Origin of the sequence: Pseudomonas sp. F8002, assembly GCF_013385495.1 — a bacterium.
Taxonomy (GTDB): Bacteria; Pseudomonadota; Gammaproteobacteria; order Pseudomonadales; family Pseudomonadaceae; genus Aquipseudomonas.
Genome location: NZ_JACAPW010000034.1, coordinates 1 through 43,595, shown reverse-complemented (window position 1 = coordinate 43,595; position 43,595 = coordinate 1). Strand labels below are relative to the sequence as shown.

The 43,595-nt window shown below is 63.4% G+C and carries 30 protein-coding genes; 17 read left to right on the top strand and 13 right to left on the bottom strand.

All coding sequences use genetic code 11. The features are described 5' to 3' along the window. Positions 1–100: 100 nt before the first annotated feature. Both leuD and leuC read right to left on the bottom strand, forming a co-directional pair. Positions 101–715, bottom strand: coding sequence for a 3-isopropylmalate dehydratase small subunit (gene leuD / locus HX811_RS24700; protein ID WP_177047774.1), 615 nt, complete (start codon positions 713–715; stop codon positions 101–103). Then, the gene (gene leuC, locus HX811_RS24695) at positions 712–2,133 is read right to left on the bottom strand and encodes a 3-isopropylmalate dehydratase large subunit (RefSeq protein ID WP_003208986.1); all 1,422 of its coding nucleotides are present in this window, start codon (positions 2,131–2,133) and stop codon (positions 712–714) included. The genes leuD and leuC overlap by 4 nt, the downstream gene beginning before the upstream one ends. Positions 2,134–2,384: 251 nt before the next feature. Here leuC and HX811_RS24690 point away from each other — a divergent pair, with 251 nt between their 5' ends. From HX811_RS24690 to HX811_RS24655, 8 genes are read left to right on the top strand one after another with little or no spacing between them, the layout of a single operon-like run. Continuing rightward, positions 2,385–3,587: a PepSY domain-containing protein gene (locus tag HX811_RS24690; protein ID WP_177047772.1), complete on the top strand. Its 1,203-nt coding sequence runs from the start codon at positions 2,385–2,387 to the stop codon at positions 3,585–3,587. Then, on the top strand, positions 3,584–4,123 hold the full coding sequence (locus tag HX811_RS24685; RefSeq protein ID WP_008431660.1) for a hypothetical protein: 540 nt from the start codon (positions 3,584–3,586) through the stop codon (positions 4,121–4,123). Before HX811_RS24690 ends, HX811_RS24685 begins: the two co-directional genes overlap by 4 nt. After that, the gene (locus HX811_RS24680) at positions 4,120–4,449 is read left to right on the top strand and encodes a hypothetical protein (protein WP_177047770.1); all 330 of its coding nucleotides are present in this window, start codon (positions 4,120–4,122) and stop codon (positions 4,447–4,449) included. The genes HX811_RS24685 and HX811_RS24680 overlap by 4 nt, the downstream gene beginning before the upstream one ends. Continuing rightward, positions 4,446–5,006: a DUF6162 family protein gene (locus tag HX811_RS24675; RefSeq protein WP_177047768.1), complete on the top strand. Its 561-nt coding sequence runs from the start codon at positions 4,446–4,448 to the stop codon at positions 5,004–5,006. Before HX811_RS24680 ends, HX811_RS24675 begins: the two co-directional genes overlap by 4 nt. A gap of 26 nt (positions 5,007–5,032) precedes the next feature. Next, positions 5,033–5,953 (top strand): metal ABC transporter substrate-binding protein, encoded by a 921-nt coding sequence (locus HX811_RS24670; protein WP_023659272.1) that lies wholly within the window; start codon positions 5,033–5,035, stop codon positions 5,951–5,953. Further along, positions 5,950–6,696 (top strand): metal ABC transporter ATP-binding protein, encoded by a 747-nt coding sequence (locus HX811_RS24665; RefSeq protein WP_177008988.1) that lies wholly within the window; start codon positions 5,950–5,952, stop codon positions 6,694–6,696. Before HX811_RS24670 ends, HX811_RS24665 begins: the two co-directional genes overlap by 4 nt. After that, positions 6,693–7,592 carry a metal ABC transporter permease gene (locus tag HX811_RS24660; protein ID WP_177047766.1) on the top strand — a complete coding sequence of 300 codons (900 nt, stop codon included), beginning with the start codon at positions 6,693–6,695 and terminating at the stop codon, positions 7,590–7,592. Before HX811_RS24665 ends, HX811_RS24660 begins: the two co-directional genes overlap by 4 nt. Next, complete coding sequence (locus HX811_RS24655) at positions 7,592–8,545, top strand: metal ABC transporter solute-binding protein, Zn/Mn family (RefSeq protein ID WP_177047764.1); 954 nt, start codon at positions 7,592–7,594, stop codon at positions 8,543–8,545. The genes HX811_RS24660 and HX811_RS24655 overlap by 1 nt, the downstream gene beginning before the upstream one ends. A gap of 135 nt (positions 8,546–8,680) precedes the next feature. On the opposite strand, the gene HX811_RS24650 is transcribed toward HX811_RS24655, so the two are convergent. From HX811_RS24650 to HX811_RS24630, 5 genes are all read right to left on the bottom strand, one after another. After that, a complete protein-coding gene (locus tag HX811_RS24650) occupies positions 8,681–8,905 on the bottom strand; it encodes an MbtH family protein (RefSeq protein WP_003209001.1) in 225 nt (74 codons plus the stop codon). Between the two features lie 80 nt (positions 8,906–8,985). After that, positions 8,986–10,386, bottom strand: coding sequence for an aspartate aminotransferase family protein (locus HX811_RS24645; protein ID WP_003209003.1), 1,401 nt, complete (start codon positions 10,384–10,386; stop codon positions 8,986–8,988). A gap of 150 nt (positions 10,387–10,536) precedes the next feature. Beyond that, entirely contained in the window at positions 10,537–11,310 is a 774-nt protein-coding gene (locus tag HX811_RS24640) for an N-acetylmuramoyl-L-alanine amidase (protein ID WP_177047762.1), read from the bottom strand. Positions 11,311–11,433: 123 nt separating this feature from the next. Continuing rightward, positions 11,434–12,753 (bottom strand): ATP-binding protein, encoded by a 1,320-nt coding sequence (locus tag HX811_RS24635; protein ID WP_008431673.1) that lies wholly within the window; start codon positions 12,751–12,753, stop codon positions 11,434–11,436. Further along, positions 12,753–13,433, bottom strand: coding sequence for a response regulator (locus HX811_RS24630; RefSeq protein WP_003209011.1), 681 nt, complete (start codon positions 13,431–13,433; stop codon positions 12,753–12,755). The genes HX811_RS24635 and HX811_RS24630 overlap by 1 nt, the downstream gene beginning before the upstream one ends. Positions 13,434–13,608: 175 nt before the next feature. Here HX811_RS24630 and dsbD point away from each other — a divergent pair, with 175 nt between their 5' ends. Genes dsbD through dsbG form a run of 3 tightly spaced genes read left to right on the top strand, consistent with a single transcriptional unit; the run spans position 13,609 to position 16,945 of the window. Next, on the top strand, positions 13,609–15,339 hold the full coding sequence (gene dsbD, locus HX811_RS24625) for a protein-disulfide reductase DsbD (protein WP_177047760.1): 1,731 nt from the start codon (positions 13,609–13,611) through the stop codon (positions 15,337–15,339). Continuing rightward, positions 15,339–16,208 carry a TlpA disulfide reductase family protein gene (locus HX811_RS24620; protein WP_087695093.1) on the top strand — a complete coding sequence of 290 codons (870 nt, stop codon included), beginning with the start codon at positions 15,339–15,341 and terminating at the stop codon, positions 16,206–16,208. The genes dsbD and HX811_RS24620 overlap by 1 nt, the downstream gene beginning before the upstream one ends. Beyond that, a complete protein-coding gene (dsbG, locus tag HX811_RS24615) occupies positions 16,184–16,945 on the top strand; it encodes a thiol:disulfide interchange protein DsbG (RefSeq protein WP_177047758.1) in 762 nt (253 codons plus the stop codon). The genes HX811_RS24620 and dsbG overlap by 25 nt, the downstream gene beginning before the upstream one ends. 61 nt (positions 16,946–17,006) lie before the next feature. Here the strand turns inward: dsbG and HX811_RS24610 are convergent, their stop codons facing one another. From HX811_RS24610 to HX811_RS24600, 3 genes are all read right to left on the bottom strand, one after another. Continuing rightward, the gene (locus HX811_RS24610; RefSeq protein ID WP_177047756.1) at positions 17,007–19,595 is read right to left on the bottom strand and encodes a hypothetical protein; all 2,589 of its coding nucleotides are present in this window, start codon (positions 19,593–19,595) and stop codon (positions 17,007–17,009) included. A 133-nt stretch (positions 19,596–19,728) separates the two neighbouring features. Beyond that, on the bottom strand, positions 19,729–32,667 hold the full coding sequence (locus tag HX811_RS24605; RefSeq protein WP_177047754.1) for a non-ribosomal peptide synthetase: 12,939 nt from the start codon (positions 32,665–32,667) through the stop codon (positions 19,729–19,731). A gap of 60 nt (positions 32,668–32,727) precedes the next feature. After that, positions 32,728–33,486 (bottom strand): thioesterase II family protein, encoded by a 759-nt coding sequence (locus HX811_RS24600; RefSeq protein ID WP_177023348.1) that lies wholly within the window; start codon positions 33,484–33,486, stop codon positions 32,728–32,730. A 278-nt stretch (positions 33,487–33,764) separates the two neighbouring features. On the opposite strand from HX811_RS24600, the gene HX811_RS24595 reads away from it, so the two are divergent. Continuing rightward, positions 33,765–34,316 carry an RNA polymerase factor sigma-70 gene (locus tag HX811_RS24595; RefSeq protein ID WP_003209024.1) on the top strand — a complete coding sequence of 184 codons (552 nt, stop codon included), beginning with the start codon at positions 33,765–33,767 and terminating at the stop codon, positions 34,314–34,316. 138 nt (positions 34,317–34,454) lie between these two features. Here HX811_RS24595 and HX811_RS24590 read toward each other — a convergent pair whose 3' ends face one another. The 3 genes from HX811_RS24590 to HX811_RS24580 form a co-directional block, all read right to left on the bottom strand. After that, on the bottom strand, positions 34,455–35,468 hold the full coding sequence (locus HX811_RS24590) for a GNAT family N-acetyltransferase (protein ID WP_003209026.1): 1,014 nt from the start codon (positions 35,466–35,468) through the stop codon (positions 34,455–34,457). 66 nt (positions 35,469–35,534) lie between these two features. After that, positions 35,535–36,323, bottom strand: a complete 789-nt coding sequence (locus HX811_RS24585) for an ABC transporter substrate-binding protein (protein ID WP_083853176.1) — start codon at positions 36,321–36,323, stop codon at positions 35,535–35,537. A gap of 99 nt (positions 36,324–36,422) precedes the next feature. Next, on the bottom strand, positions 36,423–37,046 hold the full coding sequence (locus HX811_RS24580) for a TetR/AcrR family transcriptional regulator (RefSeq protein WP_008431685.1): 624 nt from the start codon (positions 37,044–37,046) through the stop codon (positions 36,423–36,425). Positions 37,047–37,200: 154 nt separating this feature from the next. Between HX811_RS24580 and HX811_RS24575 the strand changes: the two genes are divergently transcribed. The 5 genes from HX811_RS24575 to HX811_RS24555 all read left to right on the top strand — a co-directional run bounded on the left by HX811_RS24575 (position 37,201) and on the right by HX811_RS24555 (position 43,483). Next, positions 37,201–38,979 (top strand): acyclic terpene utilization AtuA family protein, encoded by a 1,779-nt coding sequence (locus tag HX811_RS24575; RefSeq protein ID WP_177047752.1) that lies wholly within the window; start codon positions 37,201–37,203, stop codon positions 38,977–38,979. 12 nt (positions 38,980–38,991) lie between these two features. Beyond that, entirely contained in the window at positions 38,992–39,864 is an 873-nt protein-coding gene (locus tag HX811_RS24570; RefSeq protein ID WP_177047750.1) for an SDR family oxidoreductase, read from the top strand. Between the two features lie 3 nt (positions 39,865–39,867). Then, positions 39,868–41,484: a geranyl-CoA carboxylase subunit beta gene (gene atuC, locus HX811_RS24565; RefSeq protein ID WP_177028813.1), complete on the top strand. Its 1,617-nt coding sequence runs from the start codon at positions 39,868–39,870 to the stop codon at positions 41,482–41,484. Positions 41,485–41,555: 71 nt separating this feature from the next. Then, positions 41,556–42,713, top strand: coding sequence for a citronellyl-CoA dehydrogenase (gene atuD / locus HX811_RS24560; RefSeq protein WP_177047748.1), 1,158 nt, complete (start codon positions 41,556–41,558; stop codon positions 42,711–42,713). Continuing rightward, positions 42,710–43,483 carry an enoyl-CoA hydratase/isomerase family protein gene (locus tag HX811_RS24555; protein WP_008431696.1) on the top strand — a complete coding sequence of 258 codons (774 nt, stop codon included), beginning with the start codon at positions 42,710–42,712 and terminating at the stop codon, positions 43,481–43,483. Before atuD ends, HX811_RS24555 begins: the two co-directional genes overlap by 4 nt. The last annotated feature ends 112 nt before the right edge of the window (positions 43,484–43,595 follow it).

The following is a 43,595-nucleotide window of genomic DNA, read 5'->3' as shown; positions in this document are numbered from 1 at the left end:
CCGGGAGGCCGCTGTGCTCTTGATTTTGATCTGACTGCCCCATCCAGCCCGAGGCCGAACGCAGGCAGTGCGCAGCAGCCAACCTGCAATTACAGCCCCATCACCCGAGCCAAGGATTGGCCGCCAGATGCTCACGCTCAAACGCCTTGATCTGCTCACTGCGCTGCAACGTCGTACCAATAGCATCCAACCCCAACAACAACGCAGTCTTGCGCAACGTATCGATCTGGAACGCAATCACCTGCCCGTCCGCCAAAAGAATCTCCTGCGCCTCAAGGTCCACACTGATCTGCGCCTGCTCAGGCTGACTCACCATCTGCCCCAACCGCTGCAACACCGCCTCCTCCAGCGTGATCAACAACACCCCGTTACGTTGGCAGTTGTCATAGAAAATCCCCGCAAAGCTGCTGCCGATCAACGCGCGAATGCCCATCTGCTTCAAGCCCCACACCGCATGCTCCCGGCTGGAACCACAGCCGAAGTTCGGCCCCACTACCATAAAGCTCGCGCCCTGCCAGGCCGGCTGGTTCAGCACAAATCGCGGGTCAGGCTCACCCGAGGGCAAAAAGCGCAAATCAAAGAACAACCCGCGATCCAGCCCATTGCGGTCGATGCCCTTGAGAAACTGCTTGGGCATGATCACGTCGGTGTCGATATTGGCCGCCAGCATCGGCGCCGCCTTGCCGGTGATCCGAGTGAAGGGTTGCAAGCTCATGTGCGGTCTCCAAAGTGGCGAATATCTGTCAGCCGGCCAGTGATGGCCGCAGCGGCGACCATGGCCGGGCTCATCAGGTGCGTGCGGGCACCCGCGCCCTGGCGGCCTTCGAAATTGCGGTTGGTGCTGGAAGCGCAGCGGTCGCCCGGCTCCAGCACGTCGTCGTTCATCGCCAGGCACATCGAGCAGCCCGACTGGCGCCATTCAAACCCGGCGTCGATAAAGATCGCGGCAAGGCCTTCGGCTTCGGCCTGGTCACGCACTTCGGTGGAGCCCGGCACGATCATCGCCCGCACATGGTCGGCCACGTGCTTGCCGCGCACCACGCTGGCGGCGTCGCGCAGGTCTTCGATGCGGGCGTTGGTGCAGGAGCCGATAAACGCGTGGCTGATCACAATGTCGCTCAACGGCATGCCCGCTTCCAGGCCCATGTAGTTCAAGGCACGGCGCATGTCCTGGCGCAGGATCAGGTCGCTGATGTCTTGCGGGTCCGGCACGCGGGCACCAATGGGCGCGGCCTGGTCGGGGCTGGTGCCCCAGGTGACCATCGGTTCAAGGGCGCTGGCATCCAGTTGCACTTCGAGGTCGAACACCGCGTCGGCATCCGAGTGCAGTTGGCGCCAGCCCACCAGGGCGCGTTCCCACAACTCGCCCTTCGGCGCGCGTGGCTTGCCCTTGAGGTAGGCGAAGACCTTTTCGTCCGGCGCCATGAAGGCTCCACGTGCACCGGCTTCCACCGCCATGTTGCAGATGGTCATGCGCGCCTCGACGCTCAGGGCATCGATGGTCGACCCACAAAACTCAATGGCGTAGCCGGTGGCACCCGAGGCACCAATCTTGCCGATCAGCGCCATGATCACGTCCTTGGAGGTCAGCCCACGGGCCAGTTCGCCGTCCACGGTCACACGCAGGCTTTTCAGACGCTTGTAGACCAGGGTTTGGGAGGCCAGCAAATGCTCGATTTCCGAGGTGCCAATGCCAAAGCCGAACGCGCCCAAGGCCCCGTAGGTGGTGGTGTGGCTGTCGCCGGCGGCGATCACCATGCCCGGCAGGATAAAACCCTGCTCCGGGGCGATCACGTGTTCGATGCCCTGGCGCTTGTCGAGGATATCCAACAGCTCGATCCCGAAATCCCGGCAGTTTTCCGCCAGGTACGACACCTGGCGCGCGCCGCCCGCATCCGGCATGGTCGCGATGCGCTTGGGCGTGGTGGGGTTCACATGGTCGACCACCGCCAGCGCCGTACCGGGCCGCCACACACCACGGCCCGCCTCGCGCAAGCCGCTGAAAGCTTGCGGGCTGGTGTATTCATTGATCACCTGGCGGTCGATGTACAGCAGCACATGGCCCTGGTCATCCAGGCGGCACACCGTGTGGGAATCGATGTGTTTGTCGTAGAGGGTTCTGGCAGAAGTCATTATGGGGCTCGCTCAACGGTATGACCCCATCATAGGCAGCGCCCCCGCCCCATCAATCCCGCCTTGGTGATGACTCGGAACATGTTTCGTGTTGCATGAATGCGTATCTGAAACATTTACTTTCATATCCGCCTTAGGGTTTTGTGTTTCTCATCCGTCTTAACTTAGATACAGCCGCTCGCGTCAGCAAAAGCTACGGGTGGCGTTTTCCGGGCCTTTACCGCCTCCCTCCGATCAAGACCCTCATTCACATGTCGAAGAAGTCACGCTCAAAACTCTGGTTTCTCGTGCACAGCTGGCTGGCATTGCCCATCTGGTTCTTTGTGCTGATCGTCTGCGTCACCGGCACCCTGGCGGTGGTCAGCCAGGAGATCGTCTGGCTGGCCAACCCGGACATCCGCGCCAGCAAGCCGTCGGACGATGCCGAACCGCTCACCTACGACCAGGTGATCGGCGCCATCAAGCGCGCCGAACCCCAGGTGATCGTCGAATCCCTGAGCCGCCCGGACGAATCGCACTTCGCCCTCAGCGCCGACCTCAGCTACCCCGACGGGCGCTCGCTGGAGGTCTACGTCAACCCATACACCGGGGTGATCCAGGGCATCAGCCCATCGTTCAACTTCAAGCAATTTACTCGCGCACTCCACGGCTGGTGGCTGGTGCCTTTCACCAATGGCTACAGCTGGGGCTGGTACCTGGTCTCGCTGCTGGGCTTGCCGCTGCTGGCCTCGCTGGTCACCGGCCTCGTGGTCTACAAGCGTTTCTGGAAAGGTTTTTTCAGGCCGACCCTGCGCATTCGTCACGGTGCGCGGATTTTCTGGGGCGACTTCCACCGGTTGAGCGGCATCTGGTCGATCTGGTTTATCGCGGTGATCTCGATCACCGGCACCTGGTTCCTGATCCAGGCGATCCTGGGCGATAACCAGATCACCATTTCCAGCGAGCCGATCGTCCCGGCGATTGCCCGCGACAAAGTGCCTATGTCCGCCCCGGGCGTACCGGCGCCCATGATTCCCCTGGACGAGGCGATCAACATCGCCACCCAGCGCATTCCCGGGCTTGAGGCCAGCTTCGTGAGCCTGCCCAGCAACGCCTACAGCCACCTGCGCATCGGCGGGCGTGGCTGGTACCCGCTGATGTTCCAGACCGCGGAAATCAACCCGTACAACGGCGAAATCGCCGCCTCGCACCTGCTGTCCGACCGTTCGGCCCTGGAGTTCGTCACCGAATCCATGCGCCCGTTGCACACCGGGGACTTTGGCGGGATCTGGGTCAAGCTGATCTGGGCGTTCTTCGGCCTGGTGCTGAGCATGATGGTCTTGAGCGGCTTGCTGATCTGGACCAAACGCACGGCCCTGGCCACCCTCAATGCGCTGAAACGCGAAGCCAAGGCAGCCCGTCAACCGGCGAAAACCCAGGCCTTGCAGGCTGAGACCACGGAGGCCAACCCATGAACAAGGCCATGACGGTTCAACCCCCCTCGCCCCTGCGGGCCTTCTGGCTCAAATGGCGCTTCCACATCAATATCCTGCTGTTGCTGGTGCCCCTGGGCTTCATGCCCAAGTACTTTGCCGACGCGGCACTGTTTCGCGGCGACAGCGGCCTGGGCGAACGGGAGATCGGCGAAGTACAGGTCGGCCCCTGGAGCCTGAAGCTCGCCGAGCTACGCAACGAGCCGCCGCGCCCGGACCCGGCAGGCCCGATGAAATCCTTCAACGCTGCCCTGTGTGCCACGTGCATCGACCAGGTCAAGGCGACCTACCTGCGTATCGGCAAGCCCCGCAGCCTGCGGGCGGCCGGGGTGATTTTCTTCGGCACCCCATACCGCATGGGCGCTGCGTTGCCGATCCCTGAGCGCACCCCGCTGGACGCCGAAGTGTGGATCACCATGGAAGGCTGGGACGGCGCCATGCACCAGGCCTCCATTCCCTTGAGCCAGGCTTCGCCGGCCACCATCGACTGGCTGAAAAAACGAGGAGTTAAACCATGACCTTGCAGCAATTGGCCCGCGCCTGTGGCGTGCTGATCCTCGGCGCCGGTTTCAGTACCGCCGCCCTCGCCCACAACCCGATGTGCGAATGCAAGGAAATCGCCGGCGAGCAGATCCAGTGCACCGGTGGTTTCTCCGATGGCAGCGGTGCCCCCGGCGTGACCCTGGACGTGATCGGCTACGACGAGACCATCCTGGTGCCCGGCAAGCTGGGAGAAGACTCGAAGCTGACCTTCAAGAAACCCTCCGCCGAGTTCTACGTGTTGTTTGATGCCGGCCCCGGCCACGTGGTGGAAATCGACCAAGCGGATATCCAGCCCCAATGAGCCGTACAACCCAAGTCGTGCGCCCGGCCGGTGCCGGGCACGAAACCCTGTATGTCCTGCTGTTGTGCCTGATCATCCTCGCCGTTGCCGGCACGGTGGTGGCCTTGCGCGGTGAAAGCCTGGAGATCGCCGCCGTGCCCAGCCACCAACTGGACGCCCGCCGCGACCTCAGCGCCGCCGAGCAAGGCATCTACGCCGACCTGCGGGTGACCCTGGATGAAATCCACTTGCTGCAGGAGGAACACAGCGCCCTGCCGACGCCTGAACAGCTGGCCGAAGAGGGCTTCGCGCCCTTCGCCCAGGACGCCAGTTCGGTGAGCCGTGGCGACCACCGCTGGCAGTTGCTGGACGCGGCCTATCTGGGCCTGAGCCAGACGCCGGACCTCAGCGGTTCGCTGTTGATGCGCATCCGCGGCGCCGAGCCGGATATCTGGCTCAACCGCAGCGCCCACCTCACCGCCCCCACCGACCTCACTGACCAGGCGCTGATCAGCGCGGGCTGGCAGCAGGTAGTCGCGCAATTCGATGCCGGTGTCACCCGCCAGCATCGTCACTGAATTCACGTTGCAGCCGAGAGAAGACCATGTCTATTTCATCTCCATTATTACGTCTGGTGCTGGTCGGCCTGATCACCGTGCTGCTGGCCCCGTTCGCCAGTGCCGACCCGGCAAAACGCCTGCGCATCGGCATCACCCTGCACCCGTATTACAGCTACGTCGCCAATATCGTCGGCGACAAGGCTGAAGTTGTCCCGCTGATCCCGGCCGGTTTCAATCCCCATGCCTACGAACCCCGCGCCGAAGACATCAAACGCATCGGCACCCTCGATGTGATCGTGCTCAACGGCGTCGGCCATGACGATTTCGCCGACCGCATGATCGCCACCAGCGAGCGCCCGGACATCCCGGTGATCGAGGCCAACGCCAACGTGCCGCTGCTGGCCGCCACCGGCAACGCTGCGCGCGGTGCGGGCAAGGTGGTCAACCCGCACACCTTCCTGTCCATCAGCGCCTCGATTGCCCAGGTGAACAACATTGCCCGGGAACTGGGCAAGCTCGACCCGGACAACGCCAAGACCTACACCCAGAACGCCCGCGCCTACGGCAAGCGCCTGCGCCAGATGCGCGCCGACGCCCTGGCCAAGCTCACCAGCGCGCCCAACCCCGACCTGCGGGTGGCCACCGTGCACGCGGCATATGACTACCTGCTGCGGGAATTCGGCCTGGAAGTCACCGCCGTGGTGGAACCGGCCCACGGCATCGAGCCGAGCCCCAGCCAGTTGAAGAAGACCATCGACCAACTGCGGGAACTGGACGTGAAAGTGATCTTCTCGGAGATGGATTTCCCGTCCAGCTACGTCGACACCATCCAGCGTGAATCCGGGGTGAAGCTGTACCCGCTGTCGCATATTTCCTATGGCGACTACAGCGCGGAAAAATACGAAGTGGAAATGACCGGCAACCTCAACACCGTGGTGCGGGCGATTCAGGAGTCCGGGGCATGACGGCGGCTGAACACCTCAGTGTGGCCAGCGTTGGCCCGACCCTCGACTTCGATAACGTCGCGCTGACCCTGGGCCGTACGGTGATCCTCGATGCAGTGAGTTTCCAGGTGCAGCCCGGCAGCATCCATGCGCTGGTGGGCCCCAACGGCGGCGGCAAAAGCTCGCTGATCAAGACCCTGCTGGGGCAAACGCCGCACCAGGGCCAGTTGAGCCTGCATTGGCCGGATGCACCCGGCACCATCGGCTACGTACCCCAGGCGCTGGAGTTCGACCGGGGCTTGCCGATGACCGTCGACGACTTCATGGCCGCGATGTGCCAGCGGCGTCCGGCGTTTCTCGGGCTGTCCAAACATTACGCCGCCGCGATTGGCGACGCACTGGAACGGGTCGGCATGCAGGACAAGCGCAAGCGGCGCATGGGTGCCCTGTCTGGCGGTGAACGCCAGCGGGTGCTGCTGGCCCAGGGCTTGATCCCGGCACCGCACTTGCTGGTGCTGGACGAACCGATGTCGGCGCTGGACGAAGCCGGGATCCAGGTGTTCGAGCGGCTGCTGAACGATTGGCGCCAGGCCGGGATCACCGTGCTGTGGATCGAACACGACCTGGAAGCCGTCGGCCGCCTGGCCGATCGCGTCACCGGCCTGAACCGCCGCGTGCTGTTCGACGCCACGCCGAAAGAAGCACTGACCCCGGACCGCCTGCTGACCCTGTTCTCCACCCACCCACGGAGCCCGGCCTTATGAGCTATGAAGCCTTTCGCCTGATGGTCCAGGGCTGGGCGTCTTCCGGGTATCTGCCGGAAGCGCTGGCCTATGGATTTGTAGTCAACGCCCTGCTCGCCGGCCTGCTGATCGGCCCGGTGCTGGGCGGTTTGGGCACCCTGGTGGTGGTCAAGCGCTTTGCGTTCTTTTCCGAAGCCGTGGGCCATGCCGCACTGACCGGCGTGGCCGTGGGCATTCTGCTGGGGGAACCCTACACCGGGCCTTACGGCAGCCTGTTCGGCTACTGCCTGTTGTTCGGGATCCTGCTCAACTACCTGCGCAACCGCACCGGCCTGGCGCCGGACACGCTGATCGGCGTATTCCTCTCGGTGTCCCTGGCCCTGGGCGCGAGCCTGCTGCTGATTCTGGCGGGCAAGATCAACGTGCACATTCTCGAAAACGTGCTGTTCGGCTCGGTGCTGACCGTCAACGGCAATGACCTGTTGGTGCTGGCGATTGTCGGCGCATTGGTGATGACCCTGGCCCTGCCGCTGTACAACCGCATCATGCTCGCCAGCTTCAACCCGCAGTTGGCGGCGGTGCGCGGGGTGGCGGTGAAGACCCTGGACTACCTGTTCGTGATCCTCGTGACCCTGATCACCGTGGCGGCGGTCAAGGTCATCGGCGCGATCCTGGTGGGTGCGTTGCTGGTGATTCCGGCGGCCGCCGCACGCCTGTTGAGCCAGTCGCTCAAGGGCTTCTTCTGGATCTCGGTGGTGATCGCCACCGTCAGCACCCTGTGCGGGATCCTGCTGCCGATCATCTTCGACCTGCCGATTCCGTCCGGTGCCGCGATCATCCTGGTAGCCGGTATCGCCTTCGCCCTCGCCGCCATCGCCCGCGGCACGGTCCCCAGCCTGAAAGGGAATCTTGGATAATGCGCCCGATGTTTCGACCACTGCTTCTGGCCCTGGCCATTGCCACACCGGCATTCGCCGCCGACGGCGTCAAGCCGCTGCAGATCACCGCCAACCAAGGCGCTGGCCATGCTGCCTTGAACCAGGCCAAGGCGAAAAAACCGGTAAAAGTCCTCGCCGCCTTGCCGATCACCTATGGCTTGGCGCAGGTGTTGCTCAAAGGCACCGACGTGCAGCTTGAGCGCGCGGCACCGGCCAACCTGCCCGGCTCGCGGCAAGTCGCCTATTTCACCGGGCGCGGCGCGCAGGCGCTGAACACCCTGGCGCTGGACGCCGATGCAGCCATCGGCCTGCGCTCGCTGTGGCCCGACGACCCGCTGTACCCGGTGGCCCGGCGCAGCAATATCCGCATCGTCGAAGTCGACGCCGCGCGCCCGGTGGACGGCGGCTTGCCGGGGATTGCCGTGCAGCCGGGCGCCACCGACGGCCTGAACAGCCAGCCGTGGCAAGCCATCAACAACATGGGGCGTATGGCCGATGTGATGGCCGCCGACCTGAGCCGCCTGGCGCCCGAGGCCAAGCCGCAGATCGAAGCCAACCTGGCCGCGCTCAAGCAACGCCTGCTCAAGCTCACCGCCGACAGCGAAGCGCGACTGGCCAAGGCCGATAACCTGACGGTGGCCAGCTTGAGCGATCACTTTGGTTATCTCGTCAGTGGCTTGAACCTGGAGCTGGTCAGCACCGATGCAAGGGCGGATACCGAGTGGACACCCGAGGCGTTGCAGCAACTGAGCGAAGGCTTGAAGGAGAATGAGGTGGCCGTGGTGCTGCATCACCGCAAGCCAAGCGATGCGGTACAGGCGGCGGTCACGGCGGGCGGGGCGAAGTTGCTGGTGCTGGGCACCGATGGCGCCGACCCGGTGGCGGAACTGGAAGGCAATGTGGATCAGGTGATCAAGGCGCTGACACCTTAAGGACAAACGCGGTCAGTGTGGGAGCTGGCTTGCCTGCGATAGCGGAGTATCAGTCAACAGAGATGCAAGCTGACTCACCGCTATCGCAGGCAAGCCAGCTCCCACATTCGATCTTCACAACCTTCAAGGTGGTGATCAGCCAGCCAGCGCCTGGCTATCCATCTTCTGGCGCAGGCTCAGCGGGCGCATGTCGGTCCACACTTCTTCGATGTAGGCCAGGCACTCTTTCTTCATCCCGCTCTTGCCCACGGTGCGCCAGCCTTCCGGCACGGCCTTGTAGTCGGGCCAGATGGAATATTGTTCTTCATGGTTGACCACTACCTGAAACAGGATGTCTTCGCGGTCGAATACTGAGGTCATTGCTGTTCTCCGTCGGTGTAAGGCTGGCTGCGCACCACGCACAGCTGATGTAAGAAGGAACGTGCCAGCCCGATAAAAAATTAGAGGCTGGTGACTGACGCCGCCAGGGCGCGACCAAAAATCTCGGCCACACGGTCGATTTCTGCGGCAGTAATCACCAGCGGCGGCAGGAAACGCACGACGCTGCCGTGTCGCCCGCCCAGTTCGAGAATCAACCCGCGCTTGAGGCATTCACGCTGCACCAGCGGCGCCAGTTGGCGATGCACCGGCGGGTGGCCCTGGGCATCAGGCGCACCGGCGGGGTCCACCAGTTCCACACCGAGCATCAGCCCACGGCCACGAATGTCTCCCAACTGCGGGAAGTCGCGCTGCAGGATGCGCAGGTGTTCGCCGAGGCGCTCGCCCATGGCGGCCGCGTGGGCGGGAATGTCGTGGTCCTTGAGGTAACGCATCACCGCCGAGCCGGCCGCCATGGCCATCTGATTACCGCGGAAGGTCCCGGCATGGGCGCCCGGCAACCAGGTGTCGAGCCAGTCGCGATACACCACCACCGCCAGTGGCAGGCTGCCGCCGATGGCCTTGGACAGCACGACCACGTCCGGGACAATGCCGGCATGTTCGAAGGCAAACATCTTGCCGGTGCGACCAAAGCCGCTCTGGATTTCGTCGACAATCAACGCCACACCAGCCTGCTCGGTAATGCGCCGCAGGCCGCGCAGCCAGTCGAGATCAGCCGGGATCACACCGCCCTCGCCTTGCACCACCTCGACGATCACCGCCGCCGGCAGCAATACACCGGCCTCGGGATCGTTGAGCAGGTTTTCCAGATAATGCAGGTTGACCTTGACCCCTTCCGCGCCGCCCAGCCCGAACGGGCAACGGTAGTCGTACGGGAATGGCAGGAATTGCACGCCATTGCCGAGCAAGGCGCCCAGTGGCTTCTTCGGCCCCAGGCTGCCCATCAGGCTCAGGGCGCCCTGGCTCATGCCGTGATAACCGCCCTGGAATGACAACACCGTGCTCCGCCCGGTGGCGGTGCGCACCAGTTTCAGCGCGGCCTCCACCGCATCGGTGCCGGTGGGGCCGCAGAACTGGATCTTGGCTTCCCGCGCCAGCGCCGGCGGCAGCAGGCCGAACAGGTCCTGCACGAATTGGTCCTTGACCGGCGTGGTCAGGTCCAGGGTGTGCAACGGCAATTCATCGCTCAGCACCTGGCGAATGGCATCGATCACCACCGGGTGGTTGTGCCCCAGCGCCAGGGTGCCGGCACCGGCCAGGCAATCGATAAAGCTGCGGCCTTCGACGTCCTCGACATAGATCCCGCGGGCGCGCTTGAGCGCCAGGGGAATGCGCCGTGGGTAGCTGCGGGCATTGGATTCCTGCTGGCGCTGGCGGGCCAGCAGCGGGGTTTCATCGAACTGGTAAAGCGTTTCCGCAGGGACCGCCTGGGTCTCTTCGATACGGCTGGTAGCGACTGACATCTCTCGATCCCTCAATACGCTGATGATGGTGACCAAACTGCCCACCCGTTGGCGCCAGGCCCAAGGGCCGCGCACGGATTTCCTGTTCTGGAAACGCATCAGCGAAGGGAGGATTTACACCTGTGGTCGTTAAAAACAGCTTTAGCGGATTTACCCGGCCACCCCGGTGTATTTTTCATTCAACGCATACAGGATCGCGCAGGTCTGCGCATCCAGCCGCCCACTGTAGTCAGAGGGCCGAAAATGCATCTGGAACGCACGGACACGTTGCTGGAAACCCAGGCGATTTTTCGCCGGGGCATAACCGTAGCGCTGGAACGCCCGCTCCACCTCAACCTCTGGCGGCAGGCCGATGTCGAACCGACGTTGATAGGCCATCCTGGCCACCTCTTCATACCAGGCCCCCACGCCCGCCTCGAACAGGCAGCGCCATGGCAAGCGGGGGCCGGGGTCGCTCTTGCGCCAATAGGCAATGTCGGAATGCCCGAGGATGTCGGTAGGACCGATCGCCGGGTAACGCACCTGAATGTCACGAATCAAGGCGATCAACACGTCAATCTGCTCTGCGCCATAGGCCGGGAAGGTCAACACACCGGCGTCATCCCGGGCCTGGTTGACGATTTCAATGCCGATGGAGCGGCTGTTGAGGTTATCGCGCCCGGCCCAGTGGCTGGTGCCGGCGTGCCAGGCGCGTTGCGCTTCGTCCACCAGGCGAAATACCCGCAACTCGTCATAGCCGGCGGCGCGGTAGCTGGCGTCATGGGGGTCGGCCAACAGGTAGTGGGCACTGAAACCGTCGCGGGTCAGTGCACGCAATGACGAGGCAAAGGGCGCGGCGGTGTAATGCACAATCACCTGGCGCACGGCCTGGCCATTGCGCTCATTGAAGTCGTTTGCGGGATACGTGGAATCGATAACCAACATAGGGGCTGTCCTTTTCAACACAGGCCGAGTCATTCAGCCGGTTCAAACACAAAAAAATTACCGCCATCCTGAAGCGTTGCGCTTGAGGATGGCGGTAGCTATGTGTGCTGTGAAAAGAAGGTTTCAGCGCCGCAACGGCATGCCCAGGTCGACGCGCATGCCATCGGCCTGGCTGTCGAATTTCAGGGAGCACGAGCAGCGCTGCACGATGGCCTGGACGATCGCCAACCCCAGGCCGCAACCCGGGCTGTTGCCGTTGCGCCAGAAGCGCTGGGTCAAGTGTTGCAAGTCTTCGCTGGAAATCGGCGCGCCATGGTCACGCACCCGGAACACCACATTGTCGCCAGCGCTGGACACACTCAGCTCCACCCGGGTATCGGCCGGGGTGTGGCGCAACGCGTTGTCCAGCAGGTTGCGCAGGGCCGCGACGGCCAGGCCCACCGGCATTTCCAAAGGTTTTTCGGACAAACCGTCTGCCAGGATCAGGTCAATACGCTGATTGTCACCACCGTTGGCATCCTGGATCGCCAGTTGCGCAACTTGCTCGGCACTCGATTGCAGGCCGTCATCAAACGACAGGCTGCCTTCGACCCGCGCCAGCAGCAGCAACTGCTCAAGGGTGCGGTGCAAGCGGTCGGCGCCCTCTTCAGCGTGGGCCAGGGACTGGTCACGGGCGGCGCCTTCGGTCATGCGCGCCACTTGCAGGTGGGTCTTGATCGCGGTCAACGGGCTGCGCAATTCGTGGGCCGCGTCACCGGTCAAGCGGCGTTCGCGTTCGATGGTCTTGGCGATGCGTTGCAGCAACTGGTTCTGGGTGTCGAGCAGTGGCTTGAGTTCGCTGGGCAGCGGGCTGATCTGCAACGGTTCGAGGGAGTCGGCACTGCGGCGCATCAAGGCGTCACGCATGCGGTTGAGCGGCAACAGGCTCTGGCCGATCCCCAGCCACAACAGGCACAGGCAGCCCAACAATGCCACGCCCACCGGCACCGAGGCGGCCAGCAGGATCGACAGGTTCAATGCTTCACGTTCCACCTGCCGGTCGGCGGTGGTGATAAACAAATCGCCACGGGACAGGGTAAAGCTGCGCCAGCCCACGCCATCAATCATCTGGTCGCGAAAGCCGCTCTTGCGCGACTCCAGGCCCTGGTCCGGCGTGGTGTGGCTGCGGGCCAAAACCACGCCGCGCAAGGAACTGACCTGGCACGCCATACCGCCTGGCACATTCAATTGTTCGGCGCTGAAGTGCGCGCCCTCCCCCGTGCTGGAGAGGCCGGGCATCTGCTCCATCAGCCCCGCCACCATGCGCGCCGACGCCACCAGGCGCTGGTCGAGGGAGAACATCATCTGGTTGCGCAGGTCGTTGAGCATCCACGCGGCGGCCAGGACCCAGATCAGCACGAAGGCTGCGCCGAGCTTGAAGGTCAGCCGCAGGCGCAGGCTCATCACGAAGCGTCCTCTCCACCGTCAGCCGGGCCCAGGCGATAGCCCAGGCCGCGCACGGTTTCGACGATGCCGTTGCCGAGTTTGCGCCGCAAGTGGTGGATGTGCACGTTGAGGGCGTTGCTTTCCAGTTCGTCGTTCAGGCCGTAGACGCTGTCCTTGAGCTGCTCGCTGGAGAGCACCCGACCACGGTTTTGCAACAGGGCCTGCAACAGCGCCTGCTCGCGGCGGGACAGGTCCACCGACTCACCGCCCAGCAACGTTTCGCGGCTGCTGGGGTTGTAGGTCAGGCGCCCGTGCTCGATCAGGTTGACGCTGCGGCCGGCTACCCGGCGCAACAGGGTGTGCAGGCGTGCGGCGAGTTCGCGCAGGTCGAAGGGTTTGAGCAGGTAGTCGTCGGCACCGGCCTGCAGGCCGTCGACGCGGTTGGTCACCGAATCCCGTGCGGTCAGGATCAGCACTGGAATCTCCAGGCCCTGGCTGCGCAGTTGCTGCAACAGCTTCAAGCCGTCTTCATCCGGCAGGCCGAGGTCGAGTACCATCACGTCGAATTCCGCCACCTTGAGCATCGCCCGGGCAGCCGCAGCCGTGCCGACGCGCTCGACCGTCAGGCCCTGGGCGCTGAGCCCGGCAACAATGCCGCTGGCGATCAGCTCGTCGTCTTCACAGACCAGTACGTGCATGGTGAACCCTTTGCAAAATGTGAGGGTGATTAAAAAGGCAGTGGATTAAGCGTGCATTATGCCGCCAACGCCAAGAATCCCGGATAATCGCTTCTTTCTAGGATAGCCCGGTTAATCATCGGTTAATCAACGCCACACATTGTGTGTCCCACTTGCTTCGAACTAAGGCTTGATCATGCGGCATCTGTTTATCTTCCTGCTGGTGTTGTTTGCTGGATTCGCCCAGGCCGCGCCTGGCAACAATCCATTCGAGACCAAACCCGACTTCCTCCCGGTGGGCAAAGCCTTCACCTTTACCTCCGAGCGTCTGGCCTCCGGCGAAACCCAGTTGTATTGGCAGATTGCCGACGGTTACTACCTGTACCAGCAGCGCATGAAATTCGATGGCCTGGCCGAAAAGCCGACGTTGCCCCAGGGCGAAGCCCACAGCGACGAGTTCTTTGGCGAGCAGCAAGTCTATCGCCAGGGCCTGGAAGTGAAGATTCCCGCTGGCGCCACCGGCCAGGTCAAGCTCGGCTGGCAAGGCTGCGCCGATGCCGGCCTGTGCTACCCGCCGCAATCGATCACCGTGGACCTGGGCGGCAACCCTGCCGTCGCCGCCACCGGCCAGGCCCAGGACCAAAGCCTGGCCAGCGGCCTGCAACAACGCAGCCTGGGCTGGAGCCTGCTGGTGTTCTTCGGCCTGGGCCTGCTGCTGGCCTTCGCCCCGTGTTCCCTGCCGATGTTGCCGATCCTCGCCGGCCTTGTGGTCGGCAGCGGCGCCAGCCCACGGCGCGGCTTTGCCCTGGCCGCCAGCTACGTGGTGTGCATGGCGCTGGTGTATGCCGCGCTCGGTGTATTGGCTGCGCTGCTCGGCAGCAACCTCGCCGCCCTGCTGCAAACCCCGTGGATCCTCGGCAGCTTCGCTGCGTTGTTTGTGATTCTCGCCCTGCCGATGTTCGGCTTCTTTGAACTGCAACTGCCGGCCTTCCTGCGCGATCGCCTGGACAATGTCAGCCGCAACCAAAGCGGCGGCAGCCTGGTAGGCGCCGGCGTGCTCGGCGCCCTGTCCGGCTTGCTGGTGGGCCCGTGCATGACCGCGCCCCTGGCCGGCGCGCTGCTGTACATCGCCCAAAGCGGCAACGCCTTGCACGGCGGCCTGATCCTGTTTGCCATGGGCATCGGCATCGGTGTGCCACTGTTGCTGCTGGTGACCGTGGGCAACCGCTTCCTGCCCAAGCCTGGCACCTGGATGAATATCCTCAAGGGCATCTTCGGCTTCCTGTTCCTCGCCACCGCCGTGCTGATGATTCGCCCGGTGGTCGGTGAAACCCTGTGGCTCGGCTTGTGGGGTGTGCTGGCGCTGGTCATGGCCTACTGCGGCTGGCGCCTGGCCCGCGATTTCGGGCGTACCGCCATGCTGTTCGGTGCCGGTTCGCTGGTGCTCGGCCTCTGGGGCAGCGTATTGGTTATCGGCGCGGCCGGCGGCAGCGACGACCTGTGGCAACCGCTGAAGGTCTACAGCGGCTCGCGGGCAGCCGGTGCTCCCACCGCCCACGAAGCCTTCATGACCATCAACGACCCGGCCGTGCTGCAAAGCCAGCTCGACAGTGCCAAGGCCCAGGGCCAATGGGTGCTGGTGGACTACTACGCCGACTGGTGCGTGTCGTGCAAGATCATGGAAAAACAGGTGTTCGGCAAACCCGAGGTACTGGACGCCCTCAAGGATGTGCGCCTGCTGCGCCTCGACGTCACCGCCGACAACGCCGCCAGCCGCGAGCTGCTGGGCCGCTACAAGGTTCCCGGCCCGCCGAGCTTCGTCTGGATCGGCCCCGACGGTGAAGAGCGCCGCGCCCAGCGCATCACCGGCGAAGTCGACGCTGCCGCCTTCCTGCAACGCTGGACCCAAGCCCGGGAAGCCCTCTGATGCTGACACTGACCATCGGCACCTTCGCCATCGCCCTGAATCACTTGCTGCTGATCACGGCGTTGATCCTCGCCACCCTGGTGGGCTGGCGGGTGGCCAAGCGCGGCGGCGAGAACCCCGAGTCGGTGCTGTTCACCCTGTTTCTGCTGGGTATGCTCGCCGCACGCGTCAGCTTCGTATTGATGTACTGGTCGTACTACCAGAATGACCCGCTGCAAATCGTCGACCTGCGGGACGGCGGTTTTCTCGCCTGGCCCGGCGTGATCGTGCTGATCATCGGCGCGCTGATCTACGGCTGGCGCCGCCCGCTGCTGCGCAAGCCGCTGAGCGCCGGCGTGATCACCGGCCTGGCGTTCTGGGCCTTGACCAGCCTGTCCCTGACCCTCTACGAAAAAGGCACGCACCTGCCGGACATTGCCCTGCGCAACGCCAATGGCGAAACCGTGCAACTGGCCGACTACAAGGGCGGCCCGCTGGTGATCAACCTGTGGGCCACCTGGTGCCCGCCGTGCCGGCGCGAAATGCCGGTACTGGAAAGTGCCCAGCGCCAGCGCCCGGACGTGACCTTCCTGTTCGTCAACCAGGCCGAAAGCATGCAAAGCGTCGCCACCTATCTGGCGACCCAGGGCCTGAACCTGGACAACGTGCTGTTCGACGCCAGCGGCCGCCTGGGCCAGGCCGTCGGCTCCATGGCCTTGCCGACGACCCTGTTCTACCAACCGGACGGCCGCCTGATCAACAGCCACCTGGGCGAGTTGTCCCAGGCCAGCCTGGCCCGCGCCATGGAGCGCTTCGAGCCGACCCCCGCCAAACCGGCCCTGCCGGCCACCACAAGGAATTCGCCATGCTCCGCCTCCGCCACCTGCTGACACTCCTGCCCCTGACCCTGGCCGCCAGCCTGGTCCACGCCGAAGACTGGCCGGCGCCGATCAAGAACATCGAAGCCAAGGGTGCCAGGATCATCGGCAAGTTCGATGCGCCCAGCGGCCTCACAGGTTACGCGGCGCAATACCAGAACCGTGGCATGGCGCTGTACCTGACTGCCGATGGCAAAAGCGTGATTGCCGGCAACCTGTACGACGCCGATGGCAATGACCTGAGCACCGCGCCGCTGGAGAAACTGGTGTATGCGCCGATGGCCAAGGAAGTCTGGGCCAAGATGGAACACAGCAACTGGATCCAGGACGGCAACAAGGACGCGCCGCGCATCGTGTACCTGTTCAGCGACCCGAACTGCCCGTACTGCAATATGTTCTGGGAGCAGGCGCGGCCTTGGGTGAAGTCGGGCAAGGTGCAGTTGCGGCACATCATGGTGGGGATTATCCGTGAAGACAGCCCGGGCAAGTCGGCCGCGCTGTTTGCCGCCAAGGACCCGCAACAGGCCTTGGAAGCCCATGAGGCTGCCGGTAAGGGCAGCAAGCTGCAGGCGCTGGAGAAGATCCCGGCGGATATCCAGGCCAAGCTTGATTCGAACATGAAGTTGATGGACGAGCTGGAGTTGTCGGCGACGCCGGCGATTTTCTACCTGGATGACAAGGGTGGGTTGCAGCAACAGCAAGGGGCGCCTTCGCCGGATAAGCTGGTGAAGATTCTCGGGCCGAAATAATCAGCCCTGGCCTGTAAAGACAATGCCCGCATCGAAGCGGGCATTGTCTTTTCAGCGCGGATTAAATCCCCTCGACCAGGAAATCATCCATGTACCAATCGTTGCCGTTCGTGGCGCCTTCATGGCTATAGATTTCCAGCAGCACGGGAACGATTGTTGGCGTGAACGTGAAGCTCAGTGTGTGCCAGTTCAGATCAACCAACTCTTCCACAGGTGTTTGTTGAATGGAGTCTTTGCGCAACGATAACTTGGGCGTCGCGAACGCAACGCTGTACCGTCGAACCCGTACGGAAAACCGGTAAGTAAAACCGCTCTCCAAATCCAAGAAGTGCCGCTGCAGGATCGGGCCGAAACTGTTATTGGTGTATGTGAAATTCCTGACTGCGTAATCGGGCTTGCCGTCAGGTCCCGTCCCCATATATTCAATGCTGATATCCCTGGCATCGGGTGCGCCTGACCCCACGGTCCATAAACCCAAGGTCTGATCGTTGAAATCCGTCAGGTCTCTGTACTGCTTGCGCAACAGCAACATCAGCACAGGGAACACAATTGCTTCGCTCACATGGGAGCTGCCGTCCGCCGTAACCTTGAACACGATGTTCAATACGGACCTGTGGCGAAACTTTTCCAGTTCCTCACGAGGCAGAACGTGCGACAACCCATGGTTTGCCTGCTCTTGCGTGATCGGCTCATTGACCAGCAGCTTGAGGGTATGGGACGACCCGTCGAGCAAGGTTCCCGTACATTCCAGCCAGCCCCTTTGCCCCGCCAGGATGAACCACCAGGCTTGCAGCGTAATCTCGGCATCCCCGGTAAAGGTGCGCAAGTCCAGTGTCCCCTGGCCACCGGGCAATTGAGTGGCCTGCGGCACCTCTGGCGCAGGCAAACGCTGCGGGACACTGATCTGTAGCTCCAGGTCAGCTGACGTGACGTGCTTGCATGCGCTCGCGACGCTGTAACTGACGGGCACTGTTTTGCCGCTTCCAGCGATTACAGCCTCGCGGGGAACGGTGAAGTCAACGTACTTCGGATCAGTGTTACCCGGCTTGGGTGGCAACGGCAGGCAACTACCGTCCGATTGTGTCCAACACACGCTGATCTCGTCATGAGCACTGATGTGGTCATATTCCACCCGTGCCGTCACGCCATCACGGCCATTCCATACCGTCAACTGCGAGCCCACGGCCTCCCGAATGGTCAAGGGTTTCAGGACCAGGTCTTCCTGATGAATATCCAGGTGCAGCACAGGAAACGGCTCGGCGCTGGCCCTGTCGGACCGGCCATCGAAGTTCACCGCAAAATGCACGTCAAAGCGGCTGCAATCGGCCAGTTTTTGCAGGTCGCGCCGGGACAGCAGCGTACTGACGCCCTCCTGCAGCCATTGCTCGGAGAGCGGCTCGCCGTCCAGCACATCGAAGCGATAAGGCGCGCCATCTTCCCGCTCACCGGTTACCCACATCCAGCAGGGCTGCCCCAAGGCGCCGTAGGCATAGGCCGCCACCGTCAGTTGCGCGTCCCCCTGGAACGTATTGAGGTCCAGCGTACTGCCCGTGGCCTGTTCCACCTGCGGCTTGGGCAGGCCGGAGATATTCAGGATTTTTACCGGTCGCGGCAGCGCCGACCAGGTTTGCCCTTCCCGTCGGACGGTGTAGCGGACCGACACCTGCTTATTGAAATTGGCGCTGATGGCTGACGCCGGCACATTAAAATCAACAACGTCCCGATTGTCGGCCTGCTTGCACTCGAGTACCGGAGTACCTGCCCCGGCAGTCCCTTCCCAGAAGGCGCAAACCCAGTCGCAAGGGCACATATGCTCATAGCTGACCCGGATGGTCGCACCGTCCTGGGTATTGACCGGATTCAATACGAGATTTTCAGGTGTGATTTGCGTGGCTTCCACCACCGTGGGCGCTACGAGATCCAAATGAGGCTCGATGAGCAACGTCAACACCAAACCAGAAATCAGCCGATACACCGGACTGGAATCCGCACGCGGCAAAAACTCAACGTAGAACGCAATATAAAGCTCACTGTCATGCTTGAGCGTGGCCAGCTCGGCACGAGACAACTTTCGGGTCCAGCCATGGCGCACGTCCTCATCTGTTACCGGTGCATCTTCATAAGGGTAGAGACTGGCCTTGGACCCATCAGGGTAAATCCCCCCGATATAGACCTGAGCCACTTGAACCGGGTCGATGAACGGCCAGGCGTCGACATGCAGAACCGGGTCTTCACCGCACAACAAGGACAGGTCCAGAACACCGCCTGAGGCTTGAAAGATCTGCAGTTGCGGCAAATTGGACGGCAGCTTGATGAACACGTCGGCAACGGGGGAAGGATGTTCCTCGCCATCGCGGGTAACGACATAGGAAAACAGCGCAAAGTTATCAATGCGCAGCCCTACGTAATACGGGGGTACGTGGAACTCGACCGAGCCCGCTTCGACGCCATCCAGGGAGGCAATCGGCGCGTATCCCCCCGGTGTCGACTCCCAGCGCAACGCAATACTGTCGGTGCTGAGCATCCCTTCGTAGAACACCCGGACAGTAGCCCCCTCCAGCAACTGGAGCGGGTCAACCCGGGGCTCTCCCTCGGCTTCGACCAACTGTGGCTTGGGCAGGTCAAGGGTCAACGGTGATGACTTGGGCATGATAGAACTCCATTTCAACGAGTGATGGTGTTGCCCATCACACGCCGAAATGCCCCCCCTTGCCTACTGTCAGAATTCACAGTTCGAACCTTAAAAACCGCGCCACCCGACGAGTGGCGCGTTGCGATCCGAGTTAAAAACCCTCCAGTTCCGCCATCAAATCACTCAACCGATCCACCTTCTCGGCGCTGATCTCATTCGCCGCCAGCCCGTCGATATACCCCGCCAACGCCTCCACCGTGCTGCACTCGAACATCGCCCGCAACGGCACATCCCGCTGCAGCGTCTTCTGCACCCGTGAAGCTATCTGCGTGGCCAGCAACGAATGCCCGCCCAGTTCGAAGAAGTTGTCCTGCACGCCGACGCGCTCGACCTTGAGCACCTCGGCCCAGATCCCGGCCAGCGTCTGCTCCAGCTCATTGCGCGGCGCCAGATAATCCTGGCTGTGCAACTGGCCGATCTCCAGTGCCGGCAAGGCCTTGCGGTCCAGCTTGCCGTTGGCGTTCAGCGGCAACCGGTCGAGCCACAACCAATGCAACGGCACCATGTATTCCGGCAGCTCGGCCCGCAGGCGTTGCTTGATGCGATCGAGGCGCTCACCCGGGTTGAGCTGCGCATCCGCCGCCACCAGGTAGCCCACCAGATGCTTGCCGTTGACGCCCTCCTGCACGCCCACCGCCGCATCCCGCACTTCAGGCTGCTCATGCAGGCGCGCTTCGATTTCACCCAGCTCGATCCGGTAACCGCGAATCTTCACCTGATGGTCGATGCGCCCGACGTACTCCAACACACCGTCGCTGCGACGGCGGGCCAAATCCCCTGTTCGATACAACCGGTCCGCACCAAATGGATTCGGCACAAACGCTTGCGCCGTGCGCAGCGGATCGCTGACATAACCACGCCCCACGCCCGTCCCGGCCACGCACAACTCGCCAACCGCGCCTTGGGGCACCAATTCCAGCGCACCGTCCAGCAGGTACAACCGGTTATTGTCGGTCGGCGTACCAATCGGCAGATAAGTGCCACGGGTCGACGCCAGGTCGACGCGGAAGAACGCCACGTCGTCAGAACATTCCGCCGGGCCATACGCGTTGACCAGGCCAATTTGCGGATAACGCAGCAACCACTGGTGCGCCAGTTCCGGCGGCATCGCTTCACCCGTCGGCAGCATCCAGCGCAAGCCATCCAGGCTCATGCGGTCCTGGGCGAGCATGCCCTGGATCAGTGACGGCACGCTTTCCAGCACGGTAATGCCCTGGGCCTGGACGTGAGCGAGCAAGCCTTGCGGATCATGGGCAATGGTATTCGGCACAATGTCCACCCGCGCTCCGAACAGCGGCGCCGCGAGGAACTGCCACACCGAGATATCGAAACTTTGCGAGGCGGTCTGGGCGATCACATCGTGCTCAGTCAGTTGCAGATACGGCACCTTGCTCAACTGGTTATTGAGCATGCCGCGCTGTTCGACCATCACGCCCTTGGGCAGGCCAGTGGAGCCCGAGGTGTAGATCACGTAGGCAAGGTTGTCCGGCGCACTGTAGATACCGGGGTTTTCCTGCGAGCCAGCCATCTCCTCCCACACCAGCAATTTCGGCCGGCCGGAACAGGCAAACTCTTCCAGCAACACCTGCGCCTGCTCAAGGCACGCCTCGGTGCACACCAGCAATGGCGTGCGGCTCAGGTCGATGATCCGGCTCAGGCGCTGCGTCGGCAGCCCCGGATCCAGCGGCAAGTAACCCGCACCAGCCTTGAAGCTGCCGATGATCATGCCCAGCAAATCCAGATTACGTTCAGCCAGCAACGCCACCGGTTGGTCCAGCCCGACACCCGCGGCAATCAGCGCATGACCCAGGCGGTTACTGCGCCGGTTCAGCTCAGAGTAGGTCCATTGCTGATCCAGGCAACTGGCGGCAATCCGCTGTGGATGCTGTGCCACCTGGGCTTCGAACAGCTCGATGTAACTGCGCTCCAGCGGATATTCATGCTCGCTCTGGTTGCAGCCGTCCACCAGGAACTCACGCTCCTGCTCGCCAATCAGCGGCAAGTCGGCCATGTCGCCATGGAAGCCCTGCACCAGCGCCAGCAGCAGCCGCTTGAATTCAGCGAGCATGCCTTGCACGGTGGTTTCATCGAAATAACGCTGGTCGTAGGACAGGTGCAAGCCCAGGTCATCGCCCGGGTAGCACACGGCCGTCAGCGGGAAGTTGGTGTGGGTGCGACCGGAATCCGAGGTGGCATTCAGGCTTTGCGCACGGTCCAGTACCGAGACTTCCACCGGGGCGTTCTCGAACACGAACAGGCTGTCGAACAGCGGCTGGCCTTTCGGCAGTTCGCTGTGCTCCTGGATGGTCACCAGCGGCAGGTACTCGTACTCGCGCAGTTGCATATTGCTGTCGAGCAGGCCGCTCAACCATTGGCGCACGCTGCACTGCTGATCGTCCTCCGGCAGCTTGACCCGCAAGGCGATACTGTTGATAAACAGCCCGACAGTGCGCTGCATCTCGGGCATTTCTACCGGGCGCCCTGCCACGGTGACGCCGAACAGCACGTCGCGATCGCCACTCAAGCGCCGCAGCACCAGGGCCCATGCCGCCTGGGCGAAGGTGTTCACCGTCAATTGATGAGCCTGGGCCAGCTCGCGCAATTGCGCGCCGTCGCGCACATCCAGGCGGGTGTAGCAGTCGCCTACCACCATGCCGCCGCTGTGGCCGGCATGCTCGCGCAGGAACGGCCGGTCGCTCGGAATCGGTGTGGTGCGTTCGAACCCTTGCAGGTTCTGCTGCCACCACTGGCGCGCCTCGGCGAGGTTCTGGCGTTGCAGCCAGGCGATGTAATCGCGGTAACGCGGTGGCGTCGCCAGTTGCGCTTCGCGACCTTCGCCGAGGGCCATGTAGATGTCGAAGAAATCGTTCATCAGCAGCGAGCGGCACCACGCATCGATCAGGATGTGGTGGTTGCTCATCATGAACCAGTAGCGGGCTTCGCCTACGCGGATCAGCCGCAGGTGGAAGGGCGCCTGGTTAAGCAGATCGAAACCGGCTTCACGCTCGCTTTTCAGCAACGCTTGCAGGCGCGGTTCCTGCTCGCTTTCCGGCTCCTGGCTCCAGTCGAGGTACTCGATCGGCGTGCTGCCGGGCTTGTGGATAACCTGCAACATGTCTTCGCCGACGTTCCAGCAGAACGAGGCGCGCAAGGCTTCATGACGGGCGATCACCGCCTGCCAGGCCTGGGCGAAACGCTCGGGGTCCAGGGCGCTGTTGATGCGGTAGCGGTCCTGCATGTAGTAGAGGCCGGTGCCCGGTTCCAGCAGGGTGTGCAGCAGCAAGCCTTCCTGCATCGGGGTCAGCGGGTACACGTCTTCGATCGCATTGGCCGGCACCGGCAGCGCATCGAGTTGCCCCTGGGTCAGGTGCGCCAGCGGGAAGTCCGACGGCGTAAGGCCGTCCGCGTCTGCCTTGAGGCAATGTTCGATCAGGCTTTGCAGTTCCGCCAGGTAAGCGTCCGCCAGTTCAGCGATGGTCTGGCTGTGGTGACGCTCGCGGCTGAAGGTCCAGCGCAGCACCAGCTCACCGCCGTACACCTGGCTGTCGACACTCAGCGCGTTGGGCAACGGCGCGTCCGGGTCGTGGGCGATCCCGGCGGACTCGTCCAGCGGGTGGAACAGTGCGTCGGCGCCAAAGCTCTGGTCGAACTGGCCGAGGTAGTTGAAGGTGATACTGGCGCTCGGCAACGCGGCCATGGTCTGGCGGCACAGGTCGTCGGCCAGGTAGCGCAGCACGCCATAACCCAACCCTTTGTGGGGCACGCCGCGCAGTTGCTCCTTGATCGCCTTGATCGAGGCGCCCTGCCCGGCGGCCTCTTCGATATGCAGCGGGGTCAGGCGCAGCGGGTAGGCGCTGGTGAACCAGCCGACGCTGCGGGTCAGGTCGATCTCGTCGAATAGCGGTTCGCGGCCGTGGCCTTCCAGCTGGATCAATGCGGATTCATGGCCACTCCAACGGCACAGCACACGGGCCAGGGCCGTCAGCAGCAAATCGTTGACCTGGGTGCGGTAGGCACTTGGCGCCTGCTGCAACAACTGGCGGGTGCGCTCGGCATCCAGGCGCACGCTGACGGTATCGGCGTCGCGATTGCGCAGCGAACCCTGTGGGCGATCCACCGGCAACTCAACGGCAGGGCCGGCCAACTGTTGCTGCCACACGTGCAGCTCCTCACGCAGGGATTCGCTGCCGGCATACGCCTGCAACCGCGCCGCCCAGTCGCGCAAGGCGCTGGTCTTGGCCGGCAGGTTGACCGGCTGGCCGTCGCTCAACTGGCGATACACGGTCTGCAAATCTTCCAGCAATACCCGCCAGGAAACGCCGTCCACCACCAGGTGATGGATCGCGATCAGCAGCCGGCGCTGGCCTTGCGGGCCGTCCACCAGCAGCGCGCGCAACAACGGGCCATGGGCGAGGTTGAGGCTGCGCTGGGTGTCGGTGAACAGCGCGCCGCACTGCTCCATGTCCGCCACCTGAGCCTGCAACAGCAGGCCGCCTTCCGGCACCGCCAAGTGTTCGGCGTGCCATTGGGCGTCGCGCTGGGTGAAGCTCAGGCGCAGGGCGTCGTGATGTTCCAGCACCGCCAGCAACGCTTGCTCCAGGCGATGAGGTTCCAGGGCCTGAACCGGCTCCAGCAGCAATGCCTGGTTCCAGTGTTGGCGCTCCGGGATGTCGGTGTCGAAGAACCAGTGCTGGATCGGCGTCAGCCCGGACGCGCCGGTCAACACGCCTTGTTCGGCGCTGACCTGCTCGCTGCGGGTCGCCACGGCGGCCAGGGTTTGCACGGTCTGGTGCTGGAACAAATCACGCGGGCTGAAATGAATCCCCGCCTGCCGGGCCCGGCTGACCACCTGGATCGACAGGATCGAGTCACCGCCCAACTCGAAGAAGTTGTCATCAAGGCCTACCTGTTGCACGTTCAGTACCGCGCACCAGATGGCCGCCAGGGTTTGCTCCAGCTCGTTGCGCGGCGCCACGTACTGTTGACGATTCGCCTCGGGGTCCGGCTGCGGCAAGGCGCGGCGGTCGAGTTTGCCGTTGGCGGTCAGCGGCATGCTGTCGAGGACGATCAGGTGCGCGGGCACCATGTAGTCCGGCAACTGCGCTTTCAAATGCGCCTTGAGGGATTCACGCAGTGCACCGTGTTCTTCGTCGCTGACCAGGTAGGCCACCAACTGTTTGCCGCTCGGTGAGTCCAGCGCCAACACCACCGCTTCACGCACCGCCTGGTGTTCCAGCAGGCGGGTTTCAATTTCCCCCAGCTCGATGCGGAACCCGCGAATCTTCACTTGATGGTCGATACGACCGAGGTATTCCACCAGGCCATCGGCACGCTGGCGCACCAGGTCGCCGGTGCGATACAGGCGACCGCCGTTCGTGGCAAACGGATCCGCGACAAAGCGCTCCGCCGTCATCCCCGGACGCTGGTGATACCCCTGGGCCAGGCCGGCACCGCCGACGTACAACTCACCCGTCGCGCCTTGCGGCACCAGCGCCAGATCCGCATCCAGAATGTAGGCCACACGCGCGCCGATGATGCTGCCGATCGGCACGCTGCCGGCGCCCTCTTCCAGGGCTTCCGGGGCCAGGCTGGCCAACGGCATCACCACGGTTTCAGTCGGGCCATAGGCGTTGAAAAACAGCGCCGGCTTGAATGCCGCGCGAATGCGCTGCAAGTGTTCGCCGGTCAGGGCCTCACCGCCGGTGATGCACATGCGCACCGCCAGGGTCTGGTCTTGCGTGGCCAGCCATTGGGCCAACTGGCTGCCATAGCTTGGGGTGAAGCCCAGGATATTGATGCGGTGCCGACGAATCAGCCCGCAGATTTCTTCCGCGTCCCACTGGCCCTGGGCCCGCAACACCACCTGGGCACCACTGAGCAACGGCACCAGCAGACGCTCGGTGGCAGCGTCAAAGTTGATGGAATAGAAGTGCAGCTCGCAGTCATCCGGGCGCATGCCGAAGCGTTCGATCACCGCCTGGCAATGCATGGCGATTTCACCGTGGGACACCACCACGCCCTTGGGCTTGCCGGTGGAACCGGAGGTGTAGATCAAGTAGGCCTGATGTTGCGGCAGGCTGATGAAAGGCAACTCGCTTGCCGGGTAGTCCGCCAGGGTCAGCAGGTCCTCTTCCAGGCACCAGCGGCCGACACTCTCAGGCAGTTCGCCCAATGCGTCGAACATCGCGGCATCGCTGAGCAACAGGCCGATGCCACTGTCTTCGATCATGTAGTGCAGGCGGTCCAGCGGGTATTCCGGGTCCAGCGGCACATAGGCGCCGCCGGCCTTGAGGATTGCCAGCAGGCCGACGACCATTTCCAGCGAACGCGGCAACGCCAGGCCGACCCGCACCTGCGGGCCCACGCCGCGCTCGCGGAGCATCCAGGCCAGGCGATTGGCGCGGCTGTCGAGTTCGCTGTAGCTCAGGGTCTGCCCGGCAAAGGTCAACGCCGGTGCATCGGCACGGGCCAGGGCCTGCTCGCTGAACAGGTGATGGATGCACTGGTCGAGGCGATGCTCGCCAGCCTCAATGCCAAGGCTGTCTTGCAGGGCGCGCTGTTCGCCAGCCTCCAGCAACGGCAACTCACTCAGGCGCTGTTGCGGATCGGCAAGCAAGGCTTCCAGCAGGTTTTGCCAATGCGCCGCCATGCGCGCAATACGCGGCTCGTCGAACAGGTCGGTGCTGTAGGTCAGGCAGCAACCCAGGCGATGATCGAGGTCAGTGACTTCCAGGTTGAGGTCGAACTTGGTGGCGCGGGCGTCGTTGGCCAGGTATTCGACGGTCATCCCGGCCAGGGTCCGGCTCTGCTGGAATTCCCAGCGCTGCACGTTGCACATCACCTGGAACAGCGGGTTGTACGCCGCGCTGCGGGTTGGTTGCAGGGCTTCCACCAGGTGGTCGAACGGCAGGTCCTGATGGGACTGGCCTTCGATCACGGTGTGGCGAACCTGGTCAAACAGTTCGCCGACACTCATCTGCCCGTTGAGCTGGCAACGCAGCACCTGGGTGTTGAGAAATGCGCCAATCAGCCCTTCGCTTTCCGGGCGAATCCGGTTGGCCACCGGCGCACCGATGCGCAGGTCGGTCTGGCCGCTGTAGCGGTAGAGCAATACCGCGAGGGTGGCGGTCATGGTCATGAACAGGGTCAGGCCGCGTTCGGCGTTGAAGGCACGCACGCGGGCGGCGAGGTCATCGCTCAAGTCAAAACGGTACAGCTCGCCCTGGTGACTTTGCACCGGCGGACGCGGCCGGTCGCCCGGCAGTTCCAGCAGCGGGTGTTCGGTGCCCAGTTGCGCGGTCCAGTAATCCAGTTGGCGCTGGCGTTCGCCGGACTCCAGCCACTGGCGCTGCCACACGCTGTAGTCGAGGTACTGCACCGGCAGTGGCGCCAGTGGCGATTCGCGGTCGTCGATGAACGCTTCGTACAGCGCGCTGAGTTCACGGGCAAAGATGTCCATGGCCCAGCCTTCGGTGACGATATGGTGCAGGGTCAGCACCAGGTAATGTTCCTGCTCGCCGGCCTTGACCAGGCAGGCGCGCAGCAGTGGACCGGTCTCCAGATTGAACGGCGTGTGGGCTTCATGATCGGCCAGTTGCTGCACACGCCGTTGCCGCTCGGCCTCACTGAACGCCGAGAAATCCTGCCAATCCATGCGCACGCCGGTTTGCGCCGCAACCTTCTGCTGCGCCACGCCATTGATGCTCGGGAAAGTCGTGCGCAGGGTTTCATGACGCATGATCAAGGCCTGCAACGCCGCCTCGAAACGGCCCACGTCCAGCACCCCGCGAAAGCGCGCCATGCCGCCGACGTTATACGCCGGGCTGTCGGGCTCCATCTGCCAGAGGAACCACATGCGCTGCTGGGAATAGGACAGTGGCACCGGCTGGCTGCGGTCGACCTTGCCGATGGCCAGCTGTTGGTTACGTTGCCCGGCGGCCTGGATCAGCCGGACCTGCTCGGCGAAAGCCCCCAGCTCGCTGGCGTCGAACAGCGTGCGCAACGGCAGTTCGACGTCACAGGCCTGGCGGGTGCGGGAGATGATTTGCGTCGCCAGCAACGAATGGCCACCAAGGGCGAAGAAGTCGTCCCGCAGGCCGATGCGTGGCAGCGCCAGGACTTCACGCCAGATCGCGGCGATTTGCTGCTCCAGCGCTGTTTCAGGTTCGACGTGTTCACGTACCTGCCACACCGGTTCCGGCAAGGCGCGGCGATCCAGTTTGCCGCTTGGGCTCAGGGGCATCGCGTCCAGGCGCATCAATTGCGCCGGGACCATGTACTCCGGCAGCTCGGCGGCCAGGGCGGTTTTTACGTCCTGTTCATCCAACGGTTCGCTGGCGGTGTAGTAACCGATCAACTGCGCACCGGCTGCGGTTTCCCGCACCAGCACCACCGCTTGGGCGATGCCGTCGAGAGCCAGCAGGCGGGCTTCGATTTCTTCAGGCTCGACACGGAAGCCACGCAGTTTGACCTGCTGATCCAGGCGCCCGAGGTATTCCAGTACCCCATCGGTGCTCCAGCGCACGCGGTCACCGGTGCGATACAGGCGTGCGCCCGCCTCACCCAACGGGTCGGCGACAAAGCGTTCGGCGGTCAGCCCCGCACGCCCGAGGTAACCCCGGGCCAGGCCGATGCCGCCGATGCACAACTCACCCGGCACACCCGCCGGCAGCGGCTCGAACTGATCATCCAGCACCCGGCAAATCACATTGCCCAGCGGCCGGCCAATCGGCGAACGCTCGCCGTCCTCGGCCTGGCAATGCCAGTGCGTCACGTTGATCGCGGTTTCGGTGGGGCCATACCGATTGTGCAACTGCACCGCCGGCAACTGCGCCAGCACCCGGTTGCGCAACTCGGCGGGCAGCGCTTCACCGCCGGAGAACAGGCGACGCAGGCTGGTGCATTCGGCAGCCAACGGTTCGTCGACAAACAGCTGCAACAGCGGCGGCACAAAGTGCAGCGTGGTCACGCCGTGCTCCTGCACCAACTGCGCGATGCGATGGGGATCGCGATGCTCGCCGGGGCCGGCCAGCACCAGGCGGCAACCGGTGATCAGCGGCCAGAAACACTCCCACACCGACACGTCGAAACTGATGGGCGCCTTTTGCATCAGCACATCAGTTTCATCCAATTGGTAGGTGGCTTGCATCCACTGCAAGCGCTCGGCCAGCGCGGCATGGGTGTTGCCCACGCCCTTGGGCTGGCCGGTGGAGCCGGAGGTGTAGATCACATAGGCGAGGTTGTCGCCATTGAGGTGCAAACCCGGCGCATGGGTCGGCCAACTGTCGAGCTTGAGGCTGTCCATGGCGATGACGCACACGCCTTGCGCCGTGGGCAGTTGTTCCAGCAGTGAAGTTTGGGTCAGCAGCAGTTGCACGCCGCTGTCCTTGAGCATGTAGCCCAGGCGTTCGGCCGGATAATCCGGGTCCAGCGGCACATAGGCGCCGCCGGCCTTGATGATTGCCAGCAGGCCGATCAGCAGTTGCGGCGAACGCTCGGCGGCGATGGCCACGCACACGTCCGGGCCCACGCCCTTGTCCCGCAGGTAATGGGCCAGGCGGTTGGCCTGGGTGTGCAATTGCGCGAAGGTCAGGCTGCCGTCCTGCCACACCAGTGCGGTGCGTTCCGAGACGTGTTGGTTGAGTTGTTCCGGCAGCCAGCGCTGCGCCGGTGTGCACGGCGCAGCGCTCCACTGCTGTTGTTGGCGCTGCTCGTCGACGTGCAACAGCTTCAGGTCGCCGATGGCCTGTTGTGGTTGCTCGCAAATGGCTTGCAGCAGGTTGATGAAGTGCCCGGCCAGGCGCTCGATGGTGGCGGCGTCGAACAGCTCATCGGCGTAGTCGAAGGACAGGCTCAGGCGCCCGTTGCGGTCTTCTTCAGTGTGCAGTTGCAGGTCGAACTTGGCTTCGCGGCTGTGCCATGCCAGCTCGTCGGCAAGCAGGCCCGGCAGGCGGCGCAAGGCGCCGAGGTCGCGTTGCTGATGGTTGAACATCACCTGGAACAGGCCTTGTTCCCGAGCTTGGGGGAAGGCTTCCAGCAGTTGTTCGAAAGGCAGGTCCTGATGGGCCTGGGCACCCAGCGCTGCGGTGCGGGTTGCCGTCAGCAACTCGGCGAAGGGCAGGCGCGCATCCAGTTCGGCGCGCAGTACGAGGGTGTTGATAAAGAACCCGATCAGGCCTTGGGTTTCCTGGCGCGGACGGTTGGCGTTGGGCACGCCGATGCGGATATCGCGCTGGCCGCTGTAGCGATAGAGCAGGCTCTGGAACGCCGCGAGCAACAGCATGAACGGCGTGGATTCGTGGCTTTGGGCAGTCTTGCGAATGGCTTCGCCGAGGCTCGCGCTCACACGCACACTGTGACGCGAGGCACTGCGCAGGTGCTGCGCCGAACGCGGGTGATCGGTGGCCAGGCTCAGGGTTGGGTGCTCGTCGCCCAGTTGTTGTTTCCAGTAAGCCAGTTGCCGCTGGCCCTCGCCTTCGGCCAGCCACTGGCGCTGCCAACTTCCGTAGTCGGCGTATTGCAGGGCCAGCGCTGGCAGTTCCAGGGGTTGGCCCTGGGACGCAGCGGCGTACAGTCGCGAGAATTCGTCGATCAACACGTTCAGCGACCAGCCGTCCGCGATGATGTGGTGCATCGTCACCAGCAGTTGGTGGTCTTCGTCATCCAGGCGTACCAGCGTTACCCATAGCAGCGGGCCTTTCTCCAGGTCGAACTGGGTGCGGGCTTCGTCTTCACGAATCTGCTTGGCGCGGGCTTCCCGCTCAGCGGCAGGCAAATCGCTGAGGTCGATGACTTGCAGGTCGAAATCAGCCTTGGCGTCGACCCGCTGGAAGGCTTGGCCATCGCGCTCGAAGAAGCGCGTGCGCAGGGCTTCGTGGCGCTGGATCAATTGCTGGAAGCTTGAGCGCACCGCGTCTTCATCCAGCTCGCCGCGCAACCGCAAGGCGCCGGGAATGGTGTAGGCGCTGCTGTGCGGGTCGAGTTGCCAGGTGATCCACAAGCGGTTTTGCGCGAGGGATTGCGGCAGGTCTTCCTGGCGCGACAACCCATGGATTGCGCCTTGGGCCACGCCGCCGTCCTGCTGCAATTGCCCGACGCTGGTGGCGAAGGCAGCCAGGGTGGGCGCTTCGAACAACAGGCGCAGGTTCAGTTCCAGGCCAAGGGTTTCCCGCAGCCGGGCGACGACCTGGGTGGCGCTGATGGAGTTGCCCCCCAGCAGGAAGAAGTGATCGTCGGCGGCGACCTGCGTCACCTGCAATTGCTCGCACCAGATCGCGGCAATCCGGCTTTGCAGCTCGGACGCCAGCACCGCATCACCCGCCGGCGCTTGCACGCCGGGGAACTGCGCATAACTGTCGAGGCTGCCATCCGCCAACCGCGTGCGACAGGCCGAACGCTGCACCTTGCCGCTGGATGTTTTCGGCAAGCCACCGGGGTTGAGCAACACCACCACGCTCGGCGCTTCCTGGCAGGCTTCGGCCACCGCCTGGCGAATCGCCTTGATCAGTGCTTCCGGCGGCAGGATTTTCTGCACGCTGCGGCTGATTTCGGCGGCGATGCCAATGCCTTCCAGGCCCTGGTCATTCACCGCGAACGCGGCGACCCGGCCCTTGCGCACCACTTCCACTTCGCGCTCGATGGCTTGCTCGATGTCCTGGGGATACAGGTTGTGGCCCCGCACGATCAGCAGGTCTTTCAGCCGGCCGGTGATGAACACTTCACCTTCGCGGATAAACCCGAGGTCGCCGGTCCGCAGCCAGGTACGGCCTTCGTGCTGGACGAAAGTCTTGGCGGTGGCTTCAGGGTTGCGCCAGTAGCCGTGGGCGATGCTCGGGCCGGTGGCCCAGATTTCACCGACGGCATTGTCGGGGAGCGTCGCCAGGGTGGCGGGGTCGGCAATCAGCACCGCGTGCTCGGGCTGGCTGGTGCCGCAACTCATGATCGCCGCGCCCTGCCCGGGCTCGGCGCGGTTGGCGGCCAGAGCCTGTTCGTCCAGGCGCAGGGCCGGGATGCCCTGGCCACGGGTGCCGCCGGCAACGAACAAGGTGGCCTCCGCCAAGCCGTAGGAGGCGAAGAAATTGTTCGGGGTAAAACCGCAGGCGGCGAACTTCTCGGCGAAGCGCTCGAGGGTGTCGAGGCGGATCGGCTCGGAGCCGGAATACGCCACGCGCCATTTGCTCAGGTCCAGGCGATCCAATGCCGATTCGCTGACTCGCTCGCTGCACAAGCGATAGGCGAAGTCCGGCCCGCCGCTGATGGTGCCGCCGTATTCGCTGATCGCTTCGAGCCAGCGCAACGGCCGACCGAGGAAATACGCCGGCGACATCAATACGCACGGCACACCGCTGAAGATCGGTTGCAGCAGGCCGCCGATCAGGCCCATGTCGTGGTACAGCGGCAGCCAGCTGACGATCACGTCGTCGGGGTTCAGGTCGATGCCGAAGCCGCGACGGATCAGCAATTCGTTGGCCACCAGGTTGCCGTGGGTCACTTGCACGCCCTTGGGCAACGCAGTGGAGCCGGAGGTGTACTGCAGGAAGGCGATGTCATCGTCTTGCAAGTTGGGCGCAACCCAATGGCTCGCGATTTCGGCATTGAGGCTGTCGACGCACAGCAACTGCGGCGCGCCTTCGAGTTGCGCCAGCGAATCACCGAGGCTGGACGTGGTCAGCAGCAACCGCGGCTCGGCGTCTGCAATGATCGACAGCAGCCGCTCCTGATGATGGCGGCGGGCGGACTCCGGCGGATAGGCCGGCACCGCGATGACCCCGGCGTACAGGCAACCAAAGAACGCCGCGACGTAATCCGGCCCGCTGGGGAACAGCAGCACCGCACGATCGCCCAGCCCGGCGTCGGCCTGCAAGGCGGCGGCAATGGTGCGGGCGCGCAGGTCGAGGTCGCGGTAACTGAGGACAACGCTCTGTTCGGCCGTCTCGGCAAGGAAGCGCAACGCCAGTCGATCCGGGGTTTGCGCGGCGCGGCGTTGAAGGGACTGAACCAGGGTGCGGGGAAGTTCGAAGGCGTCCATCATGGGGTTCCTGCCTGAAATCGGCTTACTGGGAAATCGGGGAATGTGTGGCCGGGGGCTTGTTCAGCCGGTCGCCCGGGCCATCTGCCGCGCGGCGTCGTTGCGCCAGCGGGCCAGGTGTTCGTCGGCGTAACGCCGCACACAGCGCAGTACGGAACTCTCGTGCTGCACCAGGAAGAAGTGGTGACCGTCGAACATGTCGAGGGAGAAACCGCTGGCGGTGTCTTGCTGCCAGTCCAGCAGTTGATCGGCGCGCACCGTGTCCTGCTTGCCGCCGAATACATGGATGGGCAGGCTCAGCGGCTCACGCTCGCCGTATTCGAAACTGCCGCACAGCAGGAAGTCGGCCCGCAGGATCGGCAGCATCAACTGCATCAGTTCGGCGTTGGCCAGCACGTCTTCGCCCGTGCCCTTGAGTTCCCGCAGGCGGGCGATCAGTTGTTCGTCGTTTTTCTCGATGGCGTATTCGCTGACATCGCGACAGGCCGGGCCGGCGGTACCCGAGGCAAACAGCGCCAATGGCGGCGGCGCACCCCGTTCGCGCAGGGCATGGGCCAGCTCGAAGGCCAGCAGGCCGCCGAGGCTGTGGCCGAACAAGGCGTAGGGGCCGTCCAGCTCGGCGCGGATCTCATCAGCCAGTTGCCCGGCCAGTTTTTTGATATCGCGCTGCAACGGCTCGTCCATGCGCATGCCGCGCCCCGGCAACTCCAGCGGCCGCACCTGCAACCACTCCGGCAGCGCCCGCCGCCAGCGGCTGTAGACCATGGCGCTGGCGCCGGAGTAAGGCAGGCAAAACAGGCGTAATCGAGCCGGCGTGTTCATTTCAGACCACTCCCGCTCACACGATAAAAACCCATTTTGTCCTCCTCCAGGCGCTGATCCTTGGCCGGTTTGTTAACTGGCCTTTCACCCATGAGAACGGATGGCACCGGGAAATAATTAGTCAACGAGACGCCGTTCACACCTCTCGATAAGGCATAAGATTAGTTCGTCTTCTCATTTGACAATCATTATCATTAAGCATAATTTGTTGCCCGATGTGTAGGAGGCCTCAGCAAGGACGCCCTCCCCCAACCTTCTCTTGCAACAAGGTGATTTCCATGACGGAACAAGTATCCACAGGCAGGTGCGACTCACCCCTACTCCAGGCCTTCGTCGACAATCGACTGATCCTGGTCAAGATCGCAGCGCGTATTACCGGCTGCCGATCCCGCGCCGAAGACGTGGTGCAAGACGCCTACTTCCGGTTGCAGTCGGCCCCCACCATCACGTCATCGTTCAAGGCGCAGCTCAGTTACCTGTTCCAGATCGTGCGCAACCTGGCTATTGATCACTACCGCAAGCAGGCGCTGGAGCTGAAATATTCCGGCACGGAAGAGGAAGGCTTGAATGTGGTTATTCACGGCGCTTCACCTGAGACCTCGCACATCAACTTTTCGACGCTGGAGAACATTGCCGACGCCTTGACCGAGTTGCCTCAGCGCACGCGTTATGCGTTTGAGATGTACCGGCTGCACGGGGTGCCGCAGAAGGATATTGCCAAGGAACTGGGGGTTTCACCGACGTTGGTGAATTTTATGATTCGCGATGCGCTGGTGCATTGCCGGAAGGTTTCCGGGACCCATAGCGACACGTTTGCGCGGCGGGCCTGACGCGCCACACATCCCATGTGGGAGCGGGCTTGCTCGCGAAACCGGTGGATCAGTCACACATGCATTGACTGACACTGCGCTTTCGCGAGCAAGCCCGCTCCCACATTTGATCTTCGTGCACTCAGATTTTTTGCTCAGTCAAACCAACCCACACCGCTCAAAAAACCGCTCCCGCCCCAGAATCATCAACGCCGCCCGCTTATGAGGAAAATCAAACTCCTTCTCACAGTGGAAACACTGATTCTGCATATGCCCAATCATCTTCCCGTTATCCGCCCGAGGCTCAGCCACCACACGCTGCGTACGCGGATCATCGAGAAACAAGTAATGCACCAGCGCCGACAACCAGCTCGCTACCTTGTGCGGACCACGGTGGTGCTCTTCGCCCACCAGCATATGAATCCCGCGATCGTAATCCGCCGCATCATAAAACGGCGCAATCCGATCCTCCTTCGCCCAATACGCCTCGAAATAAGCAAACGGCTCATCATCGAAACAGCCAATCAACGTCAACGCATGGGGATCCGCTTCCAGCTTGTCCAGATACTCCCGATGCTGTTCCAGGCTGCCAGTTTCCTGCCAGAAATTCGCCACCCGCGCACTGTTCTGCCAACGATTGAAGCGCGCCAGATCAACATCAATCTCCACCGTACGCAGTGAAATCCACGCCCCCAACCGCGCATCAAACCGCCGATACACCTCGCCCCGCGGCTTCGGCGCACGGGCAGGATGACGCTTGCCACCGCTGATGATCATCTGCTGCGGATAAGTCCCCGTGAGAGATTGCCCCAGCCACGGTTGCGGCAACTGCCAGAACAACGTGCGCTCGCAATGAAACTGCCCGGCAACCCCGGTCGCCACCAGCAACCCACTGCGCAAGGCATCTTCCGGCGCATGCTCAAGACACCAGACCAGTCGCTGGCGCCCGGGCTCCCTGGCAAACAGCCAATAACACGCCGCCCACAAGGCACGGGCAGCCGGCACACTGGCGGGCTCCTGCAAATGCACCTGCACCTCATCACCCCGCTCAAGGCGCAGGCGAATCAGCGGCTGGCCCTCAAGGGTGAGGCTCAGGCGGCTATCAGTTTCATCAGCATTCAGGGCGGGTCCCGCCGGCAAGGGCAGCACAGACAGGTCATTCAGATTGGACATGGGATGGGCTCACGAATCGTCGACAGTTCAACAAGTGACGTGAGCCGAGGGCAAAAATTTAGACGATCACGGTACCGGCATTACATCGATGCGGTAAGGCTCGAAGATCTTCAGCAACTGGCCGTTGTCCCTCAGCTGCTTGAGCAGCCCGGCGAACGCCGGCCCCGTGATCGGCGCCTTGGGCCGCAGCAACGCATAGTGGTGGTACACCTGGTCGATCCGCTCGGACACCAGGAACTGCCCCGCCGTATCGGCATTGCGCACCAGGAAATCGCTGAGGTAGGAACGTGTCACCAGGGCAATGTCGGCCCGGCCCCGGGCGACCATCAGCAGGTTGCTGTCGTGGGAATAGGTCAAGGTGGCGTTGAAGTGCTCCGCCATGTACTTGGGGTCGGGGTTGAAGTTGGCGAACGCGTAGTGATAACCGCTGAACACCGCCAGGCGCTTGCCGGTCAGGTCGGCGAAATACGATTGGTCGCGACCGGGCTCCTGCTGGGCCACGAAGATTTCCGCATCCTCCAGGCCCATGTCGACATCGGTGTGGGCAATATCCTGCCAGCCCCACTTGGGGTTTTCGAAGATCGCCATGTCCACCCGACCTTGCTGGAAGTCGCGAAAACGCCGGGGAATCGAGGTGGGTACCAGCACAAACTGGTAGTCGGTTTGCAGGGCGTTCAAGGCTTCCACCAGTTGCGGCAGCAACCCGGTGTCGGCACCCTGCTCCGGGCGCACGGTGTATGGCGGGAAATGCGCAGCACCGACCCTCACCAGTTGGGCGGCCGAGGCAGGCATCAGCCACAGTGCGCCAAGTGCCCATATTGAGAGTCCTGCAGCCAATCGCCAAGGCGAAAACATCAAGGCACACACCGTCGAAAACTTTGATCCCGCTAAGCTAGGCGTTTTTGTCTATCGAGACAACTTTCTGCCACACAATTAATAGCTTGCGCGAAAGGGCTAGTCAGCTTTCAACACCATCAGCAAGGCTTCGTCGGCCAGTTGCTCGAGGGTCATGCTGCCCTGGGCGCGAAACCAGGTGGTGGTCCAGGACAAGGCGCCCGTCAGGAAACGCCGCGTGATAAACACATCGCCCTTGATGTAACCGGCGTTTTTCGCCTCCCCCAACACCTGCAACCAGATCTCTTCGTAGATATCGCGCAAGGCCAGCACCTGGGCCTGGCCCTCGGCCGACAGGGAACGCCATTCATACACCAGCACCGCCATGGCCTCGCCACTGCCGCCCATGATCGACTGCAATTCGCAACGAATCAGCGCCAGCACCCGCTCGCGCACGTTGCTCGCCTCGGCCAGGGAAGCGCGCATCAGGGCGGTGTTGTAGTGGATGGTTTCCTCCATCACCGCCCGCAGGATTTCGTCCTTGCTCTTGAAGTGATGAAAGATGCTGCCGGACTGGATCCCGACCGCGCCGGCCAGGTCACGCACGGTGGTGCGCTCAAAACCCTTGTTGCGAAACAGGTGGGCCGCGGTTTGCAGCAGCTTGCCACGGGCACTGTCGGGGTCGGTCAATTGGCCGGCTTCGACCATGGTGCGCATCACCCGCAGGGCTTTTTGCTCATCCATGCTGCTCTCCTTAACTTCTGGTTACGTCTTGGGCGGCAATTTAGGCCGTGGCAGCCAACCAAGCAAGCGCTTGGGGCAAAGTTATGACCAGAGTTTACAAACCAAGCGCTTGCTTGGTAGTGTGGATGCCAGCAAACCAGAGGAAGGACGCCCCATGAACAAGACGGTACGCATCGGCTGCGCCAGCGCCTTCTGGGGCGACACCTGCACCGCCGCTGCGCAGTTGGTGCACGGCGGCACGCTGGATTACCTGGTGTTCGACTACCTGGCGGAAGTCACCCTGTCGATCCTCGCCGGAGCGCGAATGAAAGATCCCCAGGCCGGCTATGCCACGGATTTCGTCGAGGTGCTGACGCCGCTGCTGGCGGATATCCAGCGCCAGGGCATCCGCGTGATCAGCAACGCCGGCGGGATCAACCCCCAGGCCTGCGCCGCCGCGCTGCAGGCGGCCTGCGACCAGGCCCGAATCCCGTTGAAGATCGCCGTACTGCTGGGGGATGACCTGCAACCGCAGTTCAAGCAACTGCACGGCGTCACCGACATGTTCAGCGGCGCGCCCTTGCCGCCGATGTGCGTATCCACCAACGCCTACCTCGGCGCGCCCGGTATCGTGCAGGCGTTGAAGCTGGGCGCCGATATCGTCATCACCGGCCGTGTGGTCGACAGCGCAGTGGTCAGCGCAGCGCTGGTGCATGAATTCGACTGGTCCTGGCAGGACTACGACCGCCTGGCCCAGGCGGCATTGGCCGGGCATATCATCGAATGCGGCGCGCAGTGCACCGGCGGCAACTTCACCGATTGGCGGGAGGTACCGGACTACGAACACATCGGTTTCCCGATTGTGGAGGTCAGTGCCGACGGCCAGTTCACCGTCAGCAAGGTCGAGGGCACCGGCGGACTGATCAGCGAACTGAGCGTCGCCGAGCAACTGCTGTATGAAATCGGCGACCCGCGCGCCTACCTGTTGCCCGACGTGATCTGCGACTTCAGCCAGGTCAAGCTACGGCAACAAGGCAAAAACCGCGTGCACCTGCACGGCGCCAAAGGCCTGCCGCCCACCGACCAATACAAGGTCAGCGCCACCTACCCGGATGGTTTTCGCTGCACCGCCAGTTGCCTGATCGCCGGGATCGACGCGGTGGCCAAGGCCGAACGGGTCAGCCAGGCGATCATCAACAAGACCTCAGAGCTGTTCAGTCAGCGCGGCTGGGCGCCCTACACCGACATCAACATCGAACTGCTGGGCAGCGAAGCCACCTACGGCCCCCATGCCCAACGCCAGGACTGCCGCGAAGTGGTGGTGAAACTGGCGGTGCGTCACCCCAGCAAACAGGCGTTGGTGCTGTTCGCCCGGGAGATTGCCCAGGCGGCCACCGGCATGGCGCCGGGGCTCACCGGAATCGTCGGCGGGCGACCCACGGTGTACCCGCTGATTCGGTTGTTTTCATTCCTGATCGATAAACGCGCCTGCCAATTGCAGGTCGACTTCCTTGGCGAACGGCATGCCTGCGAATTGCCCGTCGCCAAACCGCTGAACACCTCGATCGCATTGATCGACCCGCCCAAACCCCAAGGCCGCGCCGACGCCAACGTGCCGCTGGTCAAGCTGGCCGTGGCCCGCTCCGGCGACAAGGGCAACCACAGCAACATCGGGGTGATCGCCCGCGAGCCCGAGTACCTGCCGTGGATCGCCGAGGCGCTGACGCCCGAAGTGATCGTCGACTGGATGAGCCACGTGCTCGACCCGATCCACGGCCGCGTCGAGCGCTGGTATTTGCCCGGCAGCCACAGCCTGAACTTCCTGCTGGAAAACGCCCTGGGTGGCGGCGGGATTGCCAGCCTGCGCATCGATCCCCAAGGCAAGGCCTTCGCCCAGCAACTGCTGGAAATCCCGATTGCCGTGCCGCAGCACATTGCCGATCAATTCACTTAAAGGACCCGCGCCGTGGCCTTCGACTCGATCTTCAAAGCCGACCTGTTCCAGGGGCAGACCATCATCGTTACCGGCGGCGGCAGTGGCATTGGCCGTTGCACCGCCCACGAGCTGGCAGCCCTCGGCGCCCATGTGATCCTGGTGGGGCGCAAGCCGGAAAAACTGCAAACGGTCGCGGCGGAGGTCAGTGAGGACGGCGGTCGCGCCAGCTGGCAGGCCTGCGATATTCGTGATGAAGAAGCGGTCAAGGCGCTGGTCGGCCAGGTCCTGCAGGAGTACGGCCCGATTCATGGCCTGGTGAACAACGCCGGCGGCCAGTACCCCTCGCCGCTCGCGTCGATCAACCAGAAGGGCTTTGAAACCGTGTTGCGCACCAACCTGGTGGGCGGTTTCCTGATGGCCCGGGAAGTGTTCAACCAGAGCATGAGCAAGCACGGCGGATCCATCGTCAACATGCTCGCCGACATGTGGGGCGGCATGCCCGGCATGGGCCACTCCGGTGCGGCACGTTCGGGCATGGACAACTTCACCAAGACCGCCGCCTTTGAATGGGGTTACGCGGGGGTTAGGGTCAACGCCGTGGCGCCGGGCTGGATTGCCTCCAGCGGCATGGACACCTACGAAGGCGCATTCAAGGCGGTGATCCCGACCTTGCGCGAGCATGTTCCGCTCAAGCGCATCGGCACCGAATCGGAAGTCAGCGCGGCGATTGTGTTCTTGCTCAGCCCCGCCGCCGCGTTCGTCAGCGGCAGCACCTTGCGCATCGACGGCGCCGCCAGCCTGGGCAGCCGCGCCTGGCCGCTGCACAAGGCGCAACCGCCGAGCGTGTCCTTTAATGGTTTCCACCGGGCTTACTTGCCGGACGTGCTCAAGGAGGAGAAATAAGCAATGCCGGTGATCGACTCGCAACTCGACGCCCACAGCCCGCAATTCGCGCAGAACCGCGAAGCGATGCTCACGGGCGTCAATCAATTGCGCCAGCTGGAGCAAAACCTGCTGGGCAAGGCCGCCGAAGCCAAGGCCAGGTTCGACAAGCGCGGGCAACTGCTGCCACGGGAACGCCTGAATTTATTGCTCGACCCCGGCGCGCCGTTCCTCGAACTGGCGAGCCTGGCCGGCTACAAACTGCACGACGACAAAGACGGCAGCGCCGCTGGGGGCGGGTTGATCGCCGGCATCGGCTACGTCAGCGGCGTGCGCATGCTGGTGGTGGCCAACAACAGCGCGATCAAGGGCGGGACCATTTCCCCCTCGGGCCTGAAAAAATCCCTGCGCCTGCAACAGATCGCCATGGAAAACAAACTGCCGGTGGTGACGCTGGCAGAAAGCGGCGGCGCCAACCTCAACTACGCCGCCGAGATTTTCGTCGAAGGCGCCCGCAGCTTCGCCAACCAGGCGCGGATGTCGGCCATGGGCCTGCCGCAGATCACCGTGGTGCATGGCTCGGCCACGGCGGGCGGCGCGTATCAGCCGGGTCTTTCGGATTACGTGGTGGTGGTGCGTGGCAAGGCCAAGCTGTTCCTGGCCGGCCCGCCGCTGCTCAAGGCCGCCACCGGCGAAGTCGCCACCGATGAAGAACTGGGCGGCGCCGAGATGCATGCGCAAACCGCCGGCACCGCTGAATACCTGGCGGAAAACGACGCTGACGGCGTGCGCATCGTGCGTGAGATTGTCAGCCTGTTGCCGTGGGATGACCGCTTGCCGCCTGTGCCAAAGCGCGCTTACAGCGAGCCGCTGTACCCGATTGACGAGCTGTTGGGGCTGATCCCCGACGATCCGAAAAAGCCCTACGACGTGCGCGAAATCCTCGCGCGGTTGGCGGATGCTTCCAACTTCCTGGAGTTCAAGGGCGAGTTCGACCCGCACACCGTCTGCGGCCACTTGCATATCCAGGGCCGGGCCTGCGGCTTTATCGGCAACAACGGGCCAATCACCCCGAAGGGCGCGAGCAAGGCCGCACAATTTATCCAACTGTGCGACCAGAGCCAGACGCCGCTGCTGTTCTTCCACAACACCACCGGCTTCATGGTGGGCACCGAGTCGGAACAGCAAGGCGTGATCAAGCACGGCGCGAAGATGATCCAGGCGGTGGCCAATGCCCGGGTGCCGAAACTGACCATCGTCGTCGGCGGCTCCTACGGTGCCGGCAACTATGCGATGTGCGGCCGTGGGCTCGACCCGCGTTTCATCTTCGCCTGGCCCAACAGCCGCACCGCCGTGATGGGCGGCGCCCAGGCGGGCAAGGTGCTGCGGATCGTCACCGAAGCCAAGCAACTGAAAGACGGCCTGGTGCCCGACCCCAAGGTGCTCGACATGCTCGAACAGGTCACCGCACAGAAACTCGACAGCCAGTCCACCGCCCTCTATGGCAGCGCGAACCTGTGGGACGACGGGCTGATTGACCCACGGGATACACGGACCTTGCTCGGGTTTCTGCTGGACATCTGCCACGAGGCCGAGGTGCGGCAGTTACAGCCCAACAGCTTTGGTGTGGCGCGGTTTTGATGATCGTTCCCACGCTCCGCGTGGGAATGCAGCCCGGGACGCCCCGCGTCCCCATAGGGAGAACAATAAAAATGATCTTCACCCAGGAACACGAAGCACTGCGTCGCACCGTCCGTGGCTTTGTCGAGCGCGAGATCAACCCGCATGTGGATGAGTGGGAAAAGGCCGGACGCTTTCCGATCCACGAGATCTTCCGCAAGGCCGGCGACCTCGGTTTGCTGGGTATTTCCAAGCCGGAAAAATTCGGTGGCATGGGCCTCGACTACAGCTACTCGATCGTCGCCGCCGAAGAGTTCGGCAGCATTCGCTGCGGCGGCATCCCGATGTCCATCGGCGTGCAGACCGACATGTGCACCCCGGCCCTCGCCCGCTTCGGCTCCGATGAATTGCGCGAAGAATTCCTGCGCCCGGCCATCAGCGGCGAACAGGTGGGCTGCATCGGCGTTTCGGAAACCGGCGCCGGCTCCGACGTGGCCGGGCTGAAAACCCATGCCCGCAAGGACAGCACCGACTACGTGATCAACGGCAGCAAGATGTGGATCACCAACTCACCGAGCGCCGACTTCATCTGCCTGCTGGCCAACACCTCCGACGACAAGCCGCACATCAACAAGTCGCTGATCATGGTGCCGATGAACACCCCTGGCATCAGCGTCAGCCCGCCCCTGGAAAAGCTCGGCATGCACAGCTCGGAAACCGCCCAGGTGTTTTTCGACGACGTGCGCATCCCCCAGCGCAACCGCATCGGCCATGAAGGTGCGGGATTCATGATGCAGATGCTGCAGTTCCAGGAAGAGCGGCTGTTCGGCGCGGCCAATATGGTCAAGGGCCTGGAGTACTGCATCGACAGCACCATCGAGTACTGCAAGGAACGCAAGACTTTCGGCAAGGCGCTGATCGACAACCAGGTGATCCACTTCCGCCTGGCCGAACTGTCCACCGAAATCGAATGCCTGCGGGCGCTGGTGTACCAGGCCACCGAGCAGTACATCAAGGGCCAGGACGTGACGCGCCTGGCCTCCATGGCCAAGCTCAAGGCCGGCCGCCTGGGCCGGGAAGTCAGCGACAGTTGCCTGCAATATTGGGGCGGCATGGGGTTCATGTGGGACAACCCGGTGGCCCGGGCTTATCGCGATGTGCGGCTGGTGTCGATTGGTGGTGGGGCGGACGAGATCATGCTGGGGATCATCTGTAAATTGATGGGCACCCTGCCGGGGAAAAAGTCGTGAACACGTTGTTGCTGGAGCCGCATAACGGGGTGCTGCATGTGACCCTCAATCGGCCGGACAGCCGCAATGCCATGAGCCTGGAAATGGTCAACGAACTGCGTGCGGTACTGGCCGATGTGGCTGGGGACAAGAGCGTACGGGCGTTGGTTATCAGCGGCGCGGGTGGGCATTTTTCGGCCGGTGGCGATGTGAAGGACATGGCTCGCGCGGGAGCCGCGGGAGGCTTGCAGGCGTTGAACCGGGCGTTCGGCACGCTGTTGCAGGAAGTGGAGGCGCTGCCGCAGGTGGTGATTGTGGTGCTTGAGGGTGCCGTGTTGGGCGGCGGGTTTGGGTTGGTGTGTGTCAGTGATGTGGCGATTGCGGATCATCAGGCACAGTTTGGGTTGCCGGAGACCGGCCTTGGGTTATTGCCGGCGCAGATTGCGCCGTTTGTGGTGAAGCGTATCGGGCTGACGCAGGCGCGGCGGCTGGCTTTGACGGCGGCGCGGTTTGATGGGGTTGAGGCGCTGCGGCTGGGGTTGGTGCATTTTGTGGAGCACGATCCGCAGGCGTTGGCGGAGCGGCTGGATGAGGTGTTGGGGCAGGTTTTGCGGTGTGCTCCGGGGGCTAATGCGCGGACCAAGGCGTTGTTGCTGGCCAGTGGTGAGCAGGTTTTGGGGCCGTTGTTGGACCAGGCTGCCGAGTGGTTTGCCGAGGCGGTTTGTGGTGAGGAAGGGGTTGAGGGGACTCAGGCGTTTGTGCAGAAGCGCAGGCCGGGGTGGGCGCGATGAATCGGGGGCATATCCGTTATTTTTGTAATGGCGACTATGGGTTCCGCTCTTACAGCGGGTCACTTTTGAAAAGCGCAAAAGTAACCAAAACGCTCTTGCCCCACCACTCGGC

What these genes read in the sequence shown, in the direction of transcription:
- leuD (WP_177047774.1), bottom strand. Translation starts at nt 715, where the DNA reads ATGAGCTTGCAACCCTTCACTCGGATCACCGGCAAGGCGGCGCCGATG.
- leuC (WP_003208986.1), bottom strand. Translation starts at nt 2,133, where the DNA reads ATGACTTCTGCCAGAACCCTCTACGACAAACACATCGATTCCCACACG.
- HX811_RS24690 (WP_177047772.1), top strand. Translation starts at nt 2,385, where the DNA reads ATGTCGAAGAAGTCACGCTCAAAACTCTGGTTTCTCGTGCACAGCTGG.
- HX811_RS24685 (WP_008431660.1), top strand. Translation starts at nt 3,584, where the DNA reads ATGAACAAGGCCATGACGGTTCAACCCCCCTCGCCCCTGCGGGCCTTC.
- HX811_RS24680 (WP_177047770.1), top strand. Translation starts at nt 4,120, where the DNA reads ATGACCTTGCAGCAATTGGCCCGCGCCTGTGGCGTGCTGATCCTCGGC.
- HX811_RS24675 (WP_177047768.1), top strand. Translation starts at nt 4,446, where the DNA reads ATGAGCCGTACAACCCAAGTCGTGCGCCCGGCCGGTGCCGGGCACGAA.
- HX811_RS24670 (WP_023659272.1), top strand. Translation starts at nt 5,033, where the DNA reads ATGTCTATTTCATCTCCATTATTACGTCTGGTGCTGGTCGGCCTGATC.
- HX811_RS24665 (WP_177008988.1), top strand. Translation starts at nt 5,950, where the DNA reads ATGACGGCGGCTGAACACCTCAGTGTGGCCAGCGTTGGCCCGACCCTC.
- HX811_RS24660 (WP_177047766.1), top strand. Translation starts at nt 6,693, where the DNA reads ATGAGCTATGAAGCCTTTCGCCTGATGGTCCAGGGCTGGGCGTCTTCC.
- HX811_RS24655 (WP_177047764.1), top strand. Translation starts at nt 7,592, where the DNA reads ATGCGCCCGATGTTTCGACCACTGCTTCTGGCCCTGGCCATTGCCACA.
- HX811_RS24650 (WP_003209001.1), bottom strand. Translation starts at nt 8,905, where the DNA reads ATGACCTCAGTATTCGACCGCGAAGACATCCTGTTTCAGGTAGTGGTC.
- HX811_RS24645 (WP_003209003.1), bottom strand. Translation starts at nt 10,386, where the DNA reads ATGTCAGTCGCTACCAGCCGTATCGAAGAGACCCAGGCGGTCCCTGCG.
- HX811_RS24640 (WP_177047762.1), bottom strand. Translation starts at nt 11,310, where the DNA reads ATGTTGGTTATCGATTCCACGTATCCCGCAAACGACTTCAATGAGCGC.
- HX811_RS24635 (WP_008431673.1), bottom strand. Translation starts at nt 12,753, where the DNA reads ATGAGCCTGCGCCTGCGGCTGACCTTCAAGCTCGGCGCAGCCTTCGTG.
- HX811_RS24630 (WP_003209011.1), bottom strand. Translation starts at nt 13,433, where the DNA reads ATGCACGTACTGGTCTGTGAAGACGACGAGCTGATCGCCAGCGGCATT.
- dsbD (WP_177047760.1), top strand. Translation starts at nt 13,609, where the DNA reads ATGCGGCATCTGTTTATCTTCCTGCTGGTGTTGTTTGCTGGATTCGCC.
- HX811_RS24620 (WP_087695093.1), top strand. Translation starts at nt 15,339, where the DNA reads ATGCTGACACTGACCATCGGCACCTTCGCCATCGCCCTGAATCACTTG.
- dsbG (WP_177047758.1), top strand. Translation starts at nt 16,184, where the DNA reads ATGCTCCGCCTCCGCCACCTGCTGACACTCCTGCCCCTGACCCTGGCC.
- HX811_RS24610 (WP_177047756.1), bottom strand. Translation starts at nt 19,595, where the DNA reads ATGCCCAAGTCATCACCGTTGACCCTTGACCTGCCCAAGCCACAGTTG.
- HX811_RS24605 (WP_177047754.1), bottom strand. Translation starts at nt 32,667, where the DNA reads ATGATGGACGCCTTCGAACTTCCCCGCACCCTGGTTCAGTCCCTTCAA.
- HX811_RS24600 (WP_177023348.1), bottom strand. Translation starts at nt 33,486, where the DNA reads ATGAACACGCCGGCTCGATTACGCCTGTTTTGCCTGCCTTACTCCGGC.
- HX811_RS24595 (WP_003209024.1), top strand. Translation starts at nt 33,765, where the DNA reads ATGACGGAACAAGTATCCACAGGCAGGTGCGACTCACCCCTACTCCAG.
- HX811_RS24590 (WP_003209026.1), bottom strand. Translation starts at nt 35,468, where the DNA reads ATGTCCAATCTGAATGACCTGTCTGTGCTGCCCTTGCCGGCGGGACCC.
- HX811_RS24585 (WP_083853176.1), bottom strand. Translation starts at nt 36,323, where the DNA reads ATGTTTTCGCCTTGGCGATTGGCTGCAGGACTCTCAATATGGGCACTT.
- HX811_RS24580 (WP_008431685.1), bottom strand. Translation starts at nt 37,046, where the DNA reads ATGGATGAGCAAAAAGCCCTGCGGGTGATGCGCACCATGGTCGAAGCC.
- HX811_RS24575 (WP_177047752.1), top strand. Translation starts at nt 37,201, where the DNA reads ATGAACAAGACGGTACGCATCGGCTGCGCCAGCGCCTTCTGGGGCGAC.
- atuC (WP_177028813.1), top strand. Translation starts at nt 39,868, where the DNA reads ATGCCGGTGATCGACTCGCAACTCGACGCCCACAGCCCGCAATTCGCG.
- atuD (WP_177047748.1), top strand. Translation starts at nt 41,556, where the DNA reads ATGATCTTCACCCAGGAACACGAAGCACTGCGTCGCACCGTCCGTGGC.